Genomic DNA, 45785 nt, shown 5'->3' with positions numbered 1-45785 from the left:
GGAACAGGCTCTGCTTCTAACAAAGCGCTCAAGTTCACTCCCTTCGGTCGCTGGAACGCTAACACGCGGGCTGACTCACTTCGTTCGGATTTTAGCCCACGCGCTAGCGCCCCTTAGCTTAAAGTTAAATGCCACAAGGAAGCAGCATGTTTAAACTTTTTTGGTCTTTTATTTTAGTTATTTCTCTGTCATGCGTGTCAGCACATGCTAGTGAAACAACAGTTGATTTGAACGAAAACACAGTAATTTATCACGGTAAATTATCGCCATCAGCAAATCAGAAACTTCTTTCAATTCTGAACAATGCAAAGAGTAAAGTTGAATGGCTGTCTATAACTTCCGAAGGCGGTGAAATCAATCATGGAATGGATCTTGGTAATATTGTTCATGACTATGATTTGAAGCTTGAGGTCAATGATTATTGTCTCTCATCATGTGCCAACTACGTTTTTTCTGCAGCAAATCATCACAGGATTTCGAATCACGCAGTTATTGGTTTCCATGGTGGTACAACCGGAATGGAGAAAGAAATAACATCGTTTATTGATGCTCTTCCTGAAGAAGAGCGGGAATCAACAAAGCAGAACTTAGAAAAATATATGAAGTTAGCTGTAATTCGTGAGCGAAACTTCTTCGAAAAAATTGGTGTGGACCAGAAAATAACAACACTAGGGCAATCTTCCGAATATAAAGAGTTCGCCGAGAAAGAAGACTTTATCGGCTGGTACTATTCACTCGAAGGGCTTGCTACGCTGGGCGTTTCTAACATTGATGTGGTAAACCCTCCTTGGTCATATCAACATTTAAGCGAAAAAACTAAGTTTTTCAAAGTCAGAGTAGGCGGCATTTAACAATCACATTAAGCCGCTCGCAGGCTCGCTGGGACAGTAACACGTAGGCTCTGTCGCTCCGCTCCTAATTTTAGCCCACGTATTACTGCCCCTTATGTGGAAGTTATGCGCCAAAGCGTACAGGATTTACATCCATACTTTTATGAAGGATTCTTATGATCAGAATTTCCTGACTGCCCGTTTGTTTGTAGAAAATCACATGGCTACCTTGAGGGAATTTTCTGTATCCATCTCTTATTTCGTCGCAGTTTTTACCAATATCAGGATTTTCAGACAACATCCAAAATGAATCGTCGAATTGTTTAAGATATACATTACGCTGTTCTCGGCCCCACTTCCGTTGCGTAAACAATGCAATATCTTTTAGATCTGATTTTGCTAGTACGGTTAACTTAAACGGTTTCACTCTTTTAATTCACCATCTAGTTCTGATATCAGATGCTCAAGGTCGTATTCAGCTTCGCCGCTTTCTTCACCTGCTACAAGTAATTGACGCAGAGTGTTTAATTTGGTTTCCTGTGTTTCTAGCAAGCGAAGAGCTGAACGAATCACCTCACTTGCTGAACCATACCTACCAGTTTGAATTTGGCTAGCAATAAAGCCATCGAAATGGTCTCCAAGGGTAATGCTGGTGTTTTTAGCCATCTGATTTCTCCAAGTACCAATATATACCTAATTATGGTACTTGCGCGTTGTAAGTCAATAGCGCATAACAATCACATTAAGCCGCTCGCGGGCTCGCTGGGACAATAATACATAGGCTCCCTGCGCTTCGCTTAGTATTTTAGCCTACGTGTTATTGCCCGTTATGCGGGTGTTATACGCAATTGGTCAGAATAACTTTTTAACATCGCGATAAAAATTTTCATGAGATCCAAGTGCAATCAACTCAAGTATTACAGTGCCATCCTCGTAGCTGTAACCAAGTAAAGTTAACTGCTTGACCATCTTGAATTTGTGCACGCGAAGAAAGGCTAGGTCGCCTTTTTTCTGCTCACCTAGAAGAGGATCGTCCATCAACTCCTTAACAGCTTTATCCAAGTCTTTTTTCTGATTCTTATGTAACTTCTTTACTGCTCTCTTAAAATTAGCTGTCTGTAAAACACTCGTAATCTTAGCCAAAATCGTAAGGCTCCAATTTTCCTGCCTCTTTTTCCGCTTTGGAAATAATTGCCTGTTTCACAAATTCGTATGGTAAATCAGGATTATCTTCCATCATTTCACCTATTTTTGCCCAGTGCTCAATCTGTTTTGGCATAGTTCGGTTTAGTGCTTTGCCCATAATGGTAGCTTTCTCGACTAGATCTTGGTCTAGTCTTACGCTCGCGGTTGCCATAATATGTCTCCTAATCGTTCATTATCACATTGTAGCAATGCGCTACAGGTGTGGCAAATTGCGTATAACAAACGCATCAACACTCGCTACGCTTATGTGGACTCCCCATAGTCAACAACTATTTTTACCATTCAAGATGTAATGCGTGCTTATGTACGAGCTCATAATGGGAAGCTATCCCGGCTCTATGATATTTACGCGAACTTGATGCCACATCTCGCTGGCGGGCTTTTATGCCCTGAGCGCAGCACTGGCTTACCAAGCTGATTTTTATCTCGTATGGCGCATTTAGTTGTTAACTTAAAACTAAGCAGCTAATAACTCTGCTTTATATTCAGTTCCGTTGCGTAGCAACGAAAATGCCGTTCTAACTGTTTTGTTGGCCAGCGCCACAGCAGCGCACCGTTTACCTCGCCGCTCTACTAACCCTTTAATCCATTCATCTTTCTTGGTTCGTGAATCACGTTTAACTGCCTGGTTTACTGCTGACATCGCACCTGCAACCAAGTTAGCGCGCAATGACGAATTCCGGATATTTTTACCTATAGAACCCAAGCGCACTTTTCCACCTGAAGAATGTTGTATTGGCGTTAAACCAATACACGCAGCAGCGTCTCGCGCTTTTTTGAAAACACCCAACTCACAGCAACCTAGCGCTATGTACAGGTTAACCGCATTTGTCGGGCCAACACCTTCTATCTTCATGAGATTTTTGCAAGCTTCTGATGCTCTGCTGGCTCTAGCTACACTCTGTTCGTAGTGCTTCACGAGTTCTATACTCTTAAGGTATTGATGCCATGCCGTGTGTAATGCATCTCTGAATATCGCGCTAAATCCATTTTCTGCATCTTCTAATATCGACTGTATTGCACTGTTCAACCCCGTATCTGTTGGTGATAACTTAATGTTGAACTCTAAAAGTAACGAACAAAGTTGATTCCCGTAAGCAACTTTATGCTTTACTGATAGTTGATGCATACGAACAAGCGATTGAAGCTCTTGCTGCTCCTTAGACTTCCCGCTAATAAATTTCACGTTACTAAGTTGTGATGCCTGTAAAACCGCCTCGGCATCATTCTTATCAGTCTTTTGGTTTTGACGAATATTCGATACAAGCTTAGCTGATATTAAACGGGCATCATGCCCGTATTCACGCGCACATTGATACCAATAATTTGACGTTGCACACGCTTCGAAAACAACTGTCATTGGCTTTTGAGTGGCTAGCCAATTAGAAAAAGCGGTGGGCGTCATCGCCATATTGCGAATTATTTTATTCGATTTAGCAACGCAAACTTGAATCTCTTTTTTTGCGAAATCTACACCAGTGAGCATATTATACATACATGGACTCCTACCTAACCTTTGTGTGTGACAACGTAAATGTTAGACCAACCTATTAGGTTGGGGAGTCCAATTATCTCGCTAGGGACAAAAACACGTAGGCTCCCTTCGCTTCGCTCAGTATTGTAGCCTACGTATTTTTGACCGTTATGCGGGAAGTTAGACACTTGTCATGGATATCACATTAACAGATCCCGCTATACCTCTCTTTCATTTTGAGGTCATCAGAAATGTTTCCATTGCAGCGGCATTTTTAAGTGTTGTTGTTGGCCTAATTTATAAGGTTAAATACGATACAGCTTTGAGCTTATATAAAATCATTTTGTTTTCTCCTGTGGTACCAATATTGTGTACATACTATGGTTACAAACAATATCTTGACGTTTTTTACGCTCTACATAACAAAGGGAGTCGGACTGTCGAATTACACTATGTATACCCTGCGAATAAGCGCATGGTATTGGAATATCCAAAATCAACTTTCGATCCGGATGGCAGAAGCCAAAGCTGTAGGCTAGTTTTCAGAAAAAATGGAGAAAAATATAGTAGTGCTAGGGCTAATGACGTATCTACATGCAAACAAATTTCGAGATCGCTTTAGGTACCTATCTAACAAACAACTGTTAGAACTCACTACGTTCGCTGGGACGCATACTCGTGCGCAGCTTCGCCATTATTCCCCACGCAACTGCGCCACTTAGCTTAATGTTATGCGCTCAAAAAATTACGCCGGCAATCCGTAACCCCTAAGGTTACAATAGAGTCATGATTAAGAGTTTTATACATAAAGGCCTTCAAAGTTTTACGCTAAAGGAACCACGTCAGGCATTCAGAAAAAGCACGAGAATAAGCTTCGTCTTATTCTGTCGAATCTTGATCAAGCCGAAACACCTGATGACATGGATTTACCAGGACTTTATATACATAAACTCGAAGGTAACAGAAGTGATATTTGGTCTGTCCTGGTAAGTGGAAGCTGGAGAGTAACATACCGCTTTGTTGGACGAAATGTCGAAATCGTTAATTATGAGGATTATCACTAATGAATATGCATAACCCTGCGCATCCCGGTTAGATACTCAAAGATCTTGTTATTGATGCTCTAGAACTGACCATTACTAATGTAGTGCAACGATTTAGATGTGAGCCGTAAAACATTATCGAAAGTTCTTAATGGTAAAGAGGCTATCACCCCAGAGATGGCTCTTCGTCTTGAACTCGTTTTCGGTAAACCTTCTGCAGCCCATTGGCTTCGTTTGCAGAAGCTCGCAGCGCTAGAGTCTAGTGCGGTAAAAAGCATCAGTAGGGAAGAGATAGAAAAGGATATTAATTAAAAGATGCTGCCTGTTTCCTTTCACCCAGAGGTTAAAAGGGAATTAAAAGAGTCGTTTTATTGGTATCAAGAGTAGTCGCAGGGGTTGGGTCACGAATTTATCCAAGAGCTTCAGGAAACCATTGATTCAGTTAGCTCTTTGCCATCGGCATGACAGAAATGAGACAAACTCATCGTCGCTTTGTCTTAAGCAGGTACCCATACTCTATTATTTATGAAATTATCGAAAACAGGGAAATTAATGTGGTGGCTATTATGCACAACCACCGAAAACAAGGGTATTGGTGCGTCTTATTTACATGCCACATACAAATAAATTATGGCCGCCCAACAAGTTGGGCTGGGACGCGCAAACAACGCACGCTTCATATTGAAGCGTTATGTGTTACGAGAAACAATAGAGGAAAAATGAGAAGGATCATATTTTTGGCTTGTGCCATAGCACTATCAGCTTGTAATTCAACTCCGGACGGTAAGAGTAACGAAATACAACCAATTGATTTTGTAGGTAACAAAAAGTCCCTTGAAAAAATGTGGATTGTTTCGAAAAACGACTACCCTATATACCCTATAGATGCAGCTTGGAAAGGCATAAGTGGTTGTGTCGATTTTTCATTTGTGATCAGCAGTGAAGGGAAAGCACAAAACATCCAAGTTATTAAGGCTATTCCTGACTCTACTTTTATCCGCTCAGCAACAAAATCACTTAAAAATTTCAGATGGCAGCCTACGGAATTAAACGATGAACGCCAGCCTGCAGTTACAACTTTGCAGCTCGATTTCAGTACCCCCCCAGTAATGAAGGTTGCAGAATGTATAGTAGGCGACACATAGAAAACCACTAAAGTCGCTCAGGGGCTCACTGGGACAGTAACACGTGGGCTGGCTCGCTTCGCTCGGATTTTAGCCCATGTTCTAGCGGACTAAAGCTCAGCGTTATAATTAATTTTAGGATTTAATCTCAATGGAAGACATAGCAATAAAAGTTCAGCGTTCTACAATATTAATCAAAGTAGCTATGGCGATCCTGATATTTGTAGAAGTAATGTCCTTTCAAAGAACTAACACACTCAACTTCGGCTCAATAGCTATGACATTAGGTGCCTTATGTTTATTACGTGGGTTGCTGTTATCACCCTATATGTTAAGCAAACCAGTAAAGATTTGGTTTAAACAAAATGTGGGCTTCAATACAAATAGTCATAAGTATTTTGTTCTTTCTTTTATACTTATTTCGATTGGTTTAGTTAGGTACGTATAACAAATAAATCAAGCTCACTCGGATTTTAGCTCACATGTCTGCGCCCTTTATTTCAACGTTATACACACAAGGAAGATTATGCATAATCTCTTGTTTTTATTAGCTTTTTACTTCTATCGCTTGCTGCCAATTCAGCTCTCTCTGAGGGAGAACTGAAGCAACTAGCGACAAAGTTTGTAGAAGCCAAAAATGCTCGACAGCAACCTGATACTACAATTCAGGATATTGATGCTTTTATTAGTTTAATTGCAGACGAATTCGTCGATGAACATGTAAAATTTAAAGTAACGATTACGGAAAAGTCCGCTTTACGTGAAGGTATGATTGCCATTGCGCCTAGCTCTGTTGTTTGGGCCGGTATTTTGAAAGATTGGAGTAAAGTACCTAGATCGAGCTGGACTCACAACGGAAAGGACTTAGCATTTGTTCCTTTCAATCCGTCGGGCGAAGTCAATGGTTTGCTAGATCTTTATACACAATCTTTAGAAAACCGTTCGGACAGCGGTGACGCTAATATTCCGGTACAGGATATCAGTGCTAATGTTGTGTTAATGACTGGCGAAAACGATGAGATTTGGCCATCGCCAACGATGGCTGACACAGTATGTGAGAGGATAAATGCACGCACTGAAAAGAAATGTAAGCACATAAATTATCAAGGCGCAGACCATTTGCTTAACTATGAGTTCTTAAAAAGTGGTAGCGATATGAACCAAACCTTTATTAAGATGCTCGATAACCACTAGCCAGTTTCTTTAACAAATAGAATGATATGACCCTTGATGAATTCAATCACTTTTGCAATGCACTGCCCCACTCTACTCATGTTGTTCAGTGGGGAAATTCAGAAGTATGGAAAATAGGTGGAAAAGTCTTTGCTATAGGGAGTATTGGCAAGGACGGACATCCTGCTTTTACTTTTAAAACGTCTGAACAAAACTATTATTTTTTGGAAGAAAAACCTGGCTACAGGCCTGCGCCTTATCTTGCTAGTCGAGGGATGAAGTGGATACAGCAGTACAGTTGCGAAAACGATGAGGATGAGGCGTTAGAATATTACTTAAGCGCGTCGTTTAAGCTAGTTTCGTTAGGATTAACCAAGAAAATGCAAAAAGAGCTTGGTTTAATTCAACCTCAATAAAGGGCGCTTACACCATGTCGAAACCAAAAGGCTTTACACAAAATGTTCGCCCTCATGTAGAAGCAGAACTAGCGCTGGCTCGTAAAGAACAAAATCAAAACAACCAGCAGAGTGCTTTTACACACTTAGAAAATGCCCATGTTCTTGGTCAAGCCTCTACAAGGCTGCACGTTAAAGTACATGTTCAAATGCTTTTATGGGCAGTGAAGACAGGCAGTTTACGTGAGTTTCTTGGTCAGCTTTTCAGAATAGCAGGCGCAGCCACGAAAACTATTTTTGGGCTAGTACCTCATGGAAATACAGGCGGGGCTAACGTTAGTCCATTTAAAGTAATGCCAATTAAACCGAATCTTGCAAGAATATTAAAAAAAGCGCGCTCGTATGAAAATTAAGATTAACGTTGTTGATGCATTTACCAATGTAAGGTTTAAAGGCAACCCTGCTGCCGTTGTTATAACGGGTAAATGGCTCAGCGATGAAAAAATGCAAGAAATCGCTGCTGAAAATAATCTTTCAGAAACCGCATTTTTGGTAGAAGACGACAGCGGCGTATTTGTTATACGCTGGTTCTCTCCCATAACGGAAATCGACTTTTGTGGTCACGCGACGCTGGCGTCCGCATTCGTTATTTTTAGCGATAATTACCAGTTACCGCACATTTCTGTTTTTGCCAAGTCGGTGGGTATGATGAAAGTCGTTAAGAAAGACAACGGATTCATGCAAATGGACTTCCCTAATAGAATACCTCACCCAGTTGATGACGTGCCTGAAGCATTACTGAGAGGGCTTTCTATCAAACCCAAAACCATATTAAAAAACGATCAAGCTTATTTTGCCGTCTACGCTGATGAGAACGATGTTTTAAGCGTAATTCAAGACAGCGAAAAACTTAAAACACTTGCGCCTTATGATGTGGTAGTGACAGCACCGGGTACGCAATTTGACTTTGTATCCCGTTATTTTTGGCCTGCGAACGGTGGTGATGAAGACCCAGTAACCGGTTCAATTCACACGGGATTAGCACCCTATTGGGCAAAAGTGTTTGGTCGGTCAAAACTTACGGCTTATCAAGCGTCTAAACGAGGTGGTACAGTGAAGTGTGAAGTAGCAGGTGACCGCGTGCTCATTTCTGGCCAAGCGGTTTCTTACCTTGAAGGTTACATTACTATCTAACAATTTAGAGAATAAAGCTTTAGAAGGAACTATATAAATGCAAAAAGTCGTTGAATTTAAAACTCGTAACTTTTGGTCTAGCCAACTTAATTTAGACACCCTTAACGAAGAAATTAAAAAGTACAACAATTAGGGCTGACGTGTTACTCAAGTAACACCAGCGGCGTCGTTTTCCGCACATGTTCGTTCGGTATTACTCCTTCTTGAAAAATCGAATGGTTAAAAGTAGAAACTAGAAAGAGCCGACCATTCTATTTGCACTCCCTAGCGCAAACAAAAAAGCGGAAGATATTTAACCTTCCGCTTTCACTCACTCAACAACACACTGCTGTATCTTGTTCTATCTACGCAAACGCAGCATTAGCGCCCTACTGCAATGCCTTCCCTGCGAGGGTCTGCACCGCCAATTAGCTTGCCCGACTTAAACTGAATTCCGTGAAGCCCGCTGTTCAAATCTACTACTTTAACCTTGTGGCCAAGCGCCTTTAATGATTCTTCAAGCTCGGCTATCGGCGTGCCCTTCTCTAACGCCGTATAGTCATTCCTATTGGTTATTTTAGGTAAGTTGATGGCCTGTTGAATATCCAAACCAAAGTCTAAAACACCAATTAGGGTTTGAGCGACATAGCTTACAATTCTAGAGCCGCCCGGCGAGCCGACAACAACTTCTAGGTTCCCTTCTTTGTCGAACACCATTGTAGGGCTCATTGCGCTTCTTGGTCGCTTACCAGGCTCTACGCGATTTGGCACAGGGAAACGGTTTTTAGTCGGAGAAAATGAAAAGTCGGTAAGCTGATTATTAAGCAAGAAACCGTCTACCATAATTCCAGAACCAAACATAAACTCTATGCTAGTTGTCATAGATACTGCATTGCCTTCTTTGTCCACGATAGAGACGTGTGACGTGTTTGGCAGCTCCATTGATGTACCAAGCGCTACGTTCGCGTCAGCGTACGGACTACCAGCACGTTTGCGACGCCACTCTTTATCAACGGCAATATTCTCAGCACGGCGCTCAAGATAGGCGGTGTTGATCATGGCCGCAAACGGCAGGTTAGTAAAATCACTATCTGCTATAAACTTCTCTCGATCAGCGTATGAAAGCGCACTCGCCTGCGTGTACAAATTTGCAAACTCTACTGAATCCGGCGCGTATTGGCTAAGATCAAAGCCTTCTAGCATTTTTAAAATCTGATAGACGTTCACGCCACCAGAACTCGGGGGAGCCATGCCACAAATACGCTTCTCGTGATAGAGCCCGCAAACAGGTTCACGTTTAACAGGCTCGTAGCTTGCTAAATCTTCCAAAGTCATTTGACCTGGATTTATCTCAGCGCCATTAACCGCTTTTACGATTTTTTCAGCAACCTCTCCCTTCAGTAAATAGTCACTGCCCTTTTCAGCAATACCCTTTAACGTCTTGGCGAGCTTTTTGTTTTTCTTAACCGTACCTTCTTTTAAAGGAAGTCCTGCTGGGAAGAAATAGGTCGAACTTGCGGGAAAGGTTTTAAGACCGGGGTGATAGTCTAATGCCACCAGCTTAGCTAAACGTGGCGATACTTTAAAACCATCTTCAGCTGTCTTGATTGTATCGTCGAACAGCGTATTCCAAGGCAGCTTGCCGAACTCGCCTTGAGCCATTTCTAACGCTTTTACTGCACCGGGCACGCCAACTGACTTACCGCCAACTACGGCGTCTAACCAGCGCATAGGCTTATTACCCTCAATGAACCAATGAGAGTTTACCGCTTTTGGTGCTGTTTCACGCCCGTCGAAGGTATGAAGTACTTTGTTCTTGTTATCCCAATATAAAATGAAAGCGCCACCACCAATACCTGATGATTGTGGTTCAACAAGAGAAAGCATTGATTGTACGGCCACCGCCGCATCAATTGCACTTCCGCCCTTTTCTAAAATATTCTTCCCGGCCCAAGACGCATAAGGGTTTGCCGCCACAACCATGTAGTCTTCGGCTTCAAAGGCCTTTTTCTCTACGTAGCCTGTGGCCGCTTCTGGCTCACCCACTTCGCGAGCTTGTTTAGCGTTAGCTCCAAAAATGAAGCAACTAGATAATGCAAGAGTAACTACTGAAGCTCTGAAAAAAGCACTGCGTCTCAAAATGATACTTCCTCTTATTTAAATTTTTCGGGGTTAATGGGGCGTTTCTTAAGAAACGCATCAAACGCTTCTTGGGCTGCAGTTGTACCTAACGCTTCTAAAAATATATCAAACTCTTCATTCATTTGTTGGTTTGTTCGTTCCCCATCGCCTTTTAATAGTGCTTTAGTCTGTCTAAGCGAGAATGAAGGCTTAGCAATGAGTTTGTCTACCGTAGATTGAACAGTTTGATCTATTTCCTGTGCATCGACAATTTTTGTCAATATACCAAATTGATAAGCATCGACAGAGGTAAAGGGTTCTCCCAGCATAAGCCACTCTGCCGCTTTGATATGACCTGCAACCTTAGGCAAAAGATAACTTGATGCATACTCGGGAACAAGCCCTAAGTTGATGAACGGTAGAACAAATCGGGTATCTGGTGTCGCGTATACAAAATCGCAGTGAAGTAAAAGCGTTGTGCCTATGCCCACCGCCAAGCCGTGAACTTGTGCAATAACCGGTAAGCTACATGCGGCTAGTGCACGCATAAACGCTGCCGTCTCAGGCACTTGAGCACCATCTTGTTGCTGCGCAAAGTCGCCAATATCATTTCCTGCGGTAAAACAATCGCCGGCACCTTTAATCACCACCGCCTTAGTTGAGCCATCATTTTTAACGCCTAAAATAGCATTTGCCATTTCTTGGTACATGTCGCGCGTTAACGCATTTTTCTTGTCGGTACGGTTAAGTGTAATAGTTAAGCACTGCTGATTATTTTCGGTAATGATGTAAGACATAATCACTCCTTTACTGTCATCTTTTTTATTTCAGGTGTACTTCAGTTTTCACCCAGTAAGCAATTTCTGTATCATAGCCAGCAAATTCTAAATTCAAAAATAACTAACACTGATGATGTCACTGCCGTTTTCGCTTAAGTATAGTGCGGGCCCCCTTTTTATTGCGCTATGCTCTGTTGTCGCGTTTTTCTTTGAGCCTATGTCTGGCAATTATTTGGCTTACGACAGGTATGCCATTCAAGGCCTGGAGACGTGGCGTATAGTCAGCGGCAATATCGTTCACACTAATGTGTACCACCTACTTTTAAATTTAGCAGGTCTGGCGCTGTTGTGGGCCCTACACGGCGAGCATTATCGCATTGGGTTGTACTTAAAAGTTTTCGTGTGGTGCTGCTTAGGAACCAGTATCGGTCTTTATTTCTTCTCTCCAGATCTGATTTGGTACGCAGGTTTGTCTGGCGCGTTACACGGTATTTTCGCGTGGGGTGCTTGTGTGGATATTAAAGAAAAGATGAAGTCAGGTTGGTTGTTACTTATTGGTTTAGCCATAAAAGTGGGATACGAGCAAGTTGACGGTAGTAGTAAACAAGTCGCAAATCTTATTGATGCAAAAGTTGCCGTAGATGCACATTTATTTGGTGCGCTGACCGGTATTGCGATCTTTTTACTTATGTTTGTTACGGCGAAAAGAAAATAAACCGCTGGCGATGTAACAGCGTTCGTTCTATGCATATAGACTCTTTAAGACGGATAGAAAATAGATAAGCCACCGAACAAAAAACAAAAAGGCCCGAGTTCAACTGAACTCGGGCCTTTTTGTAGCGTTCGTATAGACCACATTGGGAACAACCCAGTGTATTTTAGACTTTTAGTTGTTTACGCACGAAGGTTCACTTATAAGTTTTCTTCAAATAGCTTATAGATACGACGGTATTCATCTAGCCAAGAGCTTGGCTGCACAAAGCCATGAGGTTCTACCGGATAAATGGCCGTTTCAAAATCTTCCTTCTCTAGCTCAATAAGACGCTGTACCAATCGCACTGTGTCGTGGAAAAACACATTGTCATCAACCATAGGCGCGTTAATAAGCAACGGTTTTTCTAGCCCATCTGCGAAATAAATTGGCGAGCTGCGCTCAAACGCGATGGGGTCTATATCTGGCGTATTGAGAATGTTGGCCGTATATGGCGTGTTGTAGTGCGCCCAGTCGGTTACCGGGCGAAGTGCAGCACCTGCAGCAAACAAATCTGGCGCGGTAAACATAGACATAAAGGTTAAGAAGCCGCCGTATGAACCACCATACGTGCCAATACGCTCACGGTCTACATTGGCATTTTCGACAAGCCAGTTAACACCGTCATGCAAATCCTGTACTTCAGGTGTACCCATTTGGCGATAAATAGCGGTGCGCCAATCGCGTCCATAGCCAGCACTTGCGCGGTAGTCCATATCAAGTACAACGTAGCCTTTCTGCACTAGCATACTGTGGAACATGTATTCTCTAAAATAACCAGACCAACCCATGTGGGCGTTTTGCAAATAGCCTGCGCCGTGGTTAAACACAACCGCTTTATTTGGTGCTGTCTTGTCGTAATTCTCTGGAAGATATACGCGTGCGTAAATAGGTGCATCGGTATGCGACGATTCAATAGCAACGATGTTAGGTACCGCCCAAGGGAGTGCGTTGAAGCAGCACTGGTGCTCTGGGTTATTTGCTTTGCCGCGGTAGTTTCATCAACCGGCTTAACATAAAGCTCTTGTGGCTGATTCACTTTACTATGGCTTAATAGCAAGTTTTTGCCATCAGGGCTAAGTGAATAGTCGGTCATACCATTCAAATCAGTCATGGTGTCGATGGTATTGTTGCTTAAATCAGCACGATAAACTTCGTAAAGCCCCGGGTGCTCCATGTTAGCTTTGAAGTAGATATAGTTGTCATCGCTAGAAAGAGTTAAATCGTCAACGATAAAACGGCCGCTGGTGAGCGCGACAGGTTTTTCGCCTGGCTTTTGAACATATAAATGCGAGTAACCTGTATGCTCAGATTGATAGTAAAGCGTCTCGCTGTCATTTAGCCAATCAAACGCGTTGAAACGGTAGTTTACCCACGCGTCATCATGAAGCCTATGCTGGTTTTCTAGCGTTTTGTTTGCTAAGTCCACCGTGGCAATCCAGCGGTCTTTGTTGTCCCACGCTTCAAGCATGACCGCTACGGCGTTACCGTTTTTGTGCCAGCGAATAGAAGGCTTGGTCCAGTACCAGCTTTGCAATAAGGTAATGTCGCGCGGCAAACGATTTACTTCGTAGGTCGCGCCTTTTACCTCTGCGTTTTCTGCTTTTACTGTGGCAAGTACATCGTCATTATAACCAGGCAAATTGAAGTATTTTAGTTCACTTTTTTCGCCTGTTTTTAAATTCAATAGCCAAAGTGTATGGTTTACCGACTCTGCATCAGCTACACGTTGGCGCACAGGTTTCGCAGCAATGCGGCTGTCTTCTTGAATATAATGCGGCATGATGTCGCTGTCATCACGGGTAGGCTTGCTTTCAGTGGTTGCAACTACTGCGAACTTGCCCGCAGGCGATACGCTGATCCCCGCTAGTCGGTGCGACTTATCAAAGTAAAATGGCGTAGGTGCTACGCTCTCATTTGCTTTAGCCAGCGCCTTTTGTGCATTTTCTTTATCTTCTTTGTTTTTTCGCTGCAGTTTGATGTATTCCACCAGCGACTGCTGTTGCTCGGCAATATAGTCTTTAGGTGGCTCAATCGCTTTGGGCTCGTCGCTAAATTGCCAGCTAAGCAATTCTTCGCGCGTACCGTTAGATAGGTCGATAGCAATGAACTTGTTACCGCTTAACGCCATTAAGCGACCATCAGTCATAAATGAAAGTGTCGATAGCGCGTTACCACCGCGAGCAATACGCACGGTTTCACCATTTGTAAATTGCACATAAACACTGTCTTCAAATGAATAGGCAATAACCCCGTCGTCCCTTACTACACGTTCGTCAAAACGGTACTTGTGTAAATCTGATAACGGTGATTTTACCGCATTTGCAGGGTTAGAAAGGTCTGCAACATAAACATCTTTCAGTGCACTGTTTTGTTTTTCTTTTTCAAAAACAATTTTATCGCCGTTTACCGACCACCCCATACTTTCAGGCAAGGCGCCAATCCATTGAGGGTCGGACATTATTTGCTTTAAAGTAATTTCACCTTTTTGCGCGCTGGTCTGAGGCGCAACATCTGGTGCAACGGTTTGCTGAACTGCGGCAGCAGGAAGCGATGTAGACGTTACTTGGCTAGATGGTTCGTTAGTGGTGCTTGCACATCCACCCAACGCAAAGGTAACGCTAGCCGCAATGAGTAAAGAAGAGTATTTTTTCATTATTTTAAGTCGTTGTTATGTAAAAAACGTTAACATTATACGCAGAGCAATGGCTAAAGCGCTAACGTTCATCGATTGTGATAGTGAACCAAACGTAAAGCAACCGCGTTTATGGTGTTGAATATTTGGTCATTCGACCTAAACAAAATAACAAAAATTAACTGATGAGGTAAAACAAGATGAAAGCAAAAGCTATTGTACCGGCGTTGATTGCGCTTAGCTTTTTTACTACTTCAAGTATCGCGAACGAATGCCCTAGCGTACTAAAATTCATGAAGCGTAAACTTAACTCCCAAGAAACGGTGAATTTGTGTAGTGAATATGCGGGAAAGACAATATTGGTTGTGAACACTGCCAGCTATTGCGGTTTCACTCCACAGTTTGAAGGGTTAGAAGCGCTATACAGCGACTATAAAGATAAAGATTTTGTTGTACTTGGTTTCCCTTCACACGACTTCAATCAAGAAGATAGCGATGAAGGTAAAACGGCAGAGCTATGTGAATTAACCTATGGCGTGAAGTTTCCTATGTTTGAACCTATCTCTGTGAAAGGTGACGACGCAGACCCTATGTATCGAATGCTTAAAACTGCCACTGGCAAAGCGCCCTCTTGGAATTTCAATAAATACTTGATTGACAGCACAGGTAAACAAATCACTCACTACCCTAGTTCAACTAAGCCTACTGATCCTACTTTCATTGCCGATGTTGAAGCACTTATCAAGGGTGAATAGGTATTCGATTATTCATTCTTGTTTAATTCAAAAGAATACCCGCACGAAGTTCTGCACATAAAAAAGCCCCACCTAATAGGCGGGGCAATCAAGCACACTCAACTTGGAACACACTTTTAGCTGAAAACATACTTCCTACGTTTTAGCTAACTGCATTAATTTAGTGTGCTTAGCCGTTAGTTAGTTCAATAATTTTTTCACTAGCACCGGCAAAAGCTTTGTTTGCCTGCTCCTCGCCCATGTTAAGTCCTTCAGCGTAAACGAATTTTATATCGCTAATACCAATGAAATTTAAAAAATGTTTTAAGTATGGCGTCTGTGTATCAAAATCTGATCCTGCATAAACGCCCCCACGGGCAGCAAAAACCCTGGCTGTTTTGTTTTCTAACAAACCGATAGGGCCAGTTTCTGTATATTTGAACGTTATTCCTGCCCGTGCAATGCGATCGAAGTAGGCTTTTAGGCTGGATGGAATACCAAAATTGTACATTGGCACTGCCAATACAATTTCATCAGCCGCTTTCACTGCTTTAACAATATCGTCCGAGATCTTCGCTAGTGCTTGCTGAGACTCATCTCGCTCCGCTGCTTCCGTCATCCACGCCTGCATTTCTGCGCCAGTTAAGTGAGGTAGTGCCAGTGAGGCTACATCCACGCGGTTAATTCTAACCGAATCATCACTTTCAATTTTTGAAAGATACTCGTTTGCAATTTTTGAAGAATTACCTTGTTCGTCACTAAGGCTGGAAAATATAGCTAATACTGATTTCATGCCGTACTCCAAGTTTGTTGTTTCGATGATACACAACAATGTTACCGGAATAAGTTTGGATGAAAATCTCAAAAAAATGAGGAATTCGTTCTAATTTGTCGAACAGAACGTGATAAATAGAACGCCCATGTAAATCATTTGAAAACATTACATTGCGTTAATGTTGCAAGGAGGATGATCTTCCCATAATTACCTAGCGTAATCGAGTTTGCCACAACACAATTAAGAGGATACAAAAAATGAGAAGGACCAAAGCACTCCTTGCATGTTCAATCTTACCACTATTTTTAATTGGCTGCTCTGACGATGACGACGATGACGTAGTTGAAGTCCCCGCCCCCGTTATCGAGTATTCAAATGTGCGCGTGTTTCACGCCGCATCTGATGCCCCTATGGTTAACGTTACTGCCAATGATGCAATCCTTAATGGTTTAGAAAACGTTGACTATCAAGTTGCTTCATCTCGATTCGAAGTGGAAACAGGTACCTACGACATAGGTGTTATCGGCATTCTGCCAGGTGAGAATGCTGAAGTACTTCAAGCTGACGTAACGCTAGAAGCTGACATGAACTACGATGTCTTTGCCGTAGGAAACGTGAGCGATGAAACACTTGCGTTGTTAACAGTAACAAGCATGGAAACTGCCGTTGATGCCGGTAATGCGCAAGTACAGATTGTACATGCAGCGTCTTTGGCTCCGACGGTTGACATTTACGTGACTGCTCCAGAAGCGGATATTACCGCAGAACAACCACTCGTTACCGCTGAATTCACAGATGCTACTGATTTAATCCAAGTACCAGCAGGCGATTATCAAATCCGTATTACACCGGCAGGTGAGACGACGGTTGTATACAACTCAGGTACTGTTAACTTAGCTGACGGTGCTGATTTGCTTATTGCTGCTACTGACAACGTAGGAACCGGTGATTCACCTGTTACGCTTTTAGCTGCAGACGGTGACAGCAGTTTCAAGATATGGGATTCAGAAGCAGGTGCTGAAATTCGCGTAGTACATGGTATTAGCGATGCGCCAGCCGTGGACGTAATTGCTAACAATGAAATCGTCTTGGTTGATGCTATTGCGTTTCCTGGTACAACAGACTATTTATCGGTTGCCGCTGGCGATTACTTGATTGATGTTGTTGCTGACAGCGATAGTAGCGTAGTTGCAATCGACGACGCTCCCTTGGCACTGGAAGTGGGTATGTCATATACCGCCATCGCAAATAACGTTTTAGCTGCACCAGAACTTGATGTACTTGTTGATATGCCACGTTCTGTTGCAACAGAAGCGAAAGTGCGCATTGTACATGCTTCACCTTCAACAGGTAACGTAGACATTTACGTAACTGCAGATGGTGAAATTGATGCGGTGGACCCAGCGTTTGCTGATATTGCCTTTGAGACTGGTGAGCTTGTTGAAACAGGTTACGTAAGCTTGACGGAAGGTGACTACGTAGTGACGGTTACGCCTACTGGTACCAAGACAGCGGCAATTGAAACGGGCGTGCTATCACTAGAAAATGGCGAAATTTACACGGCAATTGCGCTAGATGGCGCGATGGAAGGTGATTTGCCACAGTTGGCACTACTTGATGGTTTAGCACCTACAGACTAGCTTTGTTAATTACGTTTTATGACAAAACGTTGTGTAAATTAATTGGAGGGGCTCAGCCCCTCCAACCGTGTTTAAAGGCACTATTTAAATTGTACTTAATGCCTTTTCAAAATCCGCAATCAGATCTTGTGTATCTTCAATACCTACTGAAAGACGTAACATCGTATCGGAGATACCCATAAGCTCACGCTCTTCTGCCGTGTTCTCGAAATAAATCGTAGGCGCAACAGGTAGGGCAAGGGTGCGATTATCGCCTAAGTGGGTGGCACAGATTACCAGCTCCATTTCGTTCAAAAACGCAACAGGGTCAGCATCATCAATAAGATCAAAGCTTAAAATTGCGCCATAGCCACCGTTTAAGTATTCACGTGCCATAAAATGTTGTGGGTGATCGGCAAGACCCGGATAAAACACGTTAGATACTTTAGGGTGGTTGTCTAAAAACGTTGCTAGCTGCATAGCATTGTGCTGGCTTCGTGCTAAACGTAGATCAAGGGTTTCCATGCCTAAAGCAATAGCCGTAGCTGACTGCGGTGCCAATGTAGCGCCTAGGTCGCGCAAGCCTTTCTTTTTAATTTGGGTAATGCCCCACTGCGCTGTATCTGCAACCTGATAATCAGACTTGAGGTTGTCAAACTTTGTCCAGTCGAAGTTGCCTGTGTCAACCACTGCCCCACCTAATACATTGCCGTGTCCTGCGATGTATTTGGTCAATGAGCAAAACACTAGCGACGCCTTAACATTTTTTGCGTAGAAAACTGGCGGCGGTGTCATGGTGTTATCAACCATAAACAATATGCTTTTCTCTTCACAATATTGACCAATAGCGTGAAGGTCAGCAACCTGTGTTACAGGGTTAGCCACGGTTTCCGTGTAAACACCTTTCGTGTTTGGCTGATACGCTTCTTTAACTTGTTGAATGTCGGTCACGTCAGTGTAGGTAACCTGCACACCGAAGTCTTTAATGGTTTCGAAAAAGCTTCTTGTGTTGCCGAAGAGGTATTGGCTTACGATTAAATGATCGCCCGACTTTAACAAAGCGAATAGAGAACTGCTTATAGCCGCCATACCGGTTGAGTAGCATAACGTACCTACACCGCCTTCTAAATCATTTAGCATATTTTGCAATGCAGCCACAGAAGGCGAAGAAGAACGAGAGTAAACGTGAGCTGCGCGCTTACCTTGAAACGCATCGATAATGCCTTGCGCATCTTTAAACTCAAAAAGAACCGAATTAGATGTGCTGCTGTGTACACCGCCATGTTCCGGGGTGTTTAGCATGCGATCAGAATGTACCTGACGGGTTGTGAATCCCAATTTTGTCACGGGTGAAGCTCCGAAAATAGATGTTTGCGACCTAGCCAAATTCGCACCGTATTTGTCTATGTAAGACGGATGCGTATATACCACTTACACAAATGGTTATGGCTTTATAATGCAGTTTTTAGGATATTTTGCGCAAACATTATCATAAAACGTATAAATAGTTTGCATTTGTTCATCTATATTAGTCACTTTCTGAATAATCGGCCCCAATACAATTCTCTTTCTAGCGTAGTCTAACCCTAAGACTTGGATTGGAATTTCAGCTTGTTGTGCAATGTGCATAAACCCCGTTTTCCATGGGTAAATGGGACTGCGTGTACCTTCAGGCGCTAAAGCAAGAATAAGCTGATCAGCCTCTTTAATTTTACTTGCAATGGAGGTGACCACACCGTGGGCTTTGCTTCTTTCAATAGGGATGCCCCCTAGCCTTCTCACAATGGCACCTAGTGGCGGCTTAAAAATGGTGTGTTTGCCGAAAAAGTTAATATTGAGTTTGAATGAAAAAACCACGAATAAGCCTATAAAGAAGTCCCAGTTTGATGTATGCGGTGCTACCGCTAATATGGCTTTTTTCTGATTAATGAGTTCGCCTTCTACTCGCCAGCCTCTTTTTGTGAGCACCCATGCCGCAAATGAAGACAGCCAATTTGGCCATTTTCGCGGTATATTGTTCCCCACGATGACGTTATTAGCTAATTGAGAATGGTTATTAGGGTGCGAGGGTTTTGTCATTATTATTATGCTCTGTTTTTTTCTATATTGGGTTTTATTTAAAGTTTTACTTAAGGTTTGGTTTAGGGCTTTAATACTGGTTAGCTACATCGGCATGGATTTATCGGCAGGTTTCTCTCAATACTTCATAGGCCTTCGTGCTTTCTTTTTCTGTTTTGTACCCGCATATTCTCTTATGACGTAGCACATCATACTGCGCGTACATCGACGAAGAGTAATCAAAATAAATATGTAACGCAATTGTTAACACAAGCGGTTGAAGGATGTGTGGTGAACAAGTTAATACAAGGACACTAGGTAAGCTATGTGTATTTTATTTATCGCAAACAAGATGCGAGATGACTACCCTCTTATAATTGCAGCGAATCGAGACGAGTTTTACGCACGACCAACTGCACCTTCAACATTTTGGGAAAGTCACCCGCACGTACTAGCTGGGCAGGATTTAGAAGCTAATGGCACCTGGATGGGCGTTACGCGTAACGGCAAAGTTGCAGCACTTACCAATGTAAGAGACCCACACAACATCAATAAAAACGCGGTATCCCGCGGGGAGTTAGTTGCTAACTGGTTGAAGCAAAACCCGGCCCCAAAAGGTTATGCCGAACAGTCAGCATATTTAGCTAGGCTTGAAGAAACACGTCACCAATACAATGGGTATAACTTACTATTTGGTGATGTAAATGCACTTCATGTTTACAATAACGTAAACAATTCGACCCACTCAATCGATACCGGTGTATACGGATTATCAAATGCTGATATTGCTACTCCATGGCCAAAAGTCACTCAAGGGGTTACTGCCTTAAATGATTATGTGCAGCAGCAAAGCACCATGAATGATGACGACTTATTTGATATTTTGCGCTACGAAAATAAAGCTGAGGATGCCCTGCTACCCGACACGGGTATAGGTTATGAATGGGAAAAGGCGTTATCTTCCATTTTCATTCAAACGGAAAAATACGGCACGCGTACATCTACTTTGTTATTGGTTGATAAAAACGATACGCTTACTTGGAAGGAACGTCGGTTCTCAGACAAAGGAGAAACAATTGAAACCCGTGCCTTTTCTTTTTCAATTTAGGGTATTTTAGAAATGAAACTTTCGTTTACGCTTTATAAAGCAGATTAATTGAAATATTTTCAACCTTTAGGGGTCGTTTTTTCTACCATCGATGGCATAATGCCTGCCTGCTAATTATTGCACACCAACGTAACGTGAGGACATATCGTGTTTGAAGTATTACCCCATCTCGCCCCAGATCCAATTCTTGGCCTGTCAGCTGCTTTTCGTGAAGACACCAACCCAAATAAAATCGATTTAGGTGTTGGCGTTTATAAAGATGAGCAAGGTAATACCCCTATTCTTTCAAGTGTCGCTAAAGCGCAAAAAGTGCTTTTAGACAAAGAGACCAGCAAAACCTACATTACGCCTCAAGGCAACCAAGGTTTTATCGACGGTATGTTGTCTTTGCTTTTAGGTAAGAATAGCCCAGTACTTCTTGCTGACCGCGTTGCTGCGGTTCAAGCACCAGGTGGTTGTGGCGCGCTGCGTATTCTTTCAGAATTGCTAGTGCGTTGTAATGAAAATGGCAAAGTATGGGTAAGCGACCCAACGTGGGCTAACCATATTCCACTTATCGGCTCTGCGGGCCTTAAAATTGAAACCTACCCGTACTTCGATAAAGCATCAGCGAGCATTCGTTTCGACGCTATGATGGAAACCCTTCGCAAAACTGAAAAAGGCGATATCGTTCTTCTTCATGGATGCTGTCACAACCCAACAGGTGCAGATCTTACAAATGCACAATGGGATGAAGTACTAGAAGTAGCGAAAGAGCGTGAATTCTTACCTTTCATCGACGTGGCTTACCTTGGTTTCGGTGAAGGTTTAGACGAAGATGCGTACGGCATGCGCTTGTTGGTAGAAAATCTTCCAGAAGTCATTGTTGCAGCGTCTTGCTCTAAAAACTTCGGTCTTTACCGCGAGCGTGTTGGTCTTGCAGCTATAATCACTGAAGATTCAGCAACCCGTAAAATTGCGCAGGGTCAAATTCAGTCAATCGCACGTGGCATCTACTCTATGCCGCCGAGCTACGGTGGTGCATTAGTAGACATCATTCTTGCTGACGAAGCACTGAACAACGAGTGGGTATCTGAAGTGAACGAAATGCGCGACCGCATGAAGTCTCTACGTGCCATGCTTGTTCAAAACCTTCACGATAATGGTTCACCAAAAGACTTTAGCTTCGTGAACGATCAGAAAGGTATGTTCTCATTCTTGTGTATCACGCCTGAGCAAGTGCGCGAAGTACGTGAAAAGCACAGTGTGTACTTTGTTGATTCTAGCCGCGTAAACATTGCGGGCATCAACCAAGAAAACGTAGAAAAACTAGCAAAAGCATTGGTATCAGTGCTTTAACTTAAAGCTAGCGGTTTTAAAATTTCAAAAGGCAGAGTTGATACTCTGCCTTTTTTTCATTCGAATTATTCACCTTCCCTTTCACCTTTCCTTTCGCCTTTCCATATTCTGCGACAAACGTCTTCATCCATGCTTTCAATTGCAGTTTGTTACACTTCCTAACAAATTCACGCTGAGCTTTATACGCTTTTTTATAGGGCGCACAGAGTATTATAGTTACACTATTACAATGTTGACGTAAACGTTAACTTGGTATGTATTAAGTTTGATTTATAACAATGAGATTAACGACAAGAACAAGGATCACTGATGTCTAAAGTAAGTGTATTTTGTATTTCTGCCGCATTGCTAGGCAGTGCTATGCAGGTAGATGCTAAGGAAGGCATGTTCACGCCAGAACAGCTCCCCTCAATTGCAGGAGACTTAAAAGAAACCGGTTTGGCAATTCCTGCCAGCAGCATTAACGATTTAACCGCCTTTCCTATGGGGGCAATTGTATCACTTGGTGGGTGTTCAGCATCCTTTGTGTCTGACAAAGGCTTAGCAGTAACCAATCACCACTGCGCACGTGGTTCAGTGCAATACAACAGCACCCCAGAAAACAACTACTTAAAAGACGGTTTTCTAGCAAAAGAAATTGGTGATGAACTACCCGCAGCACCGGGTACTCGCATGTTCGTTACTGTCGATTTTTCTGACGTTACCGATAAAGTTATTGGCGGTATCGGTGATGATATTGAGGGGCGTGAGCGTTACGACCTTATCGAAGCAAACCGCAAAGCACTCATTGCAGAATGTGAATCTGAAGCAGGTTTCCGCTGCTCTGTACCTTCATTTTTCCAAGGCCTTGAGTACAAGCTGATTAAGCAAATGGAAATCCGTGACGTACGTATTGCCTATGCGCCTGCTGACTCTATCGGGAAATACGGCGGTGACGTAGATAACTGGATGTGGCCCCGTCACACCGGTGATTTCTCTTTCTACCGAGCTTACGTAGGTAAAGATGGAAAACCAGCTGATTACAGTGAAGAAAATGTGCCTTTTAACCCTGATCATTTCTTAAAAGTTTCAGCTGCTGGTCTTGAAGATGGAGACTTTGTGATGGCGGCGGGCTACCCTGGCTCTACCAACCGCTATGCCCGCTTGTCGCAAGTGTCGTACATGTTTGACTGGCTATACCCTACTTACCTTGAACTGGTGGGTGAATGGATCAAAACCATTGAAAATTCATCTGAAGAAGGCAGCGATGCCCGTATTAAATATGAAGCAACACTTGCAGGCTTGAATAACTTCCATAAAAACACGCTAGGCCAGCTTTCTGGTGCCAAGCGTGTTGGCCTTGTTCCTCGCCGCGCCGAGCGTGAAGAGCAGCTAGCAGCATGGCTTGATAAAAACGGTAAAAGTGAATTGAGACAAGCATTGGCCGACCTTGATGCGGTTAGCGCTGAGCAAATGCAGATGAACAAGCAAAACTTCTGGTACAACAACCTAAGTCGCGCACAACTTTTATCGTCTGCTCAAACCCTCTATCGCAATGCTATTGAAAGAGAAAAACCAGATGCTGAGCGTGAACGCGGTTACCAAGAGCGCGATCAAATTCGCCTTAAAGAAGGCGAAGAGCGATTGGAGCGCCGTTTTGATCCAGTTGTTGATCAAGCTGTATGGCAAAAAATGATCAGTATGTACTTAGAGCAGCCTCAAGAAAATCGTGTTGCCGCTTTTGATAAAACAGTAGGCATTGATGGTAGTACAGACAGCAAAACACTCCATAAAACGTTAAAAGCGTTTTACGACAACACGTCACTGAACAACACTGAAGAGCGTTTGAAGTGGTTAACCGCAAGCCGTGCTGATTTTGAAAACAGCAACGATCCATTTATAAAACTTGCAGTTGCACTATTTGATACCGAGATGGCGATTGAAGATAAAAGCAAGACGCTAAGCGGTAAATCTGCTGCGCTTCGCCCTAAATACATGAGTGCGATTATTGAGTGGCAAAAGTCTTTGGGCAGCCTTGCTTATCCAGATGCGAACAGCACGCTTCGAGTAACTTACGGTAATGTGATGGGCGGTTCGCCAAAAGATGGCCTCATTTACGAACCCTTTACCCGTCTTGAAGGGATTACTGAAAAAGATACTGGCGAAACACCGTTTGATTCACCGAAAAAGCAGCTTGAGCTTATCAAAGACAAGAAGTACGGACCGTACAAGCTTGAAGACATCAATAGCGTACCGGTTAACTTCCTAACGGACTTAGATTCAACGGGCGGTAACTCAGGTTCTGCAACGCTAAACGCGAAAGCAGAGCTAATCGGTCTGTTGTTTGACGGCACGTTTGAAAGCGTTAATTCAGATTGGGACTTTGACCCGAAAACAACCCGCACTATTCACGTAGACACGCGCTACATGCTATGGGTGATGGAATACGTTGACGGTGCAACAAACCTTATCGAAGAAATGACCATCGTGAAATAACCACTAAATAATGGGGTCAGAGTACATTTCTGCCCCCATCTCAACCCCGCAAAAATGGGGTCAGAGTCTGAGGTATCCCCACAAATAATTTAACGATATCAGTGAGATAAAAAAGATAGGAACATTCATGGTGTTTAGTGATCAGATCAATCGCCAAAAATCACCGAGACCAAACTGCCATGAATGCCCTATCTATTGTGAACAATGTCGTATCGCTTGTCAGCTATAAAATGCATAAAGCTCGTCAGGATGCAGTAACGGCGTGCGCGAAGAGCCTTCTTCATGGGAGCGCAGCAACCGTAACCAGCATAGGTCGTGGGATTAGTACTAAAGCTTATGAAAAACATCGGATTAAACGTGCCGACCGCTTGCTTTCAAACCCGCATTTATTAAGTGAAACACCGTTTATCTATGCATCTATTTGCCAACTATTTTGTGGCAGCACGTCACGCCCTGTTATCTCAATCGATTGGTCTGATTTAGACGACCGTAAAGCACATTTTCTTTTACGCGCGGCCATATCTTTAAAAGGTAGGCCTGTCACACTTTATCAAGAAGTTCACTGTAACAAGACCAAAGAGAAACCAGCTACGCACAAGGCATTCTTAAAGACATTGCACGCCATATTACCTTCCCACTGTCGGCCCATTATCGTCACCGATGCAGGGTATAAATCACCTTGGTTCAGGGAAGTATTAGCGTTAGGCTGGGATATTGTCAGACGGGTTCGCAAACCGCATTTTTACTCATTCGACAGTGGCAATACGTGGCAGTGTATTCGTCACCTTTATGCCCAAGCGACCGGTCGACCGAAGCGTTTTGATAACAGCCAAATAGCAAGAGGTAACCCCTTTGCCTGTACGTTAGTTCTGTTCAAGCAGAAAACCAAAGGACGTCATGCTTCAAATCCAGATGGTACACGCAATGCCTCAAAGCGCTCAAAAGTGCATGCTCAAGGCGCGAAAGACCCATGGCTATTAGCGACATCGCTGGCGTCTCACCGAAGCTTATCGAAACAGGTTGTTGCCATTTATCGCCAGCGCATGCAGATTGAAGAAGGATTCAGAGACATGAAAAGTACCAAGTTCGGGCTTGGCTATGAGCAAAATAAAAGCGTGAAAAAGCAGCGTCTAACAATACTGATATTACTTACTACGTTAGCGTCACTGGTTGCTATCTTATTGGGTATGGTGGTCGTCTCTTCGAATAAACATCGGCGCTTCCAAGCCAATACCGAAACCAGAAGCGTGCTGTCATTCCATTACCTTGGACTCAGGGCTGTCGCTTGCCGAATAAGATTCACTATGCGACAGTGGAAAGCTGCACTCAAATGGTACAGCTCCATAATTGATGCTGCTTGGGCCGGAGGCACATGAAATTAAATTCGTGGGGATCCCTCAGGGTCAGAGTACTTTTTTCAGTATATAAAGTACTCTGACCCCATATTTTGGGTGCTACACGCTGTAGAAATGTACTCTGACCCCATTATTTTATTTGAGGGCGCGGAGGCCTTGAGTTAGGAGGCGGTCTAGCGCATTGGCAAAGTTTTGTTTGTCGCGTTGGGAGAACGCCTTTGGTCCACCGGTATGCTCGCCGCTTGAGCGCATGGTATCCATGAAGTCTCGCATGCCCAATATCTGCTTAATAGACGACTTGTCGTACTCTTCACCGCGATTATTTAATGCTAGTGCATTTTTCGCCAATACATCAGCAGCGAGTGGGATGTCGTTGGTAATAACCAAGTCGCCCGCTTCACACTTTTCTACAATGTAATCGTCAGCAGCATCGAAGCCAGAAGGTACTTGCGTTAAGGTTATGTGCTTGTCTGGTGGAACAGACATGGTATGGTTAGCCACCAAAGACAAAGGCAGCTTGGTACGTCTGGCTGCCTTAAACAGAATGTCTTTGATCACTGCAGGGCACGCATCGGCGTCAACCCATATATGCATGGTCGTATCTCGTAATTATAACTATTTACGCTAGCATACCACCATCTACTACCACTGTCGTGCCCGTGGTGTAGCTTGATGCATCTGATACTAAGTACAGTACCGTACCCGCCATTTCATCTGGGTCTGCCACGCGGCCCAGCGGAATAACTTTTAGCGCGTGCTTAAGAATTTGCTCATTCGTTGTTAATGCTGAAGCAAACTTAGTATCGGTTAGCCCAGGTAGCAACGCATTAACGCGAATGTTTAAGCTACCGCACTCTTTCGCAAACGACTTGGTCATGCTAATAACTGCAGCTTTGGTGATAGAGTAGATACCCTGCATGTCGCCCGGTGTTACGCCATTAACTGAAGCGGTATTGAGTATGACGCCACCGCCCTGCTCTTTCATCATTTTGCCTGCTTCAATTGACATGAAGAAGTAACCACGAATGTTTACGTCTACAGTTTTGTCATAAGCGCCTAAGTCAGTATCTAAAATATGTCCAAAATAAGGGTTGGCTGCCGCGTTGTTTACCAGAATATCCAGTTTTCCAAAATCACGTTTGATGACATTGAAGGCTTCGGTAATTTGTTCCATTTCGCCAACGTGACACGCTAGCGCTGTCGCTTTACCACCTGTGTCGCGAATTGAAGAAGCAACTGCTTCGCAGCCGTCAATTTTGCGGCTCGATACAATAACATGGGCGCCATACTGAGCAAGTAAACGCGCGATAGATTCACCAATACCACGACTAGCACCTGTAACGAGTGCCACTTTTCCTGTTAAATCAAATAGATTATTCATTAAATATTCCTTCTCTCGCTGTTTTTACGCAAACTACGCAGCTCTTTGTTCTATCTACGATAGCTGCATTTGTCTTGTACTTAAACTTTTACAGGCTTTAAAAATGAGGGGCCCTAAAAGCTTATCGTTTGTCTTTATTTGGCTTGGTGCTTATGCCAACATACCGCCATCAAGTACCACAGATTGCCCCGTCATAAATGACGATTCATCACTACAAAGCCATGCAATAGCATTTGCAATTTCATCAGGCTTACCCAAACGTTTCATTGGGTTGGCTGCTATTAACCCTTTCTGACCGCGCTCATCTAGTTTAGATAACACGCCTTGCACCATAGGCGTATCTACAAAACTAGGACATACCGCATTGATACGAATGTTCGCTCGCGCGTATTCCACCGCAGCCGATTTTGTCAGCCCTATGACTCCGTGTTTCGACGCACTATAAGCACTTATCATGGGCGCAGAACGTAACCCAGCTACAGAGGCAATGTTAATGATGTGCCCGCCACCTGTGGCAGTCATATGCTTCAGCGCGTTTTTCATGCAATACCATACGCCAGCTAAATTAACCTGAATGTTTTTCATAAACATAGCGTCGTCGACTTCGGTAAGCGGTGCAGGAAAATGATCGATGCCTGCGTTATTAATGATCACATCAATCTTTTCGTTATGAGAAAGCGCTGAGTCAAACATAGCTTTAACCTGAGTTGGCTCGGTTACATCTACCGAAATTGCATACGCTTTGCCACCTGCAGCAATAATTTCCTCAGACAATGTTATAGCGTTATCTTCGTTTACATCTGCAATACCAACAATTGCTCCGCGTGCACTTAATATGCGAGCAGAAGCGGCGCCGATGCCTGAACCGCCGCCGGTAATAAGAATATGTTTGCCTTCAACATTTGCAGCTACATTCATTAGCTGTACTCCCGTTCAATTTTTAAGCGCAGCGTGGTTTGACAATATCTCTACTGCGCACATAGGGTTTATACTTTGAAATTAGAAATAGCTTGCCTTTACATCGTTGCAAGACGCATCTCGTGAAGTCAACACCTCTATATCGCGACTAACGAGCGGCAATTCCCAATTTAAGAAATACTCTGCTGCGGCAAGTTTCCCTTCGTAGAAGTCAACATCTTGATCGCCTGCACCATTACTTAACGCTTGCTCAGCAACGTTAGCTTGTCTCAGCCAAATCCAACTCACTACACAGCTTGAAAATATGTTTAAGAAGCAGCTTGCGTTAGTTAGCAACACAGACTGTTTGTCAGAGCGCAGGTCGGCAGCAGCTTGTTGGATAAGCCCGCCAAGTTGGTCTAAATAAGGTTTTAGCTTTGCTGCTATGACTTGTGCTCTTGGCGTTTCTGCGCGTTTCATATCGCTTGTTACTCGCGCGAGTAAAACTTGCAGACCTTTGCCGTCATGCTGCCATAGCTTTCTTCCCAATAGATCTAGCGCTTGAATGCCGTTAGTTCCCTCATGAATTGGGTTTAATCGGTTATCGCGCCAGCATTGTTCGACTGGGTATTCGCGGGTGTAGCCAGCGCCGCCTAAAATCTGAATTGCTAAATCGTTGGCTTTAGGGCCAAACTCTGACGGCCACGCCTTAAATACAGGCATTAATAGATCAAGAAGCTGAGAAATCTCAGTACGCTTCTCACTATTTTCTTCGGTCTCCATTTCATCAATCAACATGCTTCCGTACAAACAAAGAGACATTCCGCCTTCACAGTAAGCTTTCTGAGCTAACAGCATACGGCGAACATCGCCATGGTTGATAATTGGTGTTGCTTCATCTTCTGGTGCCAAGTTCGGTGCTGCGCGTCCTTGTGTGCGATCTTTAGCGTATTCCAATGAATAACGGTATCCACGATAACCTATCATGGCAGCACCATAGCCTACGCCAATACGCGCCTCGTTCATCATCATAAACATATAGCGCAAACCTTGATGTGGTTCGCCAATAAGATAGCCATGACAATCACCATTTTCACCAAAGGTAAGTGCAGTAGAAGTGGTACCTCGATAACCCATTTTATGAATAAGGCCCGCAAGGGTTACGTCGTTGCGTACATCTGGATTTCCATCAGCATCTAGGCGGTATTTAGGCACAGCAAATAACGAAATGCCTTTTACGCCGGCCGGCCCACCTGGAATTTTGGCCAGTACTAAATGTACGATGTTATCGGAAAGCTCGTGCTCTCCGCCTGAGATGTAAATTTTGCTACCTTTAATGCGGTACGTTCCATCGTCTTGTGGTCTTGCAGAAGTGCGTATATCAGCAAGTGACGACCCTGCATGAGGTTCGGTAAGCGCCATAGTACCGGTGAAATCACCTGCTAGCATTTTTGATAGAAATGCACTTTTGATTTCGTCAGAAGCAAAATGCTTTATTACATTAGCAGCCGCCGCTGTTAAAAATGGGTAAGCGGTGGAAGATGGGTTTGCTGCTAAGAAATAGCCCGCACAAGCGTTCATTATCGTAACGGGAAGCTGCATACCACCGTCTTCGAAATCGAAGTGACCCGCAATAAAACCTGATTCCCTGTACGTATCGAATGCGACTTTCACTTCGTCGATCATCGATACTTTGGTGCCATCAAACGTAGGCTCATTTTTGTCAGCCATAGCATTGTGAGGAAGAAACAGCTCTTCCGCCATTTTTTCCGCCATATCAATCACAGCATTAAAGGTTTCAACATTGTGTTCTTCAAAGCGTGTTTTTTCGCACAATGCTGCTGTGTTTAATACCTCGTGCAGCTGAAACTGCATTTCACGGCGGGGAATAAGTTGATCGGCCATGGTGTCCTGTCCTTTACGAATGTTTGTTAACACATTGTGTCATATTCGTTACCATGCCATCATTGTCATTAATGACACAATAATGGCCAATACCGCCAATAATAACTAAGCTTTATTTTCTTTTATAAATTGAATTACTTTTATGAATAACACTAAATTTACTGTCACCGTGCTCGGTTTCAATCAAGCCTTGGCATCTGCCATTACAGGGGCACTCGATGTATTTGCTTTTGCAGGTATAAGTTGGCAGCGAATTCATAACTTAACTACTAGCCCACAGTTTAAAGTGCAGCTTGCAAGTCACCACGGGCAATCAATTCTTTGCTCTAATCAAGTATTGCTGCAGCCGAATATTGCAATTGAGGATGTGTCTCACACCGACATTTTACTTATACCAACTATCGGTGGAGATATTGATGAAGTCTTAAATGAGGCTCTACCACTTTTGGTTCATATAAAACGTCTTCAGAAAATGGGAGCTGATATAGCGGCCAATTGCACAGGTAATTTTTTATTAGCACAGACTGGTTTACTTAATGACAAAATAGCCACTACTCACTGGGGCTATGCTGATAAGTTTAAAGCTATGTTTCCGAAGATAGATTTGCAGCCAGATAAAATGGTGACGGAAGACGAGGCAGTCTATTGCGCGGGCGGTGGCATGGCGTGGATTGATTTGTCAATTCTTTTAATAGAACGTTACTGTGGTCATCAGATAGCGAGTGATACGGCAAAATCCCATGTATTAGACGTATCTAGAACAAATCAAACAGTGTATGCGAGCAGTCGTCAACGACGATTTCATTCAGACAGAGACATAAAAGCGGTACAGTCCTTTCTCGAGAAAAACATGCAAAATAAATGTACGCTAAACGAACTAGCGCATCGACATAATATGACCGAGCGCACGCTTATTCGTCGCTTTAAAAATGCTTGCGACACTACACCCGGCCAGTATTTACAATCATTACGCATTGAGTATGCAAGAAAACTTTTGGAAACATCTAACATGCCGCTAGAACGCTTGATTAGTTCTGTAGGTTACGAAGACTTGAGTTCTTTCACCCGGTTATTTAAAAAAACTACTGGATTGTCGCCCTCCCAGTACCGCACCAAGTTCAAGCGACGTTAGTGTTTGTTGAGATTTACCAACGTGAGCGCACCAAGAAATATCTTTCCTTCCATTTTATTGTTCCATTACTGTGCACAAAGGCTACTCAAGCATATTCATTCTAACTAATATTGTGCGTTTTCATTGAAAAATACTTTCAATTGCACAAATTTGAAGTTTTTATGTCAAAGTTTGTGTAAAATACAGCGCCAAGCATGAATCGTTAATTTTTGTGCTAAAAACACTACAAAAGTATAATTTTAGAATCATCTTGGTGGAAACATGAGAACACACAAAATCGCCACACTAGCGTTAGCCGTTAGTGCTGCGTTCAGCTCTTCAGTTCTTGCTCAAGAGGCCGCATCGACAGAAAAAAAAGAAGCCTCACTTGAACAAATTACCGTTACTGCACAAAAGCGTACGCAATCAATTCAGGAAGTACCTATTTCTGTTGCGACATTAAGCGGTGAAAAATTCGAAAGCCTATTCTCAGGCGGTGAAGATATTCTTGCTCTAGCAGTGCGCGTTCCAGGCCTTTATGCCGAGTCTTCAAACGGTCGTGTTGCACCGCGTTTCTATATTCGTGGTTTAGGTAACACCGATTTCGACTTGGCAGCGTCACAGCCTGTTTCTATTATCATGGATGAAGTGGTGATGGAAAATGTAGTACTGAAAAGCTTCCCGCTTTTCGACGTACAGCAAGTTGAGGTACTTCGCGGCCCACAAGGCACACTATTTGGTCGTAACACCACAGCCGGTATTATTAAATTTGACACCGTTAAGCCTACACAAGATGTAGAAGGTTACGCAAAAGCTGGTTTCGGTTCATACGGTACTATGAATTTTGAAGGCGCCATTAGCGGCGGACTTACTGACGATCTTTCTGCGCGTTTATCATTACTATCGCAAGAGCGTGATGACTACATTGATAATGCCTTCACTGGCGAAAACGATGCAATCGGTGGCTACGACGAAAAAGCTTATCGCCTACAGCTTCTTTGGGAACCATCAGCTGACTTCTCTGCCCTACTAAACGTACACGGTCGTGAACTTGAAGGTACAGCGTCTATTTTCCGCGCCAATGTATTTACTAAAGGTAGCAACGAACTTAACGCTAATTACGATCGCGAAACTGTATACTACGATGGCGATCTACAAGGCGACGGTATTGATAACAACCCACAGGAATACGACGGTTTTGGTGCTTCACTTAAACTCGAGTATGACATGGATGAGGTTACATTCACGTCAATCTCAGCTATTGAAACTGCTGATGGTTCAAGCTTAGGTGATGTAGATGGTGGCTACTTCATCGATACTAATTCCGACGGTGTTGCTGAAGAGACAGGCCCTGGTTTTATTCCTTTTTCAGCGGTAACGCAAGATAACCTGAACGATCTAGAGCAATACACCCAAGAGTTTAGATTTGCTAGCAACACCACGGATGCCCTGAACTGGCAGCTAGGTGCTTTCTACTACGATGCATCGTTTAATGTTACCAGCATCGACGGCTACTATGGTGCAACCACAGTATTCCATGAAAACCAAACATGGGCAGTATTTGGCCAAACGTCTTACCAAGTAAATGAAAAACTTAACGTGACGGGTGGCATTCGCTACACGCATGACTCTAAGAGCCTAGTAGTTGGCGATCAAAACTTGAATGGTTTTGCATTGGTTACCGGTGATGCTCTAATTCAGGACTATGACGACATTGATGTAGACGACGGACAAACTAGCTTTGAACTAAGCGCAAACTATCGCGTTACTGATGATATGTCTGTTTTTGCTCGCTATGCTAACGGCTTCCGTGCTCAAACAATTCAAGGTCGTGACGTTGCATTTGAAGGCTCGCCTTCGGTTGCAGACGCTGAAACCATAAACTCATTCGAAGTGGGCATTAAGTCTGACTTGTTCGACGACTCATTACGTCTAAACGCTGCAGCATTCTATTACACAGTAGATGACATGCAGTTCTCAGCCATTGGTGGTGGCAACAACTTTACTGCGCTTGTAAACGCAGACAAAGGCGAAGCATACGGTTTTGAAGTAGACGCACAGTGGCTTGCTACTGATGAGCTTACCTTTACAGCGGGTTACAGCTACAACCACACTGAAATCAAAGATGATTCTTTGACTGTTTCACCATGTGGAACTAGTCCAGCCTTTGGTTCTACAGGCAACTGTACAGTAACAGATCCTCGCCCAGACGGCTTCGTGGCCTCTATCGATGGTAACCCATTCCCGCAGGCGCCAGAGTCTATCTTTAACTTCACAGCACGCTACACCATCCCGATGGGTGATGATGGCGAGTTCTTTGTATTTACTGATTGGGCGTTCCAAGGTGAAACGAATATCTTCCTATACGAAGCTGTTGAGTTTACTACCGACGATAACTTTGAAGGCGGTCTACGTATTGGTTACGAGAACTTTGCGCACAATTACACTGTAGCGCTATTTGGTCGTAACATTACTGACGAAGACAACGTTAAAGGTGCAATCGACTTCAACAACCTTACTGGTATCGTAAATGAGCCGCGCGTTTGGGGTGTTGAGTTCAAGTACACTTACTATTAAGCAAAGATAAGTAGCTACTTTATTTACAGTAGCTACGTTAATTATGAAAAGCGGTGACGTTAAAAAACGGCACCGCTTTTTTTATGTCTTTTATGCCGCCATGTGAACGTCGCAAGTTGGCACTTGCACTAACTGCTGTAGTTTTCTGCACACCTGCACCCAGCGCGCGACTTTTTGATAGTAGACTTGCTCTATTAGTTTCCCTTTTTCATCAAACAGAAAACTCGCTAACTTCCCTTTATTACCCGGCATATAAAAATGGTGCACGGTAAATTGCTTTGATAAAGGGGCGTGTGCCACTTTTTGATACATACAAAAAGGCAGTGCGTTTGCGCGCTCATCGCCACCGGTAAGGCGAGTGCGGCGTTGAAACGTGTCTGCACCTAAATCAGCCATAATGCCGTGTTTTAAAATAAGTTGATCAACCGCTTTAATGCCTGTTTGCATAATTTTCTCCTAAAGGTTGTGCAAAGAAGTACAACCGAATAAGACTCATAATAAACCATACTGATATTTATACAGTACATGGTCATTTGTTTAAAATGCAAACAAAAAAGCCGCTTTTTACAGCGGCTTGTTTTCATTGGAAATAATAAGAGGTTAATTAAGAGCGGATTCTAAAAACGCCCACTGGTCGGCATACCCCTCAATTCGCATCCACGTAGGCGTACCTGCACCGTGACCCGCGCGGGTTTCTACACGAAGCAGTACTGGGTTATCACACCCTTGATTTGCCTGTAATTGCGCTGCGAACTTATAGCTATGCCACGGTACTACTCGGTCATCGTGATCACCTGTAGTTACCAATGTGGCCGGATAACAAGTGCCAGGTTGAGTATTGTGAAGTGGCGAATAAGCATAAAGCGCATCAAACTCGTCTTTGTTTTCACTTAGGCCGTAATCGGAAGACCAAGCTCGGGCGTTAGCACTTGGCGTGTGGTAGCGAAGCATATCTAACACGCCCACTGCAGGTAGTGCTGCAGAGAAGAGATCAGGTCGCTGGGTAAGTGTCGCACCTACGAGTAAGCCGCCATTTGAGCCACCTTGAATTCCCATTTTGTCTGGTTTGGTATAGCCACTTTCAACTAAATACTCACCTGCCGCAATAAAGTCATCAAAAACGTTTTGCTTGTTAAGTTTAGTGCCAGCCTTGTGCCACTGCTGCCCATATTCACCACCGCCTCGTAAGTTTGCGATGGCCAGCACATTACCTTGCTCTACCCATACCATGCGTGACACTGAATATCGTGGAAGCAATGAAATATTAAAACCACCATAACCGTACAATAGGGTTTTATTGTTTCCGTCTAGCTTCAAGCCTTTCTTGTGCACAATAAACATGGGAACTTTAGTGCCATCTTTACTGGTGTAAAACACCTGCTTGGTTTCATAGTTATCGTAGTTAATTCCCGTGTCGATAGTTTTGAACAACGATGACTCACCACTTTCTACATTGTAGGCATACACCTGACCCGGGTTAGTAAACCCCGTAAGTTTATAGAAAGTTGTATCTGCATTTTTACCGCCGTAAAAGCCGCTCACGCTACCGATATTGGAAAACGCAATTTCATCTACTTTTTTGCCACTTAAATCAAAGACACTGACTTGCCCTTTTACGTCTTTTAGATACTGAGCAAAAAGCTTTTCACCTAAAAGTGAAACACTAGACAAGGTATCTGGGGTACTTTCAATCACGGTATCTGTAGCTTTAACACCACCATCAAAGTTCACCTTGATGACCTTTCCTGTTGGCGCATTTGCAGTAGATTTAAAAAATAGCGAATCTTTGTGTTCGCCGACTAAATCGTAACGCCCATCCCATTTATCGAAAACGGGAACGAGCTCACTGTTTTCTTTTTCAAGGGATTTAGCGTAGACACCGTTAGCCTGGTACCCCTCGAAAACAGATATAAGCAAAGTATTTCCGTCTTGCACAACTGATGGGTATGGGTTCCAACTGGGTTTATTGTCAAATGCAAAGACCTTTTTATCTACACTTTGCTCTGTACCTATAGCGTGAAAATAGATAGATACAGTTTGGCTATCATCGTATTTACCCGCCTCATTTTGTGGGTAACGAGAATAGAAAAAACCACTTTCATCAGGAAGCCATGCGATATTTGAAAACTTAATGCCTTCAATGGTATCGGTTAAGTCTGTTTTACTGCTGGTGTTACGAATTTGAATGGTTTTCCAGTCAGTTCCGCCATCTGACAGCATGTAAGCAAGATAAGACGCTTTAGGGCTAAGTTCAGTCGACGCCATTGACACTGTGCCGTCATCGCTCAATGTATTCGGATCGATAAGTACTTCAGGTTCACCGCTCACGCCGTCGGCCATATAGAGCACATATTGATTTTGCAAACCGTTGTTATAAGAATAAAACAGCTTTCCATTTACCATATAGGGAGTTGAGTACTTCTCGTAATCCCACAACGCGGTTAGACGTTCTTTGTATAGCTCTCTAGACGGTAATTTCGCTAAATAAGGACGTGCAAGCGTGTTTTGCGACTCAACCCAAGCCTTAACTTCTTCGCTCTTTTCATCTTCTAGCCAACGGTAAGGGTCGCTAACCATAGTGCCGTGGTAGTTGTCTTGTTGTGCGACGGTTTTAGTTGCTGGGTAACTAGACAATTTCGGCATGGTCACGCTTTCAGTTTCACTTTTGACTGAACTAGCAATCTCGCTTGGCGAGTTTGTACACGCCAATATTAAGCCAGCCGACGCCGCTATCACAGAAGCGTATATTGGGTTTTTCTTCATTTTTTATTCCTTAAAAAGAAAAATGCCGGTTTTATCCGGCATTTTCTATTTAGTTTTCTGTCGTGATTTGTGCCTGCCTTCTACCTTTAAATACATTCTTAAGGTCGTTAAGAATAAGATAAAGCGCAGGAACGAGTAGCAAGGTAATCACCGTAGCAAACAAGATTCCAAAGGCTAACGAAATTGCCATTGGGATCACAACTTGAGCTTGTAAACTGCGTTCAAATACAATTGGCATTAGGCCCATAAATGTTGTTAAAGAAGTTAGGATAATCGCTCTAAAACGCTGTGTACCTGCGCTAATAGCTGCATCCATAAGCGACATACCTTCTTTGCGCGCACGATTTACAAAGTCCACCATGATCAAACTGTCATTAACCACTACGCCTGACAATGCAATTATACCGCAAACGGAAAGAACGCTGACCGCCATGCCCAGCACCAAGTGGCCAATTATAGCTCCTACTATACCAAAAGGAATAACCGACATTATGATCAAAGGCTGGCTGTAAGATTTAAGCGGAATCGCTAACAATGTATAAATAGCGAATAACGCAAACAGTAATCCTTGCATTAGGCTAAACATTGCGTCCGCTTGTTCTTTTGAATTACCTTGCAGTTGGAAGTCTACTTTCGGGTATCGGGCCAACAGGTCTGGCATAAGATTTTCAATCACATCATTTGTCACTTCTGATGGGTCGAGTAACGCCTTATCAACCACACCTGTAACAGTAACAGAACGTTTTCCATCTACTCGAATGATTGAGTCAAAGCCCTGGCCAACAGTAAAGGTAGCAACTTGCTCAAACGGTATCTCTTGGCCATTAGGTGCGCGAATTCGCATGTTCTCTAAATGTTCAATAGAGCTACGTTGCGCTTTCGGATAACGCACCATAACCTTAATTTCTTCATCGTCTCGTTGGATACGCTGCACTTCTGCACCGTAGAAACCAAAGCGAACTTGTTGCCCCAAGTCTCTAAGAGAAATGCCCAACGCATCGGCCTGGGGCTTCAGCGCTAGCTGTATTTCTTCACTACCGCCCGAAAATGTATCGTTGATATCCGTTACCCCTTCGTACTGATCTAAGGCTCCTTTAATCTCGTTACTAATAGCCCGTAGCGCTTTAATATCGCTTGAGCTAAACTCAAAGCTAAGGTCTGAGCCGCCACCAGGGCCGCCTGGGGAGCTGATATTAAATGATTTCACCCCAGGAATTTCTGGTAGCTCTTGACGCCACATATCCTGAATCTCAAAGTCAGTTAACGTTCGGGTTTCGCCCTTCGTAAGCTCAGCAAAAATTTCGCCGCCTAGGTTGCCATTATCAAATGCAATGGCGTGTTTAATAACATTTTCCCCCGACTCATCTGAGACCTTATTGTCCATACGGCGCATGGCTTCACGAAGAGTAGTCAGTACATTGTCACGCTGTTCCAGTGACGAGCCTGGCTCCAGCTCGAAACTGGCAACCATAAAGTCGCTAGGAATATTTGGAAAAAATACAAAACGTACGATCCCGCCACCAAATAACCCAATTGTAAGGATAAGCATGGCCAAAAACACAGCCACCGTTGTATAGCGATTGCGTATTGCTTTTGCTAAAAACGGCGCGTACTTGTTGTTGACAAATGTTTTTATGCCTTCACTGAAGAAGTCTCGGAACTTTTGCAGTGCGTTAGCCTTTTCTGGATCATAAGGCTTAAGCTTCATGTGCACTAAGTGGGCCGGTAGTATGAGCTTTGATTCAATAAGCGAGAAAATAAGACAAACAATAACCACCATACCGATGGTCTTCCAAATAATACCGAAAGGTCCAGACACCATTAACATGGGGGTGAATGCAGCGATTGTGGTAAGTACACCAAATGTTGCAGGCATGGCGACCTTTTTAACACCAGCAATAACGTTATCTGTGCTATGGCCCTTTTTATCTATTTCAGAATACGCTGACTCGCCCATAATGATGGCATCATCGACCACAATCCCTAAAACAAGGATAAAGGCAAACAAACTGAGCATATTAATAGACACACCAACTACATCTAACGGCATGACGAATAAAGTGCCAAGGAAACACACCGGTAACCCGACTATAACCCAAAACGCGAGTTTTATTTTTAAGAAAAGCGACAGTACCAAAAATACAAGTAGCGCACCGAAAAACATGTTTTCAAGCATCATGTTAAGGCGATCGGCTAGGTAAAATGAGCTATCGCCCCAGGTGTCAGCGGTAATATGACCGGGAAATTCTGACTTTTGGCTATCGATGTAGTTATTTACCTGCTCTGAAATTTCTAATGCATTCTGATCGCCAACGGCTTGAACCCTTAAGCTAACGGCTGGCTTTCCATCGAATAAAGCGTATTGATTGTTTTCGATAAAGCCGTCATTAATATACGCAACATCGCCTAAGCTTACTCGCGTGCCGTTCGAATTAGTGACCAATACAATTTGGGAGAAATCCCAACCGGTATAAGCCTGGCCTTTTGTTCTAAGCAGAATATCGCCGTTTTCTGTGCGGATTGAGCCACCGGGCAAATCTACGCTAGACTGACTTAAACGCGCTACAACATCAGCAAACGTAAGGTTATACTTTTGCAAATCGACTTCAGAAAGCTCTATGGATACTTCGTAGTCGCGTGCGCCTACCACCTGAACGCTCGAAATTCCTGATAAATTGGCAATGTCATCCCGTAAATTTTTGGCAAATTCTTTTAATTCTCGCTCAGATGCATCACCGTAAACTGAAATCCATATCACATCTTGTTGAATTTTTTGTCTATAAATAACGGGCTTTTCAGTGTCGGCAGGAAAACTCGGAATAGCGTCAACCTGGACTTTTACTTCATCAAGCAGCGACTGGACATCATAGTCCTCTTCTACTTGAATACTTACCGTCCCCATACCCTCTACGGCGGTAGAGTTAAGCTGTTTAATCCCCTCTAAATCTTTGATCGCCTCCTCTATTTTAAGCAGCACACCCTCTTCAACTTCTTGGGGAGCAGCGCCTAGGTACGGTACACGAACGCTTATAACGTCTATTTCAAAGCTTGGAAATACTTGTTTTTGTATACTGAATGCACTGAACAAACCGCCAACCACAAGCAAAACCATAAGTAAGTTTGCGGCTACATTGTTACGTGCAAACCAGGCAATTAAGCCTTTATTGGTATCGATGCGACTCATTAGTTGTCACCTTCCGATGATTCGCTTTCCACGCTATCTGTACTATCAGTAGTGTCTGCTTCAGCAGTGTCAGCAAGTACAGGCTCGTCTCCTGGCAAACGCACTTTCATGCCGTTATAAGGGTTAGGCACTGCGCTGGTCACCACTAAGCTTCCTTCATTGATACCTGAGCGAATAAACACATCTTTCGCCGTTGTACGGGCTACTTCAACAGGCTTTATTTCAATTTCGCGATTATCGTTAACAGTTAGTACAGTATTATCTAGACGCAGAATACTACGCGGTAATACCAAAAGTTCTTCGTTTTGACGTGAGGTAATTTCCGCTTCAACGAATTGCCCAAAACGTAAGGGAGCATTGTATGAAGACTGTAGGTTGTATGGATCTTTCACCTCGACTATGGCATACACAACTCGGCTTCCTGTATCCAGAATACCTTCTGAACGAACTAACTTCCCTTCCCAAGTACGTTTAAGTCCGCCAACAGATGCGGTTAGTAATACGGGTGCCCCCTCATTAGACTGCCCAGCGATATTTATAAACATTAGGTCTTTGTCAGTAATCGGTAGCCTAACTTCAGCAGTATCGGTGGAATAAACGGTACCAAGTACTGACCCCATCGCCACATACTGACCAAGGTCTATATTTCGTTCAACTACAATGCCATTATACGGTGCTGTAATTTGCGTTCTGGCTAGGTTTCGTTTGGCGCGTTCATAATTGGCTTCTGCCGCTTTAACATTAGCCTGCTCTTTCGCTAGTTGAGGCTTCCTTAAGCCTAATTCCGGCGGCGCTACGTTTCTTACCGAGCGCCATTCTTGCTCAGCCACTTTGCCGCGAGCAATTTCTTCTTGAAGCGCTGCCTGAGCTTGGGCTAACTCAGCCTCTGCAAGTTTGAGATCAGTGCGATAATCATCTTGTTCTAGAGTGGCCAGCACATCACCTTTCTTAAAGGTGCCACCTGCAATAAATACATCGGATAAGCTCACCACTTGACCATTAACCTGTGCACTTAATGCGGTTTTATTTCGTGGAACCACGTTGCCTTGAGATTTAACAATGAAACTTACGGGTTCTGCGAATACTTCTTTAGCGTCCACTAGGAAAGCGGGAATTTCTACGGGAACTTGCTCTGGCGGCTTACGTGACTTGATCATGACGGTGGCCGCAATAAAAGCGACCAACAGTATGATTAATGGAATACCACTTTTCATCAACATGGAATTTTTCATTTACTATCCCTAGGAACGAAGGCAACCCGTGTGAATGATGTCGACACAGTAGTGTACTGCGCTTATCACTTACCCCGTGATAACCCACTAAATTCTATTATTATTGTTTCAACACTAGTGTACTGACTTTATGTTTTATATGCCCAATTAAGATTGTTAAATTTTGTGTCTATTTTTTAGTTTTTTAACATGGGCGCAGATATCAGCACGCCTAATATAAAAAATTATTAAAAGAATACAAAGTAAGATTGATAATTATCAGCTTTTCGTTGATTATTTAATCACTCATTGGTTATGAGTTAACCGAGGGTTGTTATTTTAGCTTGGTCTTCAATGCGAAGTAGCCTCGGGAATGATTTCGCTACGTTGAAGGGAAAACACATTATGAGTCTTAAGAAAAAATACCTTAAATCAAAACCTCTGTGCAAAGTGACATTTCGACTAAATGCGGAAGCGGCAAAAGACGCTAAAGAAGCTGCGCTTTGTGGGGATTTCACTGATTGGAAAACACAGCCATTAACAATGAAAAAACTAAAAAGCGGTGACTTTACGTTAACCGTGGACCTAGAGAAAGATCACGAATATCAATTTCGGTACCTTATTGATGGCGAAAAATGGGAAAACGACTGGGAAGCCGACGCTTATATTCCCTCTCCCGTGAGCATTGACGAAAATTCTGTCGTGCGCGTTTAGTTCATCGCTCTCTATTGCGGCAATACCAGCAAGTATCGCGAGCACTTATAACTAAACCCTACAAAAAAGGCTGCAAAACTGCAGCCTTTGTCTTATCTAGCTTTAAAGTGCTAATTAAAGAGAGCCTTCCAATTCTGGAAGTACTTCAAACAAGTCACCCACTAAACCATAGTCAGCAACCTGAAAAATTGGCGCTTCTTCATCTTTGTTGATAGCAACAATAACTTTTGAGTCTTTCATACCAGCAAGATGCTGGATAGCGCCCGAAATGCCTACAGCGATATAAAGCTGAGGCGCAACAATCTTACCTGTTTGGCCTACCTGCATATCGTTAGGAACGAAGCCTGCATCTACCGCGGCGCGCGAAGCACCAATAGCTGCACCTAGCTTGTCGGCGATACCTTCGAGAAGCTTGAAGTTGTCACCGTTTTGCATACCGCGGCCACCTGAAATCACAACCTCAGCTGCGGTTAACTCAGGACGCTCAGATTCTGTCAGCTCGGCTGAAACAAAGTCAGACTTTTCGCTGCCTTTTACCACATCAATTGCGGCTACTTCTGCGCTACCGTCTGTAGAGGCTGCATCGAAAGAAGCTGCACGCACCGTTATCACCTTTTTAACGTCAGATGATTGAACAGTTGCAATGGCATTACCCGCATAGATTGGACGAACAAAAGTATCTTCACTCTCTACGCCGATGATGTCTGAGATTTGCGCTACATCCAATAATGCCGCCACGCGAGGCATAAAGTTTTTGCCTGTTGTTGTTGCCGCCGCAACAACATGACTATAATCGCCAGCAAGTTCTAAAACCAAGTCAGCCGTATTCTCAGCAAGCTGATGCTTGTATGCCGAGTTGTCGGCAACAAGTACTTTTGCAACGCCGTCAATTTGCGATGCAGCTTCAGCAACTGTTTGGCAATCTTCACCCGCTACTAATACATGGATATCGCCACCCATTTTTTGCGCGGCGTTAACAAGCTTGTGCGTTTCCGTCTTTAAGCTTGCATTGTCGTGTTCTGCATATACGAGTACGCTCATGAGATCACCTTTGCTTCATTCTTTAACTTGTCTACCAACTCAGCAACGTCTGCTACTTTAATGCCACCCTCACGCTGAGGCGGAGGCGTAACTTTCAGTACCTTAACGTTTGATTGAAGTGCAACACCAAAATCTGCTGCAGCTTTAACATCAAGAGGCTTGCGTTTTGCTTTCATAATGTTTGGAAGCGATGCGTAACGCGGCTCATTTAAACGAAGATCTGTCGTTACAACAGCTGGAAGCGAAAGCGCAACCGTTTGAAGGCCACCGTCGATTTCACGTGTTACATTCACTTTCTCGCCATCAACAACAACTTCTGAAGCGAAGGTACCTTGAGGCATACCAGTTAGTGCTGCTAGCATCTGTCCAGTTTGGTTGTTGTCAGAATCAATGCTCTGCTTACCAAGAATGACAAGTTGAGGCTGTTCTTCTTCAACCACTTTAGCTAAAAGCTTTGCCACTTGAAGTGAATCAAGATTTTGGTCGGTATCAATTTGAATACCACGGTCAGCACCTAGGGCTAGTGCTGTTCGTATTTGTTCTTGGCAGCTTTTGTCACCAACTGAAACAACAACGATTTCAGTGGCCACGCCTTTTTCTTTTAACCGAACGGCTTCTTCAACAGCAATTTCGCAAAAAGGATTAATAGCCATTTTTGCGTTAGTAAGATCTACGCCTGATTCATCAGCCTTCACTCTTACCTTAACGTTGTAGTCGATCGCGCGTTTGACCGGTACGAGTATTTTCATATTTACCTCAATTGTTGAGTTCGTCGGTGCTAATTACGTTTCATTAATAATTAACTATTAATAATTAAAAACGTATTACTTCACCACGCTTTTTGAAACTTTAACAATGCTTCTACGTTAAAAAAGAATCTGTGGAACGTACGTTTTATAAAGGCTAGCCTTAAAACGACGTTAACACCACGTTTACGAGCAGGTATAATACTCTGCCAGTTAACGTTAACGTAAACTGCTTTGCAATGTACTTACTGTTGACGTAAACGTCAACCTGCATTACCTTGCAAAACGACAATTAATTTACATGTTTTTGACACAAAGCATTATTTGTTTCATCAATAGTGCACTATAAAAATACAAACATAAGGAGCCTCCCGTGGAACGAGAATCGATGGAGTTTGACGTAGTCATCGTCGGTGCCGGCCCAGCTGGATTATCAACTGCTTGTAAGCTTATGCAGCTTGCGAATGAAAAAGACCAAGAACTTATGGTTTGTGTGGTCGAAAAGGGCTCCGAGGTAGGTGCACATATTCTCTCAGGCGCGGTATTTGAGCCCCGTTCGCTAAACGAACTATTTCCCGATTGGAAGGAAAAAGGCGCGCCACTTAACACGCCGGTAACCGAAGACCACATCTATTTGCTTAATGATGAATCTTCAGCGAAGAAGTTACCCAACGGCATTACACCCAAAACTATGCACAACGACGGTAACTACATTGTGTCTATGGGTAACGTGAGCCGTTGGCTAGCAGAACAGGCCGAGCAGCTAGGCGTTGAAGTATTCCCAGGCTTCGCTGCTTCTGAGGTTATTTATAATGAAGACGGCAGCGTTGGCGGCGTGCTTACGGGCGACATGGGTATTGGTGAGAACGGTGAGCCCAAAGACGGCTACATGCCAGGTATGGAATTGCGTGCTAAATACACCGTATTTGCAGAAGGCTGTCGTGGTCATTTAGGTAAAGAGCTCATTTCTCACTTTAAACTAGATGAAGACAGCTCACCTCAGCATTACGCTATTGGCTTTAAAGAGATTTGGGATATCGACCCAGCGAAGCACCAGCCTGGCTTAGTAGTACACAGTGCAGGTTGGCCACTCGATGATGCCACAGGCGGTAGCTATTTATATCATGCTGAAGACAATCAAGTATTTGTAGGCTTAATTGTCGACCTAAACTACGACAACCCTTACTTAAGCCCGTTTGACGAATTCCAACGCTTAAAACACCACCCTGTTTTCAAACAGTATCTTGAAGGCGGGAAACGCGTATCTTATGGCGCACGAGCTATTGCCAAAGGCGGGTTTAACTCTTTACCTAAAATGACCTTCCCAGGTGGCTTATTGGTAGGTTGTGAAGCAGGCACCCTAAACTTTGCCAAAATTAAGGGTAACCACACAGCAATGAAGTCAGGCATGCTCGCTGCCGAGAGTATTTTCGAGGCCCTATCGGAAAACGCGGAAGCACCCACAAAAGAGCTAACTAGCTTTACAGATAAATTCAAATCGTCTTGGTTGTACGATGAGCTATTCCGCTCTCGTAACTTCGGCCCTGCTATTCATAAGCTAGGTAATTTCTGGGGCGGTGCTTTTAATACGTTAGAACAAAATTTCTTTAACGGTAATTTGTTTTTCACTATGAAAGACGAACATAAAGATTACGCGCAGCTTGAAGAAGCGAAAAATGCCACAGAGATTTCATATCCAAAGCCTGATGGTGTACTTAGTTTTGATAAACTATCTTCAGTGTTTTTATCTAATACAAACCATGAAGAAGATCAGCCGTGTCATTTAAAATTAAAAGACCCTTCTATTCCTTTACAGGTTAATTTGCCAAAATTTGCAGAACCCGCACAGCGCTATTGCCCAGCTGGCGTTTATGAAGTAATTGAAGAAGAAGGTGAAAAACGCTTCCAAATTAATGCACAAAACTGTGTTCACTGTAAAACTTGCGACATTAAAGATCCTAGCCAAAATATTAAGTGGGTTGTACCAGAAGGTGCTGGAGGCCCAAATTACCCAAATATGTAAATTAATGCATCATTTGGTTATTTAACTGATATTTTTTAAAAGCGAGCTTAGCTCGCTTTTTTTTTG

General features: G+C 43.4%; 39 protein-coding genes and 1 pseudogene. 19 read left to right on the top strand and 21 right to left on the bottom strand.

Annotated features, from left to right (window positions below; all coding sequences use genetic code 11):
* The first annotated feature begins 146 nt into the window (after window positions 1-146).
* Window positions 147-851 (top strand): hypothetical protein, encoded by a 705-nt coding sequence (locus tag KL866_RS14270; RefSeq protein ID WP_214995609.1) that lies wholly within the window; start codon window positions 147-149, stop codon window positions 849-851.
* Between the two features lie 103 nt (window positions 852-954).
* On the opposite strand, the gene KL866_RS14265 is transcribed toward KL866_RS14270, so the two are convergent.
* The 5 genes from KL866_RS14265 to KL866_RS14245 form a co-directional block, all read right to left on the bottom strand.
* Window positions 955-1257, bottom strand: coding sequence for a type II toxin-antitoxin system RelE/ParE family toxin (locus KL866_RS14265; RefSeq protein WP_025255423.1), 303 nt, complete (start codon window positions 1255-1257; stop codon window positions 955-957).
* Window positions 1254-1496 (bottom strand): type II toxin-antitoxin system ParD family antitoxin, encoded by a 243-nt coding sequence (locus KL866_RS14260; RefSeq protein ID WP_014978218.1) that lies wholly within the window; start codon window positions 1494-1496, stop codon window positions 1254-1256. Before KL866_RS14260 ends, KL866_RS14265 begins: the two co-directional genes overlap by 4 nt.
* Window positions 1497-1682: 186 nt before the next feature.
* Window positions 1683-1973 (bottom strand): type II toxin-antitoxin system RelE/ParE family toxin, encoded by a 291-nt coding sequence (locus tag KL866_RS14255; protein WP_025255425.1) that lies wholly within the window; start codon window positions 1971-1973, stop codon window positions 1683-1685.
* Window positions 1966-2187: a TA system antitoxin ParD family protein gene (locus KL866_RS14250; protein ID WP_012518669.1), complete on the bottom strand. Its 222-nt coding sequence runs from the start codon at window positions 2185-2187 to the stop codon at window positions 1966-1968. The genes KL866_RS14255 and KL866_RS14250 overlap by 8 nt, the downstream gene beginning before the upstream one ends.
* 306 nt (window positions 2188-2493) lie before the next feature.
* Window positions 2494-3531: an IS110 family transposase gene (locus KL866_RS14245; protein WP_214995607.1), complete on the bottom strand. Its 1038-nt coding sequence runs from the start codon at window positions 3529-3531 to the stop codon at window positions 2494-2496.
* Between the two features lie 827 nt (window positions 3532-4358).
* On the opposite strand from KL866_RS14245, the gene KL866_RS14240 reads away from it, so the two are divergent.
* The 7 genes from KL866_RS14240 (at window position 4359) to KL866_RS14210 (ending at window position 8439) form a co-directional block, all read left to right on the top strand.
* Window positions 4359-4574, top strand: coding sequence for a type II toxin-antitoxin system RelE/ParE family toxin (locus KL866_RS14240; RefSeq protein WP_409173989.1), 216 nt, complete (start codon window positions 4359-4361; stop codon window positions 4572-4574).
* A 99-nt stretch (window positions 4575-4673) separates the two neighbouring features.
* The gene (locus KL866_RS20345) at window positions 4674-4865 is read left to right on the top strand and encodes a hypothetical protein (RefSeq protein ID WP_311236155.1); all 192 of its coding nucleotides are present in this window, start codon (window positions 4674-4676) and stop codon (window positions 4863-4865) included.
* 158 nt (window positions 4866-5023) lie between these two features.
* Complete coding sequence (locus KL866_RS20340; RefSeq protein ID WP_251140071.1) at window positions 5024-5698, top strand: energy transducer TonB; 675 nt, start codon at window positions 5024-5026, stop codon at window positions 5696-5698.
* A gap of 747 nt (window positions 5699-6445) precedes the next feature.
* Window positions 6446-6871: an acyl-CoA thioester hydrolase/BAAT C-terminal domain-containing protein gene (locus tag KL866_RS14225; protein WP_251140070.1), complete on the top strand. Its 426-nt coding sequence runs from the start codon at window positions 6446-6448 to the stop codon at window positions 6869-6871.
* 26 nt (window positions 6872-6897) lie between these two features.
* Window positions 6898-7266: an MmcQ/YjbR family DNA-binding protein gene (locus KL866_RS14220; protein ID WP_214995605.1), complete on the top strand. Its 369-nt coding sequence runs from the start codon at window positions 6898-6900 to the stop codon at window positions 7264-7266.
* 14 nt (window positions 7267-7280) lie between these two features.
* A complete protein-coding gene (locus KL866_RS14215) occupies window positions 7281-7658 on the top strand; it encodes a DUF3703 domain-containing protein (protein ID WP_025255431.1) in 378 nt (125 codons plus the stop codon).
* On the top strand, window positions 7648-8439 hold the full coding sequence (locus KL866_RS14210; protein WP_214995603.1) for a PhzF family phenazine biosynthesis protein: 792 nt from the start codon (window positions 7648-7650) through the stop codon (window positions 8437-8439). The genes KL866_RS14215 and KL866_RS14210 overlap by 11 nt, the downstream gene beginning before the upstream one ends.
* A gap of 360 nt (window positions 8440-8799) precedes the next feature.
* On the opposite strand, the gene ggt is transcribed toward KL866_RS14210, so the two are convergent.
* Both ggt and KL866_RS14200 read right to left on the bottom strand, forming a co-directional pair.
* On the bottom strand, window positions 8800-10557 hold the full coding sequence (gene ggt / locus KL866_RS14205; RefSeq protein WP_214995601.1) for a gamma-glutamyltransferase: 1758 nt from the start codon (window positions 10555-10557) through the stop codon (window positions 8800-8802).
* A gap of 14 nt (window positions 10558-10571) precedes the next feature.
* The gene (locus tag KL866_RS14200) at window positions 10572-11336 is read right to left on the bottom strand and encodes an enoyl-CoA hydratase (protein WP_214995599.1); all 765 of its coding nucleotides are present in this window, start codon (window positions 11334-11336) and stop codon (window positions 10572-10574) included.
* Between the two features lie 112 nt (window positions 11337-11448).
* Between KL866_RS14200 and rrtA the strand changes: the two genes are divergently transcribed.
* Window positions 11449-12033 (top strand): rhombosortase, encoded by a 585-nt coding sequence (rrtA, locus tag KL866_RS14195; protein ID WP_025255435.1) that lies wholly within the window; start codon window positions 11449-11451, stop codon window positions 12031-12033.
* A gap of 197 nt (window positions 12034-12230) precedes the next feature.
* Here the strand turns inward: rrtA and KL866_RS14190 are convergent.
* Window positions 12231-14725 (bottom strand): annotated as a pseudogene (locus tag KL866_RS14190) (prolyl oligopeptidase family serine peptidase).
* A 179-nt stretch (window positions 14726-14904) separates the two neighbouring features.
* Between KL866_RS14190 and KL866_RS14185 the strand changes: the two are divergent.
* Entirely contained in the window at window positions 14905-15459 is a 555-nt protein-coding gene (locus tag KL866_RS14185; protein WP_025255437.1) for a glutathione peroxidase, read from the top strand.
* 169 nt (window positions 15460-15628) lie between these two features.
* Here KL866_RS14185 and KL866_RS14180 read toward each other — a convergent pair whose 3' ends face one another.
* A complete protein-coding gene (locus KL866_RS14180; RefSeq protein WP_214995597.1) occupies window positions 15629-16231 on the bottom strand; it encodes an FMN-dependent NADH-azoreductase in 603 nt (200 codons plus the stop codon).
* A 239-nt stretch (window positions 16232-16470) separates the two neighbouring features.
* Here KL866_RS14180 and KL866_RS14175 point away from each other — a divergent pair, with 239 nt between their 5' ends.
* A complete protein-coding gene (locus KL866_RS14175) occupies window positions 16471-17853 on the top strand; it encodes a DUF4397 domain-containing protein (RefSeq protein ID WP_251140069.1) in 1383 nt (460 codons plus the stop codon).
* Between the two features lie 84 nt (window positions 17854-17937).
* Here the strand turns inward: KL866_RS14175 and KL866_RS14170 are convergent, their stop codons facing one another.
* Window positions 17938-19179: a cystathionine gamma-synthase family protein gene (locus KL866_RS14170; RefSeq protein WP_025255440.1), complete on the bottom strand. Its 1242-nt coding sequence runs from the start codon at window positions 19177-19179 to the stop codon at window positions 17938-17940.
* Window positions 19180-19275: 96 nt separating this feature from the next.
* Window positions 19276-19911, bottom strand: a complete 636-nt coding sequence (locus KL866_RS14165) for a 1-acyl-sn-glycerol-3-phosphate acyltransferase (RefSeq protein ID WP_025255441.1) — start codon at window positions 19909-19911, stop codon at window positions 19276-19278.
* A gap of 304 nt (window positions 19912-20215) precedes the next feature.
* Here KL866_RS14165 and KL866_RS14160 point away from each other — a divergent pair, with 304 nt between their 5' ends.
* The 4 genes from KL866_RS14160 to KL866_RS14145 all read left to right on the top strand — a co-directional run bounded on the left by KL866_RS14160 (window position 20216) and on the right by KL866_RS14145 (window position 26187).
* Window positions 20216-20998 carry an NRDE family protein gene (locus KL866_RS14160; RefSeq protein WP_214995595.1) on the top strand — a complete coding sequence of 261 codons (783 nt, stop codon included), beginning with the start codon at window positions 20216-20218 and terminating at the stop codon, window positions 20996-20998.
* Window positions 20999-21145: 147 nt separating this feature from the next.
* Window positions 21146-22336 carry an amino acid aminotransferase gene (locus KL866_RS14155; protein WP_025255443.1) on the top strand — a complete coding sequence of 397 codons (1191 nt, stop codon included), beginning with the start codon at window positions 21146-21148 and terminating at the stop codon, window positions 22334-22336.
* A 309-nt stretch (window positions 22337-22645) separates the two neighbouring features.
* Window positions 22646-24811 (top strand): S46 family peptidase, encoded by a 2166-nt coding sequence (locus KL866_RS14150; RefSeq protein ID WP_025255444.1) that lies wholly within the window; start codon window positions 22646-22648, stop codon window positions 24809-24811.
* A gap of 137 nt (window positions 24812-24948) precedes the next feature.
* Window positions 24949-26187 carry an IS4 family transposase gene (locus tag KL866_RS14145; protein WP_311236154.1) on the top strand — a complete coding sequence of 413 codons (1239 nt, stop codon included), beginning with the start codon at window positions 24949-24951 and terminating at the stop codon, window positions 26185-26187.
* A 114-nt stretch (window positions 26188-26301) separates the two neighbouring features.
* Here the strand turns inward: KL866_RS14145 and KL866_RS14140 are convergent, their stop codons facing one another.
* The 4 genes from KL866_RS14140 to KL866_RS14125 form a co-directional block, all read right to left on the bottom strand.
* Window positions 26302-26760: a YaiI/YqxD family protein gene (locus tag KL866_RS14140; RefSeq protein WP_025255445.1), complete on the bottom strand. Its 459-nt coding sequence runs from the start codon at window positions 26758-26760 to the stop codon at window positions 26302-26304.
* 25 nt (window positions 26761-26785) lie between these two features.
* On the bottom strand, window positions 26786-27547 hold the full coding sequence (locus KL866_RS14135; protein ID WP_214995593.1) for an SDR family oxidoreductase: 762 nt from the start codon (window positions 27545-27547) through the stop codon (window positions 26786-26788).
* Between the two features lie 150 nt (window positions 27548-27697).
* Window positions 27698-28465: an SDR family NAD(P)-dependent oxidoreductase gene (locus tag KL866_RS14130; RefSeq protein WP_025255447.1), complete on the bottom strand. Its 768-nt coding sequence runs from the start codon at window positions 28463-28465 to the stop codon at window positions 27698-27700.
* 81 nt (window positions 28466-28546) lie between these two features.
* On the bottom strand, window positions 28547-30349 hold the full coding sequence (locus tag KL866_RS14125; protein ID WP_025255448.1) for an acyl-CoA dehydrogenase: 1803 nt from the start codon (window positions 30347-30349) through the stop codon (window positions 28547-28549).
* Window positions 30350-30491: 142 nt separating this feature from the next.
* Here KL866_RS14125 and KL866_RS14120 point away from each other — a divergent pair, with 142 nt between their 5' ends.
* Window positions 30492-31481, top strand: a complete 990-nt coding sequence (locus tag KL866_RS14120; RefSeq protein WP_214995591.1) for a GlxA family transcriptional regulator — start codon at window positions 30492-30494, stop codon at window positions 31479-31481.
* A 261-nt stretch (window positions 31482-31742) separates the two neighbouring features.
* On the top strand, window positions 31743-34037 hold the full coding sequence (locus KL866_RS14115; protein WP_214995589.1) for a TonB-dependent receptor: 2295 nt from the start codon (window positions 31743-31745) through the stop codon (window positions 34035-34037).
* A gap of 90 nt (window positions 34038-34127) precedes the next feature.
* Here KL866_RS14115 and KL866_RS14110 read toward each other — a convergent pair whose 3' ends face one another.
* The 4 genes from KL866_RS14110 to KL866_RS14095 form a co-directional block, all read right to left on the bottom strand.
* Window positions 34128-34484 carry a hypothetical protein gene (locus KL866_RS14110; RefSeq protein WP_214995586.1) on the bottom strand — a complete coding sequence of 119 codons (357 nt, stop codon included), beginning with the start codon at window positions 34482-34484 and terminating at the stop codon, window positions 34128-34130.
* 153 nt (window positions 34485-34637) lie between these two features.
* Window positions 34638-36800 carry a prolyl oligopeptidase family protein gene (locus KL866_RS14105; RefSeq protein WP_025255452.1) on the bottom strand — a complete coding sequence of 721 codons (2163 nt, stop codon included), beginning with the start codon at window positions 36798-36800 and terminating at the stop codon, window positions 34638-34640.
* Between the two features lie 49 nt (window positions 36801-36849).
* Window positions 36850-39984 (bottom strand): efflux RND transporter permease subunit, encoded by a 3135-nt coding sequence (locus KL866_RS14100; protein WP_025255453.1) that lies wholly within the window; start codon window positions 39982-39984, stop codon window positions 36850-36852.
* Window positions 39984-41216, bottom strand: coding sequence for an efflux RND transporter periplasmic adaptor subunit (locus KL866_RS14095; protein ID WP_025255454.1), 1233 nt, complete (start codon window positions 41214-41216; stop codon window positions 39984-39986). Before KL866_RS14095 ends, KL866_RS14100 begins: the two co-directional genes overlap by 1 nt.
* Before the next feature lie 384 nt (window positions 41217-41600).
* On the opposite strand from KL866_RS14095, the gene KL866_RS14090 reads away from it, so the two are divergent.
* Window positions 41601-41909: an isoamylase early set domain-containing protein gene (locus KL866_RS14090; protein WP_025255455.1), complete on the top strand. Its 309-nt coding sequence runs from the start codon at window positions 41601-41603 to the stop codon at window positions 41907-41909.
* A 114-nt stretch (window positions 41910-42023) separates the two neighbouring features.
* Here KL866_RS14090 and KL866_RS14085 read toward each other — a convergent pair whose 3' ends face one another.
* Together KL866_RS14085 and KL866_RS14080 are read right to left on the bottom strand one after the other, a co-directional pair.
* Complete coding sequence (locus KL866_RS14085) at window positions 42024-42950, bottom strand: electron transfer flavoprotein subunit alpha/FixB family protein (protein ID WP_025255456.1); 927 nt, start codon at window positions 42948-42950, stop codon at window positions 42024-42026.
* Complete coding sequence (locus KL866_RS14080; protein ID WP_025255457.1) at window positions 42947-43699, bottom strand: electron transfer flavoprotein subunit beta/FixA family protein; 753 nt, start codon at window positions 43697-43699, stop codon at window positions 42947-42949. The genes KL866_RS14085 and KL866_RS14080 overlap by 4 nt, the downstream gene beginning before the upstream one ends.
* Before the next feature lie 370 nt (window positions 43700-44069).
* On the opposite strand from KL866_RS14080, the gene KL866_RS14075 reads away from it, so the two are divergent.
* On the top strand, window positions 44070-45719 hold the full coding sequence (locus KL866_RS14075; protein ID WP_025255458.1) for an electron transfer flavoprotein-ubiquinone oxidoreductase: 1650 nt from the start codon (window positions 44070-44072) through the stop codon (window positions 45717-45719).
* Window positions 45720-45785: the final 66 nt, after the last annotated feature.

The sequence above is a fragment of the Alteromonas sp. ALT199 genome (assembly GCF_018619335.1).
GTDB lineage: Bacteria > Pseudomonadota > Gammaproteobacteria > Enterobacterales > Alteromonadaceae > Alteromonas.
This window is presented reverse-complemented; position numbering and strand designations above follow the sequence as displayed.

Coding starts and splice junctions, on each gene's coding strand:
- KL866_RS14270 (WP_214995609.1), top strand. CDS start 147: ATGTTTAAACTTTTTTGGTCTTTTATTTTAGTTATTTCTCTGTCATGC.
- KL866_RS14260 (WP_014978218.1), bottom strand. CDS start 1,496: ATGGCTAAAAACACCAGCATTACCCTTGGAGACCATTTCGATGGCTTT.
- KL866_RS14250 (WP_012518669.1), bottom strand. CDS start 2,187: ATGGCAACCGCGAGCGTAAGACTAGACCAAGATCTAGTCGAGAAAGCT.
- KL866_RS14245 (WP_214995607.1), bottom strand. CDS start 3,531: ATGTATAATATGCTCACTGGTGTAGATTTCGCAAAAAAAGAGATTCAA.
- KL866_RS20340 (WP_251140071.1), top strand. CDS start 5,024: ATGAGACAAACTCATCGTCGCTTTGTCTTAAGCAGGTACCCATACTCT.
- KL866_RS14225 (WP_251140070.1), top strand. CDS start 6,446: ATGATTGCCATTGCGCCTAGCTCTGTTGTTTGGGCCGGTATTTTGAAA.
- KL866_RS14220 (WP_214995605.1), top strand. CDS start 6,898: ATGACCCTTGATGAATTCAATCACTTTTGCAATGCACTGCCCCACTCT.
- KL866_RS14215 (WP_025255431.1), top strand. CDS start 7,281: ATGTCGAAACCAAAAGGCTTTACACAAAATGTTCGCCCTCATGTAGAA.
- KL866_RS14210 (WP_214995603.1), top strand. CDS start 7,648: ATGAAAATTAAGATTAACGTTGTTGATGCATTTACCAATGTAAGGTTT.
- KL866_RS14200 (WP_214995599.1), bottom strand. CDS start 11,336: ATGTCTTACATCATTACCGAAAATAATCAGCAGTGCTTAACTATTACA.
- rrtA (WP_025255435.1), top strand. CDS start 11,449: ATGATGTCACTGCCGTTTTCGCTTAAGTATAGTGCGGGCCCCCTTTTT.
- KL866_RS14185 (WP_025255437.1), top strand. CDS start 14,905: ATGAAAGCAAAAGCTATTGTACCGGCGTTGATTGCGCTTAGCTTTTTT.
- KL866_RS14180 (WP_214995597.1), bottom strand. CDS start 16,231: ATGAAATCAGTATTAGCTATATTTTCCAGCCTTAGTGACGAACAAGGT.
- KL866_RS14175 (WP_251140069.1), top strand. CDS start 16,471: ATGAGAAGGACCAAAGCACTCCTTGCATGTTCAATCTTACCACTATTT.
- KL866_RS14165 (WP_025255441.1), bottom strand. CDS start 19,911: ATGACAAAACCCTCGCACCCTAATAACCATTCTCAATTAGCTAATAAC.
- KL866_RS14160 (WP_214995595.1), top strand. CDS start 20,216: ATGTGTATTTTATTTATCGCAAACAAGATGCGAGATGACTACCCTCTT.
- KL866_RS14150 (WP_025255444.1), top strand. CDS start 22,646: ATGTCTAAAGTAAGTGTATTTTGTATTTCTGCCGCATTGCTAGGCAGT.
- KL866_RS14140 (WP_025255445.1), bottom strand. CDS start 26,760: ATGCATATATGGGTTGACGCCGATGCGTGCCCTGCAGTGATCAAAGAC.
- KL866_RS14135 (WP_214995593.1), bottom strand. CDS start 27,547: ATGAATAATCTATTTGATTTAACAGGAAAAGTGGCACTCGTTACAGGT.
- KL866_RS14130 (WP_025255447.1), bottom strand. CDS start 28,465: ATGAATGTAGCTGCAAATGTTGAAGGCAAACATATTCTTATTACCGGC.
- KL866_RS14125 (WP_025255448.1), bottom strand. CDS start 30,349: ATGGCCGATCAACTTATTCCCCGCCGTGAAATGCAGTTTCAGCTGCAC.
- KL866_RS14120 (WP_214995591.1), top strand. CDS start 30,492: ATGAATAACACTAAATTTACTGTCACCGTGCTCGGTTTCAATCAAGCC.
- KL866_RS14115 (WP_214995589.1), top strand. CDS start 31,743: ATGAGAACACACAAAATCGCCACACTAGCGTTAGCCGTTAGTGCTGCG.
- KL866_RS14110 (WP_214995586.1), bottom strand. CDS start 34,484: ATGCAAACAGGCATTAAAGCGGTTGATCAACTTATTTTAAAACACGGC.
- KL866_RS14105 (WP_025255452.1), bottom strand. CDS start 36,800: ATGAAGAAAAACCCAATATACGCTTCTGTGATAGCGGCGTCGGCTGGC.
- KL866_RS14100 (WP_025255453.1), bottom strand. CDS start 39,984: ATGAGTCGCATCGATACCAATAAAGGCTTAATTGCCTGGTTTGCACGT.
- KL866_RS14095 (WP_025255454.1), bottom strand. CDS start 41,216: ATGAAAAATTCCATGTTGATGAAAAGTGGTATTCCATTAATCATACTG.
- KL866_RS14090 (WP_025255455.1), top strand. CDS start 41,601: ATGAGTCTTAAGAAAAAATACCTTAAATCAAAACCTCTGTGCAAAGTG.
- KL866_RS14085 (WP_025255456.1), bottom strand. CDS start 42,950: ATGAGCGTACTCGTATATGCAGAACACGACAATGCAAGCTTAAAGACG.
- KL866_RS14080 (WP_025255457.1), bottom strand. CDS start 43,699: ATGAAAATACTCGTACCGGTCAAACGCGCGATCGACTACAACGTTAAG.